Source organism: Hymenobacter pini, from assembly GCF_020421205.1.
GTDB classification, from domain to species: Bacteria; Bacteroidota; Bacteroidia; order Cytophagales; family Hymenobacteraceae; genus Hymenobacter; species Hymenobacter pini.
This window is the reverse complement of the sequence record NZ_JAIZZH010000003.1, coordinates 230,005-285,442: the sequence shown is the minus strand read 5'-3', so window position 1 is coordinate 285,442 and position 55,438 is coordinate 230,005. Positions and strand designations below refer to the sequence as shown.

Here is a 55,438-nt window from a genome sequence, read left to right as displayed (position 1 = left end):
TAATTTTGTCGGCGTCGATGAACACCAAATCCCATGTTTCGGCCAGGGTGGGCACAATTTCCCGAGCATTGCCAATGTGCAGTTGAATGCGGCTTTCCTCGCCAGCCTCCCGCACGTAGCGCCGGATGCGGGCTTCCAGCTCGGGGTTCTGCTCCACGGCGTGCAACACGCCGTCCGCCACCATTCCCTCAGCCAGGCACAGCGCTGAGTACCCCGTAAACGTACCCAACTCCAGCACCCGGCGTGGCCGCACCATATGGCTCAACATACTCAGCAGCCGGCCTTGGGCATGTCCGCTCAGCATGCGGGCGTGTAGCAGCTGCACGTGCGTTTCCCGGTTCAGGCGGGCTAGCAGCGGGCTTTCGGGAGTGGTGTGGCGGTCGGCGTAGAGTTGAGCGTCGTCGGGGGAGTACATCGGGCAAAGGTAAAACAGTAGCTCCGAGCAACGCGAGGAATCTGGAATTGACGCTGTTCAGCAAGTTGTAAGAATAAACGGGCCGTCATGCTTCGCCTCCCACTCTACATGACGTGGTTTTACTTCGTAAACAGATTTAGGATAAGCCTAGTCTTTCAAGTAAAGGAAAGGAGGCTTTATAGTCGCCCAACCACACAAAACAACAATACCGTGAGGGCTATGTACGCTACGATATGCCAGCCTGAAAAGGAAGGGATATCAGTATTATACAGATAGTAAGACCGGGCCCCAGGGCAGTAGCGGAAGGCTAGAAAAAGAGCATCGGCAGGCGGCAGCAGCCAAAAAAAATACTGGAACAGCTCCTTTGGATACGGGTAGGCACGATGCACCAGAATTGCCAGCGTTAATTCATTCAGGAATAGAAATCCAGAAAGTATAAACACAATACTCAGCAGCCTGGGGCGGCGCTGGTATAGCGCCACAAACAGCGCATCCAAGTATTTCATATAGCAGTCTGAAACGGTACCAACCGAAACTTCCACACGAAGAAGCCCGATTTACCCGGCTCGTACGCTGCTCCTGTCACTTGATACAGGCCTTCATACCGATAGCCACTGCCGGTTTCGTCGTTGATTTTCCGAAATACCCGTACTGGCCGGCCGGTTTCCTGGCTGCGACGCAGCATCACGTTACGGCCGGTCATTTCCTGGTGGGTGGTCTGCCGACCAGTACGCGGGTTGCGGCCGCCGCTGCCGGAGTAGATAATGACGGCTTCCTGAAAATCGTCGTCCTCGTACTGGTCGGCCAAGATAATAGATTCGGCCCCATCGGCCTCCGAGCCACTCACGCCCGCCCGACTGGGTCGGTGCAGGCCCGCCCTGCTCAGCGCCAACCGGTTTTCCAGCACGTCGCCGGGCCGGTAGTAGCTGATGTGGCCGAAAACGGGCATACGCAGTAGTAATATGTCATTGCTTCGGCTCCGCCTCGCAATGACGGGCGCTATTTCACCTTTTTGACCTTCTCTTCTGGCAGGTACTGCAGCACGCTCAAATTATCCTCGCAGAGAATTTCATTCGCCAGTTCCAGCAGTTGCGGGGCCGTAATGCGGCGCACCTGGTCGAAGATTTCGTTGATGCTTTCCACCCGGCCAATATCGAGGGTGCTTTTGGCCAGCAGCTGCATGAGGCCACCGTTGCTTTCCTCGGCCATGGCCAGTTGGCCCATTAGCTGCTCCTTGGAGGTGTGCAGCTGGGAGGTGCCCAGGGCCTGCTCCCGCAGCCGCTTCAACTCCTTCTGTACCAGGAAAATGGTGCGGTTTACCTGCTTCTTCTCGGTGCCGAAGTAAATGCCAAACAGCCCCGTATCGGTGTAGGGTGAGTAGGTGGCGTCGATGGTGTACACGAGGCCGTACTTCTCGCGCACGGCCAGGTTGAGGCGGGAATTCATGCCGGGGCCGCCCAGCAGGTTGCTCAGCAGAAAGAACGGAATCCGCCGCTCGTCGTGCAAGGCGTAGGCCGGGCCACCGATGAGGCAGTGGGCCTGCGTGATGGGCTTACGCTCCACGCGCTCCAGCCGCTGGTAGCCACCAAACGGCACCCGGGGGCGGGCACCCAGCTTGGCCGGCAGCGGGGCCAGAAACTTATCGGCCAGCCGCTTCACCTCCTTAAACGGCAGGTTGCTCACCGAGCTGAACACCAGCCGGTCGGTGCGCACATTTTCGCGCAGGAAAGCGTAAAAATCAGCCTGCTGGAAGCCAGACACACTTTCGCGGGTGCCCAGAATGTTGTGGCCCAGGGTGTGGCGGGCAAATACCACGTCGTCGAAGTCGTCGATGATGGCGTCTTCGGGGGCGTCGTGGTACATGGCCATTTCTTCCAGAATCACCCCGCGCTCCTTCTCTATTTCCTTTTCCGGAAAAACGGAGTTGAACGTCAGGTCCGTCAGCAGCTCGAAGGCCCGCTCAAAGTGGGTGCTGAGCAAGGAGGCGTAGAAGCAGATTTTCTCCTTGGTAGTATAAGCATTCAGCTCCCCACCCACGGTTTCGAGGCGGTTGAGGATGTGGAAGCTCTTGCGCTTTTCGGTGCCTTTGAAGGCCATGTGCTCCCAGAAGTGCGCCAGCCCCAGCTGGTGGGGCTTTTCGTCGCGGGAGCCAATGTCCAGCAGGAAGCCGCAGTGCGCAATTTTGGTGTGCGGAACGTATTTATGCAGAACCCGGATGCCGTTGGGCAACTCGTACAGGTCGTAATCGGACATTTTATGGGGACTTAGGGACTTGGGGGCGTAGGGACTTGGTGGAGGTGCCAAGCACTGCCCCGGCCCTGTATAACCACGCCACCCGGCAGGTAGTTGCAAAGGTACGCACGGTAGACGGGTGAATAGCAGAATGAATGAACGTCATTGCGAGGCATGCACATGCCTCGCAATGACGGTTACCGGTGCTCCGCCTCGGCCAGCACGGCTAGCAGTTGCTGGGTGCGGATGCCGTGGGCGCAGCGGAAATGGCCCAGCGGACATTTGCGGTAGCCGTGCAGCCCGCAGGGGCGGCATTCCATGTCCTCCTCAATTTCCACGATGCGCGAAAAAGGACTTAGCGGCCCGAAGCCAAAAAACGGCACCGTGGAGCAGTACACCGCGCACACCGGCGCGCCCACCGCTGAGCACAGATGCATGGGGGCTGAGTCGTTCACGTAATTCAGCACCGCCCCGCGCATCAGCGCCGCCGAGGCCAGCAACGACAACTTGCCCGAGAGGTTGATAACGCCTGGCCGCTGGGTGCGCTCCAACAGCTGCTGGCAAGCGGCCGTATCGGGCGGGCCACCCAATAGAAATACGGTGTACTGGGGTGGCAGGGCCGCCAGTAGCTTCAACCATTCTTCCTCCGGAAACTGCTTGGTAAACCACACCGAAGTGGGCGCAATACAGATATAGGGCCGGCCATTGGCCAGGCGGCTGGCTTCGGCCGCGGCGGCTTCGTCCTGCGGAGTGGGGTAGAGGCGGGGCGGCACTACGGGCCCCTCGTAGGCGGGGTTGAGCAGGTGCAGGTTGCGGGATACCTCGTGCAGACCGGCTGCCACCATGTGCGGCACGGCCCGCGTAAACCGGAACGAAAACGGGTTTTTATCGAAGCCAATGCGCTCCGGCGCGCCCGAAAAGGCCGTCAGGAAACCCGTGCTGGCGAAGCGCTGCAGCGTAACCACGCGGCCGTATTTCGTCTGCCGGATACCCTGCAGCAACTGCCAAAGGCCGCCGTACTTATTGGTCTTCTTATCCCAGATAAGCACCCGTCGCACGTGCGGGTGGCCTTTAATCAGCCCTTCGTTGCCCTTGCGCACCAGAAAATCCACGGGCGTATCGGGCTCCGTGCGGTGCAGATACTCCAGCAGCGCCGTGGCCAGAATCACGTCGCCGATGAAGGCGGTCTGAATCAGCAGGATGGCGGATGGGGCGGTGGTTTCGGGCATAGTGCAATATCAGGCTACAAAGATACCGGTTCAGCGCAGGCTTGCCACCTTTTCGTCTAATTAGCGGTGTCAATTCGGCTGCGCGGGGTGGGAGGGGCGCTTCAGCCAAACCAGTTGCCGGAAGCCGCGCGCTTCTGCCTAACTTGCCCCGGCCGCTTCGGCGGCTCTCACTGGTTTCCGTTTGTGCCACCCATTTTGCTTTCCGCCCATGCGCTACGGCTCTATTTCGCCCGACTTGTTTATTGAAAACCGCCGCCGCTTCCGCGAGCAGCTGCCGGCCGCTTCGTTGGCCATCTTCCACTCCAACGACATCATGCCGACCAACGCCGACGGCACGATGGCCTTCCGCCAGAACAACGACCTGTTCTACCTCTCCGGCGTTGATCAGGAGGAGAGCATCCTGGTACTCTTCCCCGATGCCGTGCTGCCCCAGTACCGCGAAATCCTGTTCCTGAAAGAAACCAGTGAGCATATCCTAGTGTGGGAAGGCTACAAGCTCACCAAGGACGAAGCGCGCCAGCAGTCGGGCATTCCTACCATCATGTGGCTGGACTCCTTTAAGAGCGTGCTGCCAGCCCTCATGAACGAGGCCGAAAACGTGTACCTCAACTCCAATGAGCACATCAGGGCCGTGGTGGAGGTAGAAACCCGCGACGCCCGCTTTATTAAGTGGATGAAGGAGGCGTACCCCTTGCACCAGTACCGCCGCGTGGCCCGCATCATGCACCAGCTGCGCGCCATCAAGAGCCAAGAGGAAATCCGGCTGATGCAGCGCGCCGCCGACATCACCGAAAAGGCGTTCCGTCGCCTGCTGGGCTTCGTGAAGCCGGGCGTGATGGAATACGAAATCGAAGCCGAAATCTTCCACGAGTTCCTGCGCAACGCTTCGCGGGGCCCGGCCTACGGCAGCATCATTGCCAGCGGGGCCAACGCCTGCATCCTGCACTACGTGAGCAACGACCGTGAATGCAAGGACGGCGACGTGCTGCTGCTGGACTTCGGGGCCGAATACGCCAACTACGCCGCCGACCTCTCGCGCTCCATTCCGGTGAACGGCAAATTCACGCCCCGCCAGCGCGAGGTGTATGAGGCCGTGCTCAATGTAATGAAGTTTGCTACGGCCCGACTGGTGCCCGGCGGCAATATTGAGGAGTACCACGCCGCTGTGGGCCAGCACATGGAACAGCAACTCATCAAGCTGGGCTTGCTGAATGAGCAGGACGTGCGTAACCAGGACCCCACCGCTCCGCTCTACAAAAAGTACTTCATGCACGGCACCTCGCACTACCTGGGCCTCGATGTGCACGACGTGGGCTTCAAGTACCGCACCTTCGAGCCGGGCATGGTGTACACCGTGGAGCCAGGCATTTATATCCGCGAAGAAGGCCTGGGCATCCGCCTCGAAAACGATATTCTCATCACCAAAGCCGGCAACGAGGACCTGATGAAGAACATCCCCCTGGAAGCCGACGATATTGAGCGCCTGATGCAGCAGCGCTAAGCTGCACAATTGGCATTAAATCTTCCAAAAGCCCCGCTGTTTCACCGGAAGCAGTGAGGCTTTTGGATTTTTTTTTAGCCTCTCGCTCCAGTTTTTTGGCTGCCGCCGACGGCACCGTTATGTGCCGGAAATTATAGCGCTAAGCAAGTATATAACGTATTGAATATGTAATAATTGCACGTTGGAAGCCTGCGTGCAAAACGCGCCGTTGAGGAGCTTGGGACAACTTTATTTTGGCTGTGCGGGTATAGGCGGTTAGTTCGGAGCAAGGCTGGTAAATGGCCTTCAGCTTCCACCCAAGCCATTTCTTCCACCTAATTTCGCCCTCATGAGACACCTTTTAGCAACTTCAACGGCCCTGGGTCTGACGCTTCTGGCGGCGGCCCCGCGGGCGCAGGCCCAGACGGCCGACCGGAAGACGGCCATCGGCCTCAACGTAAGCGCCATGCAGTACAAGGGCAATTTTGGCTCTGACTTCTGGAAGTGGGGCGAAAACAAATACGCGCCGGGCATTACCTTCAGCCGCTACCTCTCGCAGGGCGTGGATCTGCAGCTGAGCGGTAACTACGTAGAGTTTAAGAAGACGGCTCCTAACACAGGGCCCTACTTCGGTAGCAACTTCGCCACCAATGTGGTGAACGTGAATCTGGGCCTGAAATTCAAGCTTTTCAAGGATGAGTCGCGGGTGCGGCCCTACCTGCTGGCTGCCCCGGGCTGGACCTACACCAGCCGTGAGGGCACCATCAACCGCAACGGCCAAGCCCTGCGCACCGACGAGGACAAGAGCTACTTCGACCTGTTCGGCGCCGCTGGTATTGATTTCCGCCTGGGCGATGCCGTGACCCTGTTCGTGCAGACCGGCCAGCACATTCCGCTGAACGCTAACATTGATGGTGACCCCAACCGGGACTCCAACAAGTTTGACGACCGGTTCCTGCAGCACACCGTGGGTCTGAACTTTGCCTTGGGCAAAGCCAAGGATACCGACGGTGACGGTGTGCCGGACCGCAAAGACAAATGCCCCGATACGCCCAGCGGCGTGGCCGTGGATGAAAACGGTTGCCCGCTCGACGGCGACAAAGACGGGGTGCCAGATTACCAGGATCAGTGCCCCACCGAGGCTGGTACCGCTGCTATGCAGGGCTGCCCCGACCGGGACAACGACGGTGTAGCTGACAAAGACGACCAGTGCCCTGACCAGGCTGGCCTGCCCGCTCTGCGTGGCTGCCCCGATGCCGACGGTGACGGCGTAGCTGATAAAGACGACAAGTGCCCCGACACCCCGCGCGGTACGCAAGTGGATGCCAACGGCTGCCCGCTGGTAACCGACGCTGACGGTGACGGTATTCCGGACTCGGCCGATAAGTGCCCTGATACCCCGAAAGGCGCGAAGGTAGATGCCAACGGCTGCCCCATGGAAATTGATCCGGGCGTGCGTAAACTGGAGCAACCCATCCGCTTCGAGACTAACAGCACCGTTATCAAGCGCACCTCGTACGGCACGCTCGACAAGATGGTAAAAGCGCTGCAGGAGCACCCCGAGTACAGCCTGCGCGTAATTGGCCACGCTGACTCCCGTGGTACCGACGAGTACAACCAGGGCCTCTCGGAGCGCCGCGCTGGTTCGGTGAAACGGTACTTCACTGGCAAGCAGGTTGACCCCGCCCGCATCGTAACCGAAGGCCGTGGCGAATCGGAGCCTGCTGCCCCGAACACGTCGGCGGCCGGTATGTCGCAGAACCGCCGCGTAGAATTCAAGTTCGAGTTCTTCATTCCCTCGGCACCCCAGCCCTAAGCGGCCGGAGTAACTCACCCCAAAAAGCGGCGTACCATGTGGTGCGCCGCTTTTTTTACTCACTCTCTACCCGTATTTTCTCATGAAACTCAAAACCTCCTCTTTTTTGCTGGCTGTGGTGTTGATGCTGCTGGCGGGCTGCCGGGCCAGCGGACCCGGTACGCCGGCCCGCACCGTAGCCGAGTTCTTTAATAAGTATGAAAACCGCCCCGGCTTTAAGGCCACCGACTGGAATGCCGGGCTGGCCACGCGGTTTGTGCTGGGTCGCATTGCCAAAATTGGGGGCGACAATGATATCAGCCAGGCGCTGACGTCTATTCGCACGGCCCGTATTATCACCTTCACGCCCACCAACAGCACCGCCCGCGACTTGGTAACAGAAGGCCTGCCCCGGGAGGTAGATGGTTTGCTAGCCAATGAGCGGTACACGCCCCTAGCCACCGTCAACTCCGATATGCCCAACCAGCTGCGCTACTCCGTGCGCGAGCAGGGCGGCAAAATCACCGAGCTGGTGGCCGTAGGTAAGCAGGAAACCACGGATTCCTTTGTGCTGATGGCCATTTCGGGCAGCTTTACCCGTGAGCAGGTTACGGCGCTGAGCAAGGTGCTGCCCAACGTAATCAGCGGGGTAAACTGATGCCTCAGAGCTGTATAAAAAGCAAAAGAGGCCGGTTGCGCATGTGCAGCCGGCCTCTTTTGCTTGCAGAGCAGGAGGCTAAAACTCCAGCACATTCAGAAAGAACACGTCCCGGCCGGGGCCTTTTTCGGGGCGTACGTGCTGGTAGCCCACGGCCAGAAACCGGCTGCCGTACCATTCCATCAGGTGTTCCTGGGTGGTATCACTGGTTTTGTCGGTGGGGTTGGCCGTAGTTAGTTTCACCTGCCAATCGTTAGGCATATCGGCGGCGCGGTCCACCACTTTGTAGTGAAACTCATCGTTTTTCAGATAGGCCATGGCCATCCGGCGCCCATCCGCCAGGGGCCGGACGCGCACAATTTCCTGGAGCTGCGAATACTCAATTTCCTTCATAATGAAGGAGTTGTCCCACAAAAGGTTGCCCTGGCGGTCGAAGCCGCAAATGAGGGCGTGCGTGGTACGGAAGCCTTCGTTGCTGCGCCGGGAATTGTAGAAGTTGTTGAAGCGCGACGGGTAGCCGAAGCCGTTGGTGTAACCGGGCAGTGTACCGTAGCTATAGGGCGAGTACCAGTTGTTGTAGCTGGAGTTGGCGTAGCGCGGATAATACACCTCCGACACCAGCACGAAGCCCTCCGGCGTGGGCAGCATATCGTGCATGAGTAGTTGGTAGCGGTGGCGGAACTGTCGGTCGGAGGCCTTCAGCCGCTCACTGCGGTGGCGCATGCGGGCCAGCTGGGCCGGTTTCATGAAGTCGAAAAAGTGCTTCAGGTTCAGAAAATCATAGAACCGAAGGGAGCGGCGCTGGCCGGTGGGCGTAACGCCAGCCGTGAGGTCGGAGGCGAACAGGCCCTGGGAGTAGCGGGAGTCGCGCAGGGTGTAGGTGCCGGCCAGCAGCCGGGCCGCGCTGTCGCCGGGGCTGAGCTGGGCATCCAGCAGGCCCCGCTCACTACCGGCCTGCACAAACTCCGAGTGCAGCAGCCGGCCATCCTCGCCCAACTGCTTCAGCTGCAGCCGCGACTTAAATCCGTTGGTTTCACTGAGGATTAGCTCGGCGCGCTTCGTCACGGAATCGGCCAGAAAGGTGAAGCGGGCCGGCAGGGGCTCAAACACCGAGGGCAGAAACTGGAACTGGGCCGTGTGCAGGTTCAGCAGCAGGATAGTAAGGTGCTGGTCCACTTCCACCGTCACAAACAGGTTGCCGTCCAGCGCCTTTAGCTCGTGAATGCCCCGGGCGCGCTTGGTCTTAAACTCGCCGGTGCCCAGCTCGCCGGTTCGGCTGTCGTAGGCCGCCACCCAGAGCGTAGCCGGATCGGTGCCGCTGAATACGGCGTACACATCCGTACCCTCGGCGCACAGGCGCTGGAAATCATAACCCCGGGGCACCGGAATGTCCACCTTGGCCTGGGGCTGCAGCGCGTGGTTGAACTTCTGAAAAAAGAACTCCGGCTTGCCCGCAATGCGTGGGTCCCGCTCCACCAGCAGCACCACGCTGCTGTCCTCCGCCAGCGGCTGCACCTGCACGTCGCTGTTGTAGGTTTCCAGTTCCAACTCGGCCCGGTATTGCTGGCGGGGCTCAATGGCAGGCTTAGTGGAGGTCGATTTTTGAGCATACCCCCCTATGCTACCGGCCAACAGGCAGAAGAATAGGTACACGTATTTCATACGACAGAACGGAAAAAGCCAGAACGATTCTGAGCACTAGGAAGATACTGCGAAAGTTGCGCATCACCTAACGCGGCACGCAGTAAATAGATGCCCCAATGGCCGGAAATGCACACGGCCCGCCCAATTTTTTTGGACGAGCCGTGCAGATGCGGAAGTGGCGCGGAAATTACTCGCTGCCCAGTTCCACTAGGGCGTCAAACTCCTCCGGCCGCAGCTCCATCACCGACAGCCGCGACTGGCGCAGCAGCCCAATCTGGCCGAGGCGGGCATCCTGTTTGATTTGGGCCAGCGAAACCGGGCGGGCCAGGGGCTGGCGGGGGCGCAGGTGCACAGCTACCCAGCCGCTGCCAGCCTCAGCCGTGGCATCGGGGGCGGCCGGGGCGGCTACTTCCGCAATGCCAACTACCTGCTTATCGGACACGCTGTGGTAGTACAACACTAGGTCGCCGGGCTGCATCTGCTGCAGAAAGTTGCGGGCCTGAAAATTACGTACGCCGGTCCAGTCGGTGCCGCCTTCGCGCACAAACGTGTCCCAGGAATACGCTGCCGGTTCAGATTTAACGAGCCAGTACTTCACTATGAGATTAAATGAATGGGAGAATAAGTGGGGTGAACTGAGAAACGGCTACTGCTTGCGGGCCAGTAGGGTGGTGTCGTTTTGTACTTGGATGGTGAAGCGGTAGGGCGGCTCCTCGTTTTGCAGCGTGATGCGGTACGTACCGCCTTCTTCGGCCTGCCAGGTGCCGGGCACGTCCAGCACTTCATCGGCGGGGCCCTGGGTGTGCAAAATAAAGCCACCGCTTGGGTTCAGCCGGAAACCATCAATGCCCATACCAGGCACAATTTCGGCCGTGCCCTTCAGCCGGTACGTGAGGAAGCCCTCCTTGGGCTCGGGTTGTTGGTGGGTGTAGTACCAGTCCTTACCAAAGATGACGGAAGGAGCGGACGTGTTTTTTTCGGCCTGGCAACCGCCGAGGACTGCGGCGGCCATTAAGGATGCAACCAGGAAGTAGCGCATAGTGGGGGAGTAGAGTGGGAAGGGGAACAACCAAAAAAGGTGGCAATTTATGGCCGGGGCTACTTTTCAATGCGCCGCACTTTCAGCACGTCGTTATCCAGCGACACAATTTCGAGGGTGTAGTCGGGCTCTTTCTTGTCGTCGAGAGAAATGCGCAGGGTGTGGTCGTTTTCGGCGGTCCAGCGGCCTTTGCGGCCCTCTATGCCATCGGTGGGCGCAATATCGTACTGCGTAAACAGGCCGTTGTGGTCGAAGGCAAATCCCGTGCGGCCCCGCGACGGGGGAAACGCGTAGGTGTTGGGGCGGTACACGCGCACGTCGCCCTGGTCTTCTTCGTGGGCGTGCAGCCAGGTACGCTCCAGCTTTTTGATTTGCGCGGCGGAGTTGGCGTCGGGGTTACAGGTGGCGGCCAGCAGCAAAATGCTCAGGGAGGCCAGCAAGGTGAAAAGGCGCATGGTTGTGCAGGAGGTAGATGAGGAACATGAAACGTGCAGTAGCGCAAGGTAGTTTATTACAGATTGGTGGTTGCGGATTGCGGGTCGTTCGTATAGCAAGAGCATCACTCCGGTTTTTACTCAGGATACCCGGTGCATAACAACCTCCAATCCGCAACCACCTACCCGTTACCTTTGCCGCTCTATGGATAACCGCGCCCTCATCCGAGCCTTCCGCCTCGCCGCCCAGCTAATGGAGCTGCACGAGGAAAATCCCTTCAAAATCCGGGCCTACGAGGGCACGGCCAATGCTCTGGAGCAGCTTACGGTGCCCGTGGCCGATATTGAGCGGCACGGCCTGCCCGACCGTACCGGCCTGAGCAAAACTGCCGCCGCCAAGGTGGCCGAAATGCTGGATACCGGCTCGTTTGAGGAACTAACCAAACTGCTGGCGGCCACCCCGCCCGGCGTGGTGGAGCTGCTAAGCGTAAAAGGCATCGGCCCCAAAAAAATCCGGGCGTTGTGGAAGGAGCTGGGCATCGAGAGCCCCGACCAGCTGCGCGAAGCCGCCCAGCGCGACGAGGTTAGCAAGCTCAAAGGCTTCGGCCAGAAAACCCAGCAGGCCATTCTGGATGCGCTGGAATTTACCAGCCAAAGCCAAGGCAAGCTACTGTATCCGCAGGCCGAAGAGTTGGCCAACGACTTGCAGGAGCGGCTGGCAGCTGCGCCCGGCGTGGAGCAGGTGGCCGTGGCCGGGGAGGTGCGCCGTCGGCTCGAAACCATTGAAACTATTACGCTGGTAGTGGCCACTGCGGCACCTGCCGCCGCGCAACAGCTGCTCAACTCGCTGGATGGCCTCACGCCCGATCCGCGCCGCAGTGGGCCGTTTGCCTGGCGCGGCACCGCTACGGCCTCGGGCGTGAAGGTGGAAATGCTGCTGGCTTCCCCCGCCGAGTTTACCAACCAGCTGCTGCTCAACTCCGCCGCCGAAGCCCACCTGACCGGGGCCCTGAGCGAGGAGGCCCGGCCCGGCCAGCCCGCTACGCTGCGCCACTGGCTGCGGCGGGAGCAGTTTGCCTCCGAGCCAGCCCTGTACGAGCGCGCCGGCCTGCAGTACGTGGAGCCCGAGCTGCGCGAAGGCCTCGGCGAGCTGGCGCTGGCCCGGGCAAACAAGCTGCCGAAGCTACTCGCGGACGCCGACCTACGCGGCTCCCTGCACAACCACAGCACCTACTCCGATGGCAGCCACTCCCTGCGCGAAATGGCCACCTACCTGCGCGACCAGGGCTACGAGTATCTCGGCATCTGCGACCATTCGCAGGCGGCGCATTACGCCAACGGCCTCTCGCCGGAACGGGTACGGCAGCAGCAGCGCGAAATTGACGAGCTAAACCAGGAGCTGGCTCCGTTTCGCATTTTCAAGGGCATTGAGTCGGATATCCTTTCGGATGGCTCGCTCGACTACCCACCGGCCGTGCTGGAAACCTTCGATTTCATTGTGGCCTCGGTGCACAGCAACCTCAAAATGGATGAGCGCAAAGCCACCACGCGGGTATTGCGGGCCATCGAAAACCCCTACACCACCATGCTGGGGCACCCCACCGGCCGCCTGCTGCTGCGCCGCGAAGGATATCCGCTCAACCACAAAGCCGTCATCGACGCCTGTGCCCAGCACAACGTTATCATCGAAATCAACGCCAACCCCTGGCGCCTCGACCTGGACTGGCGCTGGGTGCATTATGCCCTCGACAAGGGCGTGCAGCTCAGCATCAACCCCGATGCTCACCACACCAACGGCTACGCCGATATGCGCTACGGTGTGCTGATGGGCCGCAAAGGTGGTCTCACCCGCGAAATGACGTTCAACGCCAAACCGGTAGGGGAGGTAGCCGAATACTTTGCCCGGCGCAAAGCCGCCATTAAGCCACCGCTGGAGTTTAAGGATTCGTTGTTTGGATAGGTAAGTGATGAGGCAATCAAGTGATAAAGCGCGTATTAGCGTCAGCTTCATCACTTGGTTGCCTGATCACTCGTCACGTTGCTATGAAAATACTCGTTCTGCGCTTTTCATCCATCGGAGATATTGTGCTGACTACGCCCGTGGTGCGGGGGCTGAAGCTGCAGGTACCGGGGGCAGAGGTTCATTTTGCTACGAAGCCCGCGTTTCGGGGCATGCTGGAGGCCAACCCCTACGTGGATAAGGTGCACGGCCTCACGGGCTCTTTGCAGGAGCTGGTGGCGGCGCTACGGGCCGAGCAATTTGATTTCGTAGTAGACCTGCACCACAACCTGCGCTCCTCGCTCATCAAAGCGCAATTGGGGGCAAAGTCGCGCAGCTTCGACAAGCTGAACTGGCGCAAGTGGCTGCTGGTAAACCTCAAGATTGATACGCTGCCCCGCGTGCACATTGTGGAGCGGTACCTGGCCGCTGCCGCGCCGCTGGGCGTGCGCAATGATGGGCAGGGGCTCGACTATTTCATCCCTGATGCTGACGAAGTAGACATCCGCTCGGCGCTACCCCCGGCGTTCCAGCAGGGCTACGTGGCCTTTGCCATTGGGGCGCAGCATGCCACCAAACGCCTGCCCGTGGAGCGCATTATTGAGCTGTGCGGGCAATTGCGGCGGCCCGTGGTGCTGCTGGGCGGCCCCACCGATGAAACCACCGGCCACGTAGTAGAGCTGGCTTTTGACCAGGGGGCCGCCACCTCGCCGCCCGCGCCCGGCCGCATCCCCGACAGCCCCTATTACTTTCCTGAGCAATCAGTTGTCAGCAGTGCGCCGGCAACTATCATTCATAACGCCTGCGGTAAGTTCAACCTCAATCAATCGGCTTCCCTGGTGCGGCAGGCTAGCCTGGTAGTCAGCCACGACACCGGCCTGATGCACATTGCCGCCGCCTTCCGCAAGGAAATCATCAGCGTGTGGGGCAACACGGTGCCGGAGTTTGGCATGTATCCCTACCGCACCGAATTCCGGGTGCTGGAAGTGAAGGGGCTGGATTGCCGGCCGTGCTCAAAAATCGGCTACGAGAAGTGCCCCAAAGGTCACTTCCGCTGCATGCGCGACATTCGCTTTGATATAGAAAATCTCGCGTAAACGAAAAGAGATGAAAAAAGTTTCGGCTCGATAGTAAATACCGGTAATTATGCAATTTATGTTGTAATATTACGGCAATGCGGTCAGGCAGAATCCTATTTCAATAATTCACTTTTTGCGTTTTATTATGCGAGTTTCTACTCTGCGCTTTTTACTTTTTGCAGTAACAGCTTTGTGGCTCACCGCCTGCGGCCCCAGCATCTATCTGGCCCAGGACTTTCGCACGTATGCTCCTAAGCACAAAACGGTAGCCATTCTGCCGGCCGATGTTACCATGCAGCTGCGCCCTAACCAGACGCGCAATACCTCGGCCCAGCAGCTGCAGGATATGCAGCAGCGCAGCAGCTTCGACTTCCAGGACCGAATTTACGCGTGGCTGCTCCGCCGGAACCAGCAGCAGCCGTACTCCGTGCAATTTCAGGATGTGCGCCAGACCAACGCCAAGCTGCGGGAAAGCGGAATTCCCTTTGCGGAGCTGCGCACCCACTCGCCCCAGGAGCTGGCCCGGTTGCTCGGCGTTGATGCGGTGCTGACTACCAACGTACGCACCAGCAAACCCATGAGCGACGGTGCTGCCGTGGCCGTAGGGCTGTTAGTAGGCGCGTGGGGTGCCACCAACCAGGCCAACATCACCGTGAATATTCACGAGGCCAATGACGGCAAGCTGCTGTGGAAGTACGATTACGTAGCCAGCGGCTCGGTTGGCAGCTCCACCGAGGGCATGGTAAACGTGCTGATGCGCAACGCCTCCAAGAAATTCCCTTACATCACCAAATCGTAGCCGATTTTAGCCTGACTGGCACCGGTGGGTACTGCCACCTCTCTAATAAAAAAGCCATGTGTATGCAGCCGCTACACATGGCTTTTTTTATTATCAGGCTCAGCAACGCCCGCCACCCCCCTGCGTATGTAGCCCACGGCGGAGCAATACTGTTCTGTTGGCTGAATATTTCTGGTTGAGTTATGTCGTCGAATCCCTCTCTTAGTCAGGTGCGGGTGAAAGTAGGCCCCACTGCCTTAACTGCCGATATTCAGTCGGGTAAACATACGTGGGTGGCCGATGAGCCGCTGGCCGTTGGTGGCCAGGAACAAGGTCCCACGCCCTATGAATTGCTACTTTCGGCGCTGGGAGCGTGCACGGCCATTACCCTGCGCCTGTATGCCTCCCAGAAGCAATGGCCGCTGGAGGGAATTGAAATCAGCCTGAGCCACCAGCGCGTGCACCGCCAGGATTGTGAGCAGTGCGAGCAGCCCGGGGCCACGCTGGAGGAAATCCGGAAGGAACTGCGGCTGTTGGGTCCGCTCTCGGCGGAGCAGCGGCAGCGCCTGCACGCTATTTCCGAGAAGTGCCCCGTGCAAAAGGCCCTGACCGGCGGAGCGCTACATATTGTGACCGTTGAGGCTGAGTAGCCCATTTTACGCCTGTGAGTTATGGCACTTTGCAACCACCTGAAAGCTATTGACACCTTGCTGCCGGCTCCCGCTGAGCGAGTGTGCCCGGAGTGCGTAGCTCAGGGAGATACGTGGGTGCATCTGCGGGTGTGCCAAACCTGCGGCCACGTGGGCTGCTGCGACTCCTCCAAAAACCGCCACGCTACCCGCCATTTTCAAGCCACCGAGCACCCAGTAGTAACATCGGCGGAGCCCGGCGAGCAGTGGGCGTGGTGTTACGTGCACGAGCAAATTGCCGAATACTAACCAGGCCTGCCCCGCCCGCTTTTGAGCCGAAACTAAAAGCCGCCCGTTTCTGCTTTACCTTTGCTGTTTACACACGTACGTTCGTGTCAGGCCTTTACCACATGGCCCGGCGCTTTTTTGAATGACCGAGTCCCCAAATTCCCCCGACATTCTCACCCGTCTCCGGCAGGAAACCCGGCCTTACCACGACACCCTCGAAGCCAACGACTTCAACCAGGCCCTGAGTGCTGGTACCATCACGGCACCGCTCACCACCCGGTTTCTGGAAAAGCTCTACGGATTTGTAGTGCCGGTAGAAGAGCAGTTGCGGGCCCACCAAAGCTGGTTCGGGCCGGAGTGGGAGTTGGAGCGCCGCTTCCGCAGCTCACTGCTCCGGCAGGATTTGCCCCACGCGGCCTCGCTGCCGCTGGCCCCAAATTTGCCGCCGCTGCATACGCGTGCCCAGCTGTTGGGCGTTCTGTACGTGCTGGAGGGCTCCACGCTGGGCGGGCAGGTAATTGCCCGGCAGTTGGCCAAAGCCGGTATTCCGGCTCCGGCGTATTTTAGCGGCCATGCCGAGCTCACGGGTCCCCTGTGGAAGTCGTTTGTGCGGTTGCTGCAGGAAGCCGCAACTCCTGCAACTGCCGATGAAATCGTGCATTCGGCTTCTCTCACCTTCCAACAATTGCATCAGTGGATAGAACAGGCGTAGCGCTTACCGATGAAAGTCTGGTAGGGAAGGAAATCAACCTGACCAACTGTGACCGGGAGCCAATTCATATTCCGGGCCTGATTCAGCCGTATGGCTTTCTGCTGTGCCTGGACGAGCACACCCGCCGCATTGTGCAGGTAAGTGCCAATACCCAGGAATTGCTGGGCTTATCGGCCAATGAGCTGATTGGGCAGGAGCTGAGCTGCTTGTTTGATGACAACCGGTTGCCTGCCATCAGCGCCCAACTGGATACGCTGCGCGAGGGCCACCGCCTGCTGGGCGTGCGCCTGGACCGGCACGCTGAGCAGCCCTTCTATAAGCTCATCATGCACCGCTTCGATGGCCTGCTGTGGCTGGAGTTCGAGCCGGTGCAGTCGGCGTCCGACGGGCCGCTGGATATGCCTTCCCTCAATGATGCGCTGGGCCAGATGCTGTCGGCCTCCTCGGTGGTGGAGTTCTGCGAGTACGCTGTGCAGCAGGTACGCCAGATTACCGGCTTCGACCGGGTAATGGCCTACCGCTTTGCCGAGGATGAAAGCGGCGAGGTGGTAGCCGAGGCCTGCCGCGCCGACCTGGAGCCATTCCTGGGTCTGCACTATCCCGCCACCGATATTCCGCAGCAGGCCCGGGCCATGTACTTGCGTAACTGGCTGCGCTTTATTCCGGACGTGGACTACACCCCGGTGCCGCTGGTGCCTACCAATCACCCCGGTACCTCCCGCCCGCCCGATATGACCTACGCGGTGCTGCGCAGCGTATCGCCCATCCACGTGGAGTATCTGAAAAACATGGGCGTGGGGGCCACCATGACCATTTCCCTGATTCGGGACGGGAAATTGTGGGGGCTTCTGGTGTGCCATCATTACTCGCCCCGGCTGGTCAGCTACGAGCTGCGCGACCTGTGCCAGTTTATCGGCAAAACCTTCTCGGCCCTGCTCAAAAGCAAGGAGCAGGCCGATGACTTCACTTACCAGGTACGTTTGCGCGAGCAGCAAGCCCGTTTGTTTGGGCTGCTGGCCGAATACCCGGATTTCCGCAAAACCCTCTACGACCACCTACCTGTGGTGAAAGAGGTGTTTGATTGTGGTGGTATTGTGGTAAGCTTCGACGGAGAGGTAGCCGCTTACGGTGCTACCCCCCCGGAAGGGCAGGTACAAGAGCTGATTGCGTGGCTGAATGAGCACATGCGCGGCGAGCTGTTTCACACCAACTCCTACGCCCGTCACAACTCCGCCGGGGCTGCCATTCGGGCTACGGCCAGCGGTATTCTGGCCATCCGGCTGGGGCATTCTACCGGCGAATACGTGCTATGGCTCCGGCCGGAGGTGCTGCAAACCGTAACGTGGGCGGGCCAGCAGCAGAAAGCCGAAGTAATGAAGGATGGGGTGCTATACCTTTCGCCCCGCAACTCCTTCGCCGCCTGGAGCGAGTCGGTGGAAAGTACGGCCGAGGCTTGGAAGCCCGTGGAAATTGAAGCCGCCCAGGAAATCCGCCTGCGCATTGCCGATATCCGCCTGCGCCTGTTCAACCAGATTCAGGAGCGCGCCCAGGTACTCTCCCAGCTCAACGCCGAGCTGGAACGCAGCAACGACGAGTTGGATTCCTTCGCCTACGTGGCCTCCCACGACCTGAAAGAGCCGCTGCGGGGTATCCATAACTACTCCATCTTCCTGCTGGAAGACTACGCCGATAAGCTAGACGCCGACGGGGTGCACAAGCTGGAAACCTTGGTGCGGCTTAGCCAGCGCATGGAGTCCCTCATTGAGTCGTTGCTGCAGCTCTCACGGGTAGGCCGCCTGGAGCCCGAGATACGGGAGATAAATCTGAATGAGATACTAGCCGAGGTAGCGGACGTGCTGCAGCCCCGGTTCCAGCAAACGGGCACGCAGCTCCGCATAGCTGGACCGTTGCCCACCGTATACACTGACCCCATACGGGTGCAGGAGGTGTTCAACAACCTGCTCACGAATGCCATGCGCTACAACGATAACCCCGAAAAAATCGTAGAAGTAGGCGTGGCTCCGGCCGGTATTACAAGTCCGCGCGGCGCAATACAAGATGCTGACTATCATGTGCTGTACGTGCGTGACAACGGTATCGGAATTGCCCCCCGGCACCACGAAAGCATTTTTAAAATTTTCAAACGCCTGCACAGCCAGGACAAGTACGGGGGGGGTACCGGTGCTGGCCTGGCCATTGCCAAAAAAATGATTGAACGGAGCGGTGGCCAGCTTTGGGTTGAATCTGAACTAGGCCAGGGCGCTACTTTTTACTTCACTGTTCCGAAACAACGACCATGAGTTCTGCTTCACTAAAGCCCGTATTGGTAGTTGAGGATAGCGCGGAAGACTTCACGGCGCTGGGCCGGGCGTTCCGCAAGCATGCCCTGCAGAATCCTGTGTTGCGCTGCGCCGACGGCGACCAGGCCTTGGATTACTTGCAGGGATATGGCCAGAACACGGCGTGGCCTTCCGTGTTGCCCGCCATTGTGCTGCTAGATTTGAACATGCCCGGCACCGATGGCCGTCAGGTACTGGAAGTTATCAAGGCTGACCCCCGGCTGAGCAGCATTCCGGTTATCATCTTCAGCACCTCGGCCAACGTTAAGGATATTGAGGCTTGCTACCAGCTAGGTGCCAACAGCTACCTCACCAAACCGATAGAGTACACGGCACTTGAACAAAAAATTCAGCTAATTGTGCGCTATTGGCTGGAAACCGTGGAACTACCGGTTTCCTAAGTTCCCTATTTTTCTCCTGCGCTTGTGAAAAAGATTCTGCTGGCTGATGACAACGTGACGGATCGGGTGCTATATCGGCGCTTCCTGGGCCGGCAACTGGGCTACGAGAGTCTGGAGTTTTACGAAGCTGTGTCGGGGGAAATAGCCATTGAAATGTACAAGCAGCTGCGGCCCGACTGCATGCTGCTGGATTACAACCTGCAGGATATTGACGGCTTGCAGGTGCTGGAGGAGTGTCGGAAAGTAGCCCCCGCCGACGCTATGTGCGTGGTGATGATAACCGGTAGCGGTAACGAAACCTTAGCCGTACAGGCGCTGAACGGCGGTGCCACCGACTACCTGGTAAAAGGCCAGTTCGACCGGGAGCTGTTGGCTAAAACCATCCGGCATGCTATTGAAAAAACGGAATGGCAGCAGTACCAAGCCCGCTACCATTCGGAGCTACAGCTGATAAACCAGCAACTGCGGGACTCGTTGGCCGAGCTTACCGAAACCCGCCAGCAGTTGCAGGTGCGCAACCAAGAACTGGCCTCCATCAACCAAGCTCTGGCCCGCACCAACGCCGACCTCGACAACTTTGTGTACGCCGCTTCCCACGACCTGCGCCAGCCCGTGCACAACTTGCAGGGGCTGTTTGCCGAGCTGCGACGGGTAATTACCTTTCCCGACCCCACCGATGAAGAGGTGCTGCGCCTAGCTGATGTATCGTTGCAGGCGCTATCCACCACCATTTCGGATTTGGCCATGGTAGTGCAGGAGCAGCGCCGCACCGATGCGCAGACCGTGGAGCTGGTTGATGTGCGGGAAGTGGTGCAGGATGTGTGTAGCTCGCTGCGGGCGCAGGTCCGAGACACTAAAGCGTACCTGCACGTGGAAGTAGGCGAATTGCCAGAGGTGCTCTACGAGCGGGCCAACCTACGCACCATTGTGCTGAATCTGGTTTCCAACGCGCTGAAATATCGGCATCCATCGCGCCGCCCCGAAGTTACCATCCGGGCACACTACTATCATGGACTGCCAGTGCTGGAGGTGCAGGATAACGGGTTGGGCCTAGACCTCACCCGCCACGCCACGGAGCTGTTTCAGCTATTCCGGCGCTTCCACCCAGGGGTGGAAGGTACTGGCGTAGGCTTGTTCCTAGTAAATCGCCTAGCCCAAACCGCTGGCGGCCGCATTGAGGTCGAAAGCCAAGAAGGGGAAGGCGCATTGTTCCGGGTATATCTTGGCGCCACCGAGCAAGCTATGAGCACTGAAAAAGCAACTGCCCCACTCGGTTAAGTGGGGCAGTGCTTTTTGGAGTAGTTAACATGCTTAGCCAATCTGGCGGAAGCCGCAGTAGGAGTGCAGCACCTCAGGCAGTTGAATACCCGTCGGCGTCTGGTTATTTTCCAACAGAGCGGCCACTATACGGGGCAGGGCCAGGGCCGAACCGTTGAGCGTGTGCAGCAGCTGCGTTTTGCCGTTTTCGGCGCGGTAGCGCAGTTTCAGGCGGTTGGCTTGGTAGGTTTCAAAGTTCGAGGCCGAGCTTACTTCCAGCCAGCGCTGCTGGGCGGCGCTCCACACTTCCAAGTCATACGTGAGGGCCGAGGTGAAGCCCATGTCGCCGCCGCACAGGCGTAGTACGCGGTAGGGTAGGCCCAGCTTCTGCAGTAACCCTTCAATGTGCGCTACCATGCCATCCAGGGCCGCGTAGCTGTTTTCCGGCCGCGTAATTTGCACTATTTCAACTTTATCGAACTGGTGCAGACGGTTAAGGCCGCGTACGTGGGCACCCCAGCTGCCCGCTTCTCGGCGGAAGCAGGGCGTATAGCCAGTATTCAGAATGGGCAGCTGAGCGGGGCTGATGATTTCGTCGCGATACAGGTTGGTGATGGGCACCTCCGCCGTCGGAATCAGGTACAGGTCGTCGGCGGTAGCGTGGTACATCTGGCCCTCTTTGTCGGGCAACTGGCCGGTGCCGTAGCCGGAGGCCTCGTTCACCAGAATAGGGGGCTGTATTTCCGTGTAACCGGCATTGCGGGCCTCATCCAGAAAAAAGTTGATCAGTGCGCGTTGCAGGCGGGCTCCCTGGCCTTTGTACACCGGAAAACCGGCTCCGGTTATCTTATTGCCCAGGGCAAAATCAATGATGTCGTACTGCTCAATCAACTCCCAGTGAGGCTTGGCGCCATCGGCCAGGGTAGGCTTCTCGCCCACTTCACGCACCACTTCATTGTCGTCGGCCGAGCGGCCAGCCGGCACGCTTGTGTGCGGCACGTTCGGGAGCTTGTAGAGTAGCTGTTGCAGTTGTTTCTCTACTTCCTGCAGCTCTTCGGCGTGGGCTCTGGTGTGCTGCTTGAGTTCAGCGGTGCGAGCCTTCAGTGTTTCGGCTTCGGCCTTGTTGCCGGCTTTCATCAGGGTGCCAATCTGCCGGGCCAGCTCATTGGCCTCCGCCTGTGCTTGGTCGTGCGAGGTTTGCAGCTCCCGGCGCTGCTGATCCAGCTGCAATACCGCCTGCACGTCGGCCTCGGCGGTGGGGTAGTTGCGTTTAGCCAAGCCGGCCAGCACGGCGGCGGTATGTTCTTTCAGAAAGGAAACTTGCAGCATAACAACAAAAAACGCGAAACGAAGAAGCAAAAGTAGAAGTTTACCGGTGCAGATGCAGCAACCTGCCGCGCCTGATCCGAATTTTGCCCCGAAAGCACGTCCGGTATCTATTCGGAACATAGTTGCCAGCGTGCAGTGTTATCCCCAATAATATGCCGCTAAGTAGTTGGGATGCTGCATCCTTTGCGCCAGAAGCTGCGTATGGACTGCAAGCTGCAAATTCTGCACTAGGATTTGGCAGTTCACCGGTATTCCGCTAACATTGCACATACAAGCCGGCAATGGTTGGCGGACCCCGGGGCATCCTCTTTTTTGAGCCCGGTCCGCAGTTCAATTCTGCACCAGCCGGCTCCACCCACGATTTTACTTCTCGCTTTTTTCTGCGTCGGGCGCCGCGTTGCGGCTACCTTCTGTGCCCGGAATGGCCTGTGCTGCCCTGTTGTAGGCGTTTAGCCGCCCCCCTTTTCGCTCAGCTTTCTATATGTACACTATTGACGAGTTAAAGGACCGTTTACTGTCCGAATTGAAAGAAATTGCTGAAAATCTGAAAGTTGGCAATTTCAAAAAACTCAGCAAACAGGATCTGATTTACAAGATTCTGGATCAGCAGGCCATCACGCCGGCTGACAAACTTCCCCAAAAAATCAAACCCGCGGCAACCGTTGACGCCTCATCCGGAGCCGCGCCTGTGGTGTCGGCTCCCAAGGCAGCCACTACCCGCGCTCCGCGGGCTGCAGCGGCTCGCCCGACTCGCAGCAAGGCCGCGGCTACGGTATCGGCGGCGGCTAAGCAGCTGGATGCCGCCCCGGCCGCTGCGAGCGAAGACACTGCCCCTGTAGCTGCTGATGCTTCGGCAGCCCCAGCTACTGTTGCCAGCCCTGAGCCTGCGCCCACTCCGGCCGCAGAGGTTTCCCAGGTTGAGACGTCGGCTCCTGCCACCGAAACGGCTTCTGCTATGGAGGAAGTCACAGGTGTTGACCGGCCGGTGAAGCTGTATCAGCGCCCGGAGCGCCGTACCCGTACCGACCGGGCTGGCCGGCCTATTGCTATTGCCGCCCCGGCCGTAGCTGCCGAAACGGCTGTGGCTACCGAAACGGAAGCTGCCCCAGTAACTTCCGAAGCGGTTGCCGCTCCTGCCCCGGAGGAACAAGTGGTTGAGGCAGGTGCGCCAACGCCGGTGCGGGAAGCCCGCACCGAACAGCAACCCCAACCCCGCATTTTCCGGGATGGGCGCGAGTACCGCAACGGCCGCGAAGTACCGCAGGAAACCCGTAGTGAGGTGCGCACCGAAAGCAACGGCCGCGCCGACCAGCCCCGCGAGTACCGCAACGACCAACCCCGCGCCGACTTCCGGCAGGATGGCTCTGGGCGTGACCTGCGCAATGACCAGCCGCGGAACCTGCGGGAAGGGGGGCGCACTGATTCTCGTGAGCAGCGGGAGCAGCGCCGCGAAGAGCGGTACGCCGCTCGCGAACTGCAGCGCCAGCAGCGGCAGGAGCAACGCCAATCCGACCGCCAAGGTGCCCCCGACCAGCCTCGGACCGACCGCCAGGAGCAGCGCCCCGCGCGTCAGGAGTTCGACATCACCATTCCCGGAGAAGGTACTCTGGAGATGATGCCAGACGGAGGCTACGGCTTCCTGCGCAGCCCGTTCTACAATTATCTGGCTTCGCCTGATGACATTTACGTGGCTCCGCAACAGGTAAAGCAATTCGGTCTGAAGGCCGGCGACACGGTAAAATGCACCATCCGGCCCCCGCGCGAGGGCGAGAAGTACTTTGCCTTGGTAAGTGTAGAAGGCATCAATGGCCGCTCGGTAGAAGAAGCTCGTGACCGGATACCCTTCAATAACCTTACGCCGCTGTTTGCTGAGGAGCGTTTGAAGCTGGCAAATAAGCCCAGTCAGTATAGCACCCGTATTCTGGACCTGTTTTCGCCCATCGGTAAGGGACAGCGGGGCCTGATTGTGGCCCAGCCCAAAACCGGTAAAACGGTGCTGCTCCAGGAAATTGCCAACGCTATTTCCGAAAATCACCCCGAGGTGTACCTGATGATCCTGCTCATTGATGAGCGCCCGGAGGAGGTAACGGATATGGCCCGCTCGGTGAAAGCAGAAGTGCTCAGTTCCACCTTTGATGAAACGGCCGACCGCCACGTGAAAATTGCCACCATTGCCATGGAAAAGGCTAAGCGCCTCGTGGAGTGCGGCCACGACGTGGTAATTCTGCTCGACTCCATTACCCGCCTGGCCCGCGCCTACAACACGGTGCAGCCCGCTTCGGGTAAAATTCTGTCGGGTGGGGTGGATGCCAACGCGCTGCACAAGCCCAAGCGTTTCTTCGGGGCAGCCCGCAACGTGGAGGATGGTGGCTCTCTCACCATCATTGCTACTGCCCTCATCGAAACCGGCTCCAAAATGGACGAGGTTATCTTCGAAGAATTCAAAGGCACGGGCAACATGGAGCTGCAGCTGGACCGCAAGCTGGCCAACAAGCGCATTTTCCCCGCCATCGACGTGCCCGCTTCCGGTACCCGCCGCGAAGACCTGCTCATGAGCAAGGATGAGCTGAACCGCATCTGGGTACTGCGCAAATTCATGTCGGACATGACGGCTTCCGAAGCCATGGAGTTTCTGAAGGACCGCATGAAAGGCACCCGTGACAACGAGGAATTCCTGATGGCCATGAACGGCTAGAGCCGCTTTAACCAGGGCATAAAAGAGCCCCCGTTGCACAGTTGCAGCGGGGGCTCTTTTATGCCCTACTCGGGGGCTTATTGCCGCACAAAGCGCTGAACAGTACGTTTGCCAGCCGAGGTGAGCTCCAGGATGTATACACCGGCCGGAATACTCTGCACGTCAACAGTGGCATTACCAGCGCTTTTACCGGATGCTACCGCTTTGCCGGTAACCGAATAAATCTGGTACTCCACCCCGCCGTCAATAGCGGGCAGCGTGATGCTGGTATTGCTAGGGTTAGGATAGAAGGTTGCCTGCAATTCAGCTGCTACCACTACCACCGATGATAAAGTAGCCGTTCCATCCAAATCTACTTGCCGCAGCTGGTAGTAGGTGAGGCCATTCAGCGCAGCGTTATCGATGAAAGTGTACGTAGAGCTGCTGTTAGTGGTGCCCTGGCCTTTAACGCGGCTGATTACCTGGAATGATTTACCGTCATTGCTGCGGAGCACCTCAAAGGAGGCGTTATTTTTCTCAATAGCTGTGGCCCAGTTCACGAGAACAGCTTGTCCACGGCGTTCAGCCGAGAAACTAATAAGAGTCACGGGGAGTGGATTGTTGCCAGCAGCCTGGCTGAGCTGGGTGCTAGCCAACACAAAATCCCCACCCGTACTGAACGGTTGGCTCGACTGGATAGAGCCTGAAAAATAAGGAGGCGTAGTAGAGGTAAAGCTCGTGTTACCAGACAAGTTTACCCACGAGGTTCCCACTCCCTGAGCTATCCGCAAAAAGTTGCCGTTGTCTACTTGGTCATCAGGGCCAAAGGTGAGGGTAATGGTTGCATTGTTAAAGGTAGCCCCACTGCCCGTTGTCAGAGTGTAATACCGAATACGGGATACGCGTCTGATGCTATTGTCTGCGGGGAACGTCCGATTGGTCGGAGCACCTTCTATCTGCTGAATGGTGTAGGTGTTGGCCGAAGGCTGGTTAGGCGAAAATGTTACCGGTCGATATACCAGGGCACCGGCCCGAATCGAGCCTACCGGATACACGATATTGGGGCGGCCAGTGGCAGCGGCGCTGGTGGAGCGCGTGAGCGGGCCACTCACAAAGCTTGAGCTGCTACCGCCCGTAACAAGGGCATCGGTGCTGCTGGCTACGTTGTAGGGTACTGAGAGGGCATTGCTCACGCCGCCCACGGGCAGGGTAGTAAGTACCCCGTTAGTCAGCGTCAGGCCGGCCGCCACCGTTAGGGGCTTAAGCAGTGTTACGCCCGTGGTAGTGCCAGACGTGTTGTTGATTACCAGTCGGGCATTGCCCCCAAACGTTAGCGTGCCGGAGCCACTGCCGGTACCAATGCCGCCAACCGATTGGGCCGCAGTGCCATTGAAAATAACATTGCTGGCGCTGGCCGGCGCGAAGTTCAGCGTGCCGGCTGTGGGAGTTGCATTGCTGTTGATAAACACATTGCCCCCAATGCTGGTGCCAGCCATGGTGCCAGTCCCAACCACGTTCAGGTTAACGGTTGCGCCAGTAACGGTCAGGTCATTGAGTATGGTTAAGTTAGCCGTGCCCGCTACCGTGGCAGTTGCCAGCAGTTGCAGGTTGCCGTACTGCTGCCCCACCGAAGAAAACGTGCCTCCTGAGTAGATATAGGTGCTTCCGCTGTTAAAAACGGCTATGCCTGTTGAGCCGTTTCCGAAGGGCTCACCGCCGGTTACTTGCCGGAACGTGGCTCCGGAGTTGAATACAACCGACCCGGCTGTAGATGCTACGTCGGAATTTGTATTGTTATTACCTGTCGGGATGGTGCCGGTAGTGCCGAAAGGGTAGCCGATAATATTACTGGCCACGATGGAGCCGCCATTTTGTACTTGAATAGCACTGGAGCTAGCGGCAATCAAACGCTGGGGTAAGGGGCTCCCGTTACCGTTGCCGGTTAGGGTAACAGTACCCGCTATTGCTGCCGTGGCACCAGTATTTAGTTTTAAGGTAGTGTAGCGGTTTGTGGTGGAAGCAGTGGAGCTCAGCGTCAAGCTAGAACCTGCGCTTACTATCAAATCGTCGCCGGAGATATTGTTGGTGAGAATGATGGTGCCATCACCATTGCCATTAGAAGGAGCAATGAAGGAGGCGCTTACATTATTAATCAGGAACAATTGGCTGATGTTGAAATCAGCTGCGGTAGTCTGGACACTAACCGTTGGGGTTTGCGCACCATCAAATACCAGCGCATCAGCCGCAGTGGGGGCCTGATTACCAGCGCCCGTTGGTTGGTACGAGACTGGGTCGACTACTACCCAGCTGGTGCTGGCCGTGATGAGAGCACCGGCCGTCCCCACCCATTTCAGGGTCGCGCCAGTTGAGGAAAGAGGGGCAATGAAGGCCAAAAACATACCCGCTCTTGGCAAAAACCTCAAACTGGTTTCCATAGGCGTAATTTTTCTGGTCATTCGCGAAGGTACAAGGTGATAGATAGCCGAATATAGGACCTATTTGTGAATAAGCGTTTGTTTGTCCTATCTGTAAGTCCAGAATCTGGATGTTTGATTAGGAAAATAAGTTTTTTACTGATTAATAGAATGATATAAGATAATTTTATGAATTATAGTGTATTAAAACATGGAAGCTTTTGGAGTATGCACTAGCCAATGATGAGCTATATTGTTAAAATGCCTATAAAAGTGGTAATAATTATGTGTTAATGTTGAGCTAAGCTTTCCGTTTCTATAAAATGGAATGATAGTAGATGTTGATGAAATTGTACTTAATCAATGAAAAGCACTTTGTAAGCAAAAAAATAAAATCCTTGCGGCAGCCATTCATGCTATCCTCTCTTGCAGTAAGCCTTTAGCAGTAGTCGGTAGGTCAACATGCAGTATGAAGAAGTAGAAGTTCTGAAAAACAGTGTTTTGAAGCGAGGAGAAAAGGGCATGGACTCAGCAAGGCATATCGAAGCTAGTAGGAATACCGTAAGGAGAACAAGTTACAGCCTCATAGAAGGCGCCCACATTTCTTCTTTAGTTTATGTCCTTCACCAACGAACTACTCAACACCGTTCTGCGCCACGCGGGCCAGGAAGTATCCCGTAAAGAGTTTCTGAGCCTAGCGGGCCGCGGCTTGGCAGTAAGTGTGGCGGCAGGTACGCTGGCCAGCTGTAATACCGGCCCCGATGATGCGGCAAGCTCCAAAGCGGCCGTGCCAACTACCGGCACTCCCGCCAGCGAGGTAGACGCCGCTACCACCTACACCTCACCCGAGGGCGCAAAAGTCGCTTCCTCGGAAGCCGTATCACCGCCGGCGAAGGTGCCCACTGCTGCCGACCAGCCGATTGTGCTGGAAGAGTGGAAGTCGAAAGTAGATCCGCAGTCGGGACCCACGCCCACGCCGATGCCGCCCGATGAACGGGTAGGGTACGCGTTGGTTGGTTTGGGGCACCTGACGCTGGAGGAATTGCTACCAGCGTTTGGGGAATGCAAAAAATCAAAACCAGTAGCGCTAGTGAGTGGCTCGCCTGAGAAGCTGAAGAAGGTGGCCGCGCAGTACGGAATTAAACCAGATAGTTGCTATAGCTACGAGAACTACGAAAAGCTGAAGGATAACCCGGAGGTGAAGGCCATTTACATTGTGCTGCCCAACTCCATGCACGCCGAATACGTGATTCGGGGGGCCAAAACAGGTAAGCACATTCTCTGCGAGAAGCCCATGGCCAACTCCGTAAAAGAGTGTGAGCTGATGATTGAAGCCTGCAAGAAGGCGCAGGTGAAACTCATGATTGCCTACCGGATTCAATATGAGCCCAACAACCGCATGGTGCGTGATATGGTACGGAGCAACAAATTCGGCAAGCCTAAATACATTCAGGCCCAAAATAGCCAGAGTTCGGCCAACCCCGACCACTGGCGGCACAAGAAGGCCCTGGCCGGCGGCGGCGCGCTGCCCGACATTGGCCTGTACTGCCTCAACACGGCCCGCTTTGTTCTGGGTACCGAGCCCACGGAGGTGTTCGGCTATATGCAAAGCACGCCCGGCAACCCGCTGTTCAAGGAAGTGGAGGAGGTGATGTCGTGGCAGATGCGGTTTCCCGATGGCGTCATCGTCGACAGCATTACGCACTACAATACTTTCGATTCGCGCTTTTACCGGTTGAATGCTGAGCGGGGCTGGGTGCACCTGGAAAATGCCTACGCCTACAATGGGCAGCAGCTGCGTACCGGCTACGCCGAAGGACCCGCCAAGATTAACCACCAGATCAGCATTCCGGCCAAAAACCAGTTTGCGGCCGAAATGGACCATTTTTCGGAATGCATTCTGGAAAACAAACAGCCCCACACCCCTGGCGAGGAAGGCCTGCAGGATCAGCGCATCATGGAAGCCATCTATCAGTCGGCGCGGGAAGGACGCCCGGTGAAGCTGCCCGCAGTGAAAGGTACCGACGTGTTTCGGGGCCCGGAGCCTAAACAGGCCTAGCGGACCCGCGGCCTGCCAACTCAGTAGCGGTTACCTTTGCGGGTATGGAACAACAAACTGACCTACCCGAACTACTGTTCATCTCGGACCCACTGTGCGTATGGTGCTACGGCATGAGTGCCGTAGTGGAGCGCGTGCAGCGGGAGTTTGCCGGGCGGCTGGTGGTGTCGGTGCTGTGCGGTGGCATGATTACCGGCGAGCAGGTAGAGCCCATTCGGGAACAGTGGCCGCGGCTGTCGGGGGCGCTGGCGCAGGTACAGCAGGTAACGGGCGTGGAGTTCGGGGCTGGTTTTCGGGCGCTGGGCCAGGAAGGCAGCTACGAGTTGAACTCGGAGATGCCGAGCCGAGCTATTCACGCCTTCCGGCAACTGCGGCAGGACGACGCGGCGCAGTTTGCGCACGAGGTGCAGCAAGCGTATTTCCGGAACGGCGCCAACCTGAACGACCCCGCTACTTACGATGCCCTGGTAACTCCTTACGGGCTTGACGCCGCTGATTTCCGGGCCAGGCTGGAAAGCCGCGAAATTATCCGAGGCACCATCTTGGAATTTGCAGCTGTGGGCAAGATTGGTATCCACGGGTTTCCTACGGTTATTTTGCGCGTAGGCGCGCAAGGCTACGTGCTGGCCCGCGGCTATCAACCCTTCGATACGTTTGCAGCTAACCTGGAAGAAGCACTGCGACAGGCCGACTAATCAGCCTGCCGCAGGCGCAGCATGAATACTTAAGGCAGGTGTATCACCTGCTTGCGCAACGGGGCCCAAACCACCGTGCGCCGGTCTTCTTTGCCAACCAAGTAGCGGAAGGCAACGGCTTCGGGGCGGCTCTGCAGATCGTCCCAGGCGGCGCGGTCTAGGCCGGTCGGGGTGGCACCAGCCGGAAACGTGGCTGTTTTGGCTACGGCCGGGCGCTGAAAATTCTTCTCCGCGAAAAATTCCTTTACCCGCTTGCGCACGTAGGCTTCCCGCTCGGCCTGGGTGGCAGTCGGGCCTTTCATCTCATACACCAAGGCGGCTTCCAGGTCCGGCGACGACAATACCTCCCGGAAAATGACCTCCCCGCTGGCCGTGGTGATGGTGAAAGTAGCCTCGCCGCTTAGCACCGAAGCCCCCCGCAAGACCAACGAAAACGCATCGGGCGCGCCCGGGGCCGAAAAAATGTGGCGGGTGCGGCTGGTCAGTAAGGTATCGGCCTGGGCATCAACCGGCGCGGGGCGGGCCGTATCCATCGGCTCTACCTGAGCAGCGGACGAATCGGGCACCTGGGAGCTGGTAGAAGCGGAGTTGTTTTGTTCGGGCGAGGAGCAGGCCACCAAAAACAGAGGAAGCAATGCGTAGTAGGAGCGCATAACCGGGGATAGGAAAGGGTGAGTGTGCCTCCTACGCAAGCTGCGGGGTGCTTGTTGAGCTGCTTACCACAGTAGCATGAGAGCAAAGGCCGCGCTCATGCACACGGAGGATACTTGGTTCATGCGCATGGTATGGTCAAAATCGGCGGCGGCGGGATTGTGCCACACCTGCCGCGCCCACCGCATAAACAAGCCAACCACCGGACCGGTAGCCACCAGAAACAGCAGCAAATGTCGCAGCTCCTGTCGCTGCACGTACACCACCGTCAGCAGCGCTGCCCCGGCTGCCAGCGCCAGACCCGCCCACACAAACGTGCCCCGGATACCCAGGCGTAGGCTCAGGGTCCGGTCGCCGCGGCGGGCATCCTCTTGGTGCTGGTACACTTGGGTAAGCGGGTAAGAGCCGCACAGAAACAAGCTGCTCACCAAAGCCAGCAGCAGGTTGGTTGGTTCCAGCAGCTGGTCAGGGCGGGCCCCCACGCCTACCTGCGTCATCAGGAACGTGTAGGCGCCCTGGAATACCACCACCACGGCCGTGCTGATGAGCGGATACTTCTTCAACCGGATGCCCTCGAAGCTATACGCCTTCGACACCAGCAGATAACCGGCTACCAGCACCGCAAACGGCCAGCTGAGCAGCGCCGCGCCCGCCACCGCCAGCACATCAAACAGCCATACCAACTGCAGCAGCTCGGGCGAAACCTTGGGCGGGTGCCGTAGCCCGCCAATGCTGTCTTCGTCCCGGTCGTAGTAGCTGTTGTAGCCATTGGAGGCCGGGTAGGCCAGCAGATGCAGCACCACGAACACGCCCACGGCCCGACCCAGGCCGAACGGTTCCCGCAGGGCGCTTAGCCCAAACCAGAATACCGGCATCAGGTAAACCGAAAAAGGAATGCGCAGCAGCGGCAGCGCGCGACGGTAGGCAGCAAAGGCAGGCATGAGGAGAGCAGGACAGGAGCAAGAGGCCGGATGGCTGCAAGCTACGGTTTATGCAGCTGTGGCCGCCGGAACCCCGATCAGATACGTAACCTGCGGGCCCCACCAGTGCCGCACCCGCCCTGCCTGCCACGTGAAAGCGCCGGCGGGGTCGGCTTGGCGGGCCAGCTGCAGCAGCAGCTCCGGCGGATACATCCGCAGCACGCTCACGCACCCGTCCCAGATGGTGAACAGCGGAATCAGGGGCACGAGGTAGGTAAAAACAAGCCTGCTGAGGCTGAAGGGGCGAATCAGGGGCGTTATCAGCAGTTGAACCACTGGCAGCACGGTAACAGCCAGCAGCAGCTCACCCCAATGTTTGCCAGCTCCCTCAAACACCCCAATGCCGGTACGTTGCCGCACAGCATCGGCCAACAGCGCCTCAGCAGCCGGGGGCGAAAAATGGTGGAAAGCCGAAAACACCACCCGGAAGCCCGGCAGGTTGGGCGGAACTGCCGCGGCATCTACGGGCTGCGGCTCTGCCTCCAGGCCGGGCGTAGTGCGCTGAAGCTCCTGCCAGGCGGCTGGCTGCGGGTAGAGGTCAGTGAGCCGTACGCGGGTTTCTGGTAAGCCGCTGGCGCGCAGCCGTTGCAAAATGCCGGCCGTGCCACCCCCGGCCCCGGCGCACAGCTCCAGCAACTGGTGCTGGCCCGTTTGCTGCAATGCGGTTTGCAGGAGTGGTACAATGGGCTGGTAGGTGCGCAGCGCCGATATCATGAACCGCAGGTAGTCCATCATGCCCGCCCGGATAACCCCCGGAAACCACGGCAAGTCTTCGAACTCAAACAGCTGGAGGCGTAGCTTCATACTGGCAGCTTACGCAAAAGAAGCCGATAAAAACAGATAAGAAATCAGGCCCGGGCAAACCAGCCAGCTACGGCCGCCGCAATTACCCAGGCCAGAAGCAATAGAGCATCATCGGTAGAGTATGCCGCCGAGCCAGTTACCACCATCAACAGCAAGCCAATGCCCGCAGCCAGTGAGCCTGCAATGCCACTAAGAACGCCCTGCCTGGCTCGGTAAGACAGGTGCGCGGTGCCCGTTAGTACGAAGCGAAGTACCAGCATATTTGGAACGACCAGAAAAAAGCCGAGAATAAGGGCCAAAATGCTGGCTATTGCCCAGAATCCTAGAATTGTACCCGCATCCGGGGATGCAGTAGACACATGCAGCAGTGCGGTGAATAAACAGCCCAGTACCACGGTGCCAGCCCACTGTTTGATGGCTAGGTAGAATGCCTGCGTTGTCAGCGTATCGGAGTGCATAAACGAAATATTGCCGGACGAAGCTAGCCCAAATAGCAGCAGCCTGAACATTCCGGGTAAGAAACGGAGTGTTCAGGCTGAAATATACCCTCGGCGAAAGTAGCTCGGTTGATGGGCCACTGAGGGGTAGCTGTGCGTTAAGCAAGGCAACGAAGTGGCTGCCAGCGCTAACGTAAGTCTTTAGAAAGCCACTGCTACCCGTTTGGCCGGCCCATACAGCCAGAGCACAGTAAGTATAGCAGCCACCCCGTACGGCAATGAAAGCGGCAACACCGATACCAGCGAATCGACCGGGGAGAAGAGCACCAGCAGTTGGTTGGCCAGCAGGAAAAACAGCAGTACCCCGCCCAGCGCCATGCTCCGCCGCGACCAACCCGGCTTCAGGTAGCTCATCACGGTGAAAAAGGGAATCACCAGCGGCACAATAGCCAAGGATACCACGGCTGCTACCACACCCGCCAGCAGAGCAATTGAATAGTCGGAGAGGCGTTCCGTAGTGAAATCCAGCAATAGCCACAGGGTGCCGCCCAGGTTGCTGAGGAGCCACAGAATAAGCGTGCGGACGGTGGTAGAGTGGCTGGTAGTAGCGTAGTGATAAAGCATGGCCGGGTAAATCAAGCGTAACATCAAAAAGGCCGCCGGGCTGGCAGCCTGCTCAGATTTACGGACTGCTTAAAATGCATGGTTTGCATTAAACCATTTTTTTGTTGGGAATAGCTGTGTCAGATTGGGATTGGTAAAGACGCCATGCTGTTAATATTGAAGACAGCAGCCACGGCAGGCTTAAACCGAAAAATAATTGAAATAAGAGACCAGCAGGCCGGTATTCCCGGTTTTCATTGCCGGAAGCAAATACGGGCAGGAAGTAGGCAAGCAACAGCAGAGCCACCGACGCCTCGAATACAAGAGCAGTGCGCCAGATCAACTGCAAGTCCGATTTGCTGGTGCGGAAAACCCATTCCATCATGCGGCGGCGAAGCCAGGCTCCCAGCAAGGCCGGAAGACCTAGAGTAACACTGGTATATAAGAGGTAAGGAGGAATGAAATGAAAAGAGTTGAGGTCGGACGTATTACTGACTAAGTAGATCCATACTGTTGGTAGCGAAATGACCAGCCCCCAAAGCCAGGACTTCCATAAATGCTTTTGTGCTAAGGTCCGGCTATTTGCGGTCATGGAAAAAAATACAAGGAAAGTGTTTGATAGTAGGTTAAAATACACTTGCTTTGTAACGCAAAGTTCTTTAGATAATATGGCCAAGCCCGCTCTTGATCCGTTAGCCCAACTTACCGAAATCCGCTCCATTATGGAACGGTCGTCGCGTTTTATTTCGCTCAGCGGCCTGTCGGGGGTAGGAGCGGGGGTAGTGGCGCTGGCAGGAGCGGGCGTGGGGCACTGGTACCTGCAGCAGCGTTACGCCGCCGAGGGCTACACCTACGGTGGCTTCATGCGCCTGCTGCAAAGTACTCCGGAGGAACGCGCCCAGGTGCTGCCGTTTCTGCTGTTACTGGCCGTGGGCATTGTGGGGGCGGCGCTGGCGGTGGCCACGTTCTTCACAGTGCGGCGGGCCCGCCGGGCCGGGCAGCCCGTGTGGAGTGCGCTGGGGCGGCGGCTGGCCCTGAGCCTAGCAATTCCACTGGTAGCTGGTGGCCTGTTCTGCATTGCCCTGTTTCTGCAGGGCGCGGTGGGGTTGGTGGTGCCGGGTATGCTGCTCTTCTACGGCCTAGCACTGCTCAACGGTAGCAAGTATACCCTTGATGAAATTCGCTGGCTGGGCCTCACCGAAATTCTGCTGGGTTTGGTGGCAGTGTTGTTCCCTGGCTTTGGGCTGGCGTCCTTTGCGCTCGGTTTCGGGCTGGGCCACATCGGCTACGGCCTGCTCATGTACAACCGCTATGAGCGGAATGAGGTAGGAGCTAGAAGTTAGGAGAGAGAAGGAATTGCCTATAACTTTTCCCTGAATCCCTAACTATTAGCTCCTAACTCCCGGCTCTCAACTTCTAACTCCTCCTCTTGAAGCACCTCATTCACACCCTCAATAAAGCCTTCGACAACCGGGTACGGTTGGGCGTAATGGCCGTGTTGATGGCCAACGAATCAGTGAGCTTTAATGAGTTGAAGGAAGCCCTGGACCTAACCGACGGCAACCTGGCCAGTCACGTAGCCGCCCTCGAAAAAGCCGGCTACGTAACCGTGAGCAAGCAATTCATCGGTAAGAAGCCCAATACCACGTACGCCGCATCCGGTGAAGGAAAAAGTGCCTTTCAGGAGCATTTGGCGGCTTTGGAAAAGCTTCTGCGAGGGTAACGGCTTATTTTTTTGTTTGTAAACTTTGAAATACAAAGTTCTTTTAAGCAATCAAACATATGAATTCACTATCAGCTGCTGTGCCCGCTCCGGGGCCGAGTGCCACTGTTCGTCGGGTGCCGCTGCCCCTTACCGCCCTGCAAAAGCTCCTGCTACCGCTTGGGGCAGTGTTGTTTGATGTGCTGTTCTGGAACCAGGGTACCGGCCTTAACCTAGCCCTGTACACGGGGTTTGTGCTGGTGGCCACGCTGCTGAGCCAGCCCCGGCACGCGGCAGTGTGGCGCTCGGGCTACTTCTGGCTGATGGCGGCTGGCACGGGAATTAGCGCGGGGTGCGTGGTGTGGTACGGCTCGGGGGCGGCGCAGCTGGCGTGCGTGGCCTCCTTGCTGATGCTGCTGGGCTACGCAAACCAGCCGCACCTAAAGCTGGTGGTGTACGCCATGCTGACGGCGGTGGGCAACGTGGCCCGGGTAGTGCCGGGGTTGTTGCCCTACCTACGGCTGCAGCCGGGGAGTAGCGGGCGGTGGGCCCGGACGCGGTTTTACGGGCGGCTGCTGGTAGTGCCGGTTGGGATACTGCTGGTGTTTCACGTGCTGTTTGTGCTGGCCAACCCCCGCTACGAAGCCCTTACCGATGCGGCCCTCAACCAGATAGGCCAGTGGCTACTGGCGCTGTGGCCCAACTTTTCGGTGGCGCACTTGCTGTTTTTTCTGTTGGGGCTGCTGCTCACGGCCGGGGCGCTGGTACTGGTACCGTTTCATTTTTTCCAGGACCATGAGTCCCGGTTCGGGGAGTTTGTGCGGCGGCAGCGCAACCGGGTTGCCTCGTTTGGGGTGCGCCAACCCGATTTCCGGCTGCGTTCCACCGGTCTGCTGGATTTGCGCAAGGAGTATTTAGCGGCTCTGGCGGTATTTGGGCTGGTGAATGCGCTGCTGCTGGTGGTGAATAGTATTGATGTGCGCTGGATTTGGCTGGGCTTCCAGCCCGAGCCGGGCTTCGACCTTACTCAATTTGTGCACGAGGGCACCTACGTACTTATCCTGAGCATTCTGGTGGCTATGGGTATTGTGCTGTGGTTTTTCCGGCGCAACCTCAACTTCTACCAACCTGGGCTGCCCGCGTTGCGCTGGGGGGCTACGGTGTGGGTATTGCAAAACGTGGTGTTGACTATATCCGTGGGCCTGCGCAATTACTACTATATCCTGTACACGGGGCTGGCCTACAAGCGCATTGGGGTGTACGGGTTTCTGCTGCTTACCCTGTTCGGGCTGCTCACGGTGCTGCTCAAAATATGGCAACGACGCTCGGCGTACTCGTTAGTGCGGCTAAACGGGCTAGCAGCTTATGGGCTGCTGCTACTGCTGGCCCTGGGCAACTGGGAAATCTGGATTGCCCGCTACAACCTCAGCCCCCGCTTCCGCACTGTGGATTTAGGGTTTCTGTTGGAAATGCCCGAGCGGGTACTGCCTGAGCTGGCAGCCCGCCAAAGCATGCTCGACGGGGCCACTCGCATCATTATTAGCCCGCCCGGCTCCTACACCGAAACCACGGCCACGCCCGCCGAGGCCAAAGCCGCCATCCAGGCCCGCGTGACGGCCTGGCAGCGGGCCTACCCGCAGTATCACTCCTGGCAAAGCTGGACGCACGCCAAATCCGCGGCTTACGAGGCCCTGCAAAACCACTAGTTTTCACCTAAGTCCCTAACCCGATGAATCTGTTACAACTCGGTTTTTCGCTGCTGGGCCTGCTCTGGTGCGCCGGTAGTATTGCCCTGCTGGCCGCCCTGCTCACGTGGCGGGAGCGGGCTGCCACCTTCGCCGCCCGCACCCAGCGCCTGTTGGTAGTCGTGCTGCCCTGCGCCGCCGTGCTGCTCAGTTCTGTGCTCTGGACGCTGCTGCACGTGATGCTGCTCTGGGGACAAGGTACCCCGCAGCCAGTTGCTATTCGATAAGCTTTTGACCCATGGCAACAACTCCCGCACTCTTCCGCACTCACTCCGCCGGCCGTAGCCTAGCGGTGCTGCTGGCAGCTTGCGCCCTGCTCTGGACGTGGTGGCAAATCCCGAACTGGTACCGCTTGGGCGCAGCCGACGAAGCCGCCATAACTCAGCTTGTGCACCTGTGGCAGCAAGGGTGGCTGCTGGGCTTACTAGTAACGGTGGCTAACGCTGTGGTACTGCATCGGGCCACGTTGCCGCTGGCCTTGCCCTCGTCGCCGGGCAGCCTGCTCGACACCCGGCCTTCCCTGACGGGGGCGGTATTTTGGCTGTGTACCGGCTTTCACCTGGCTAGCTTGCTCCTGTTGCTGTTGGTGGGCGCTGGCCGGCTGCCGCTGAACCCGCTATGGCCCTCGTGAGCTGGCCGGAGGCCTTGCCTGGGCGGCTGCGGCAATTTGGGTTGAACACGATGCTACCCGCCGTGCCCCGGGCAGCGTGGTGGATTGCCGGTGGAGTGGTTTTCTGCACTCTGAATCTGGTGTTCGAGAGGGAGCTATGGCCGCATCACAAGCAAATTGGCAATGCGTTTTGCGTGGGCATTCTGATCGGTGTATTCAGTTTGCCATGGCTGGCGGGCCGCACAGCCGCCCGCGTGTCATGGGATCTTACGGGTGCACGGAAACTGCTGTGGCAGTTCGCAACCTGGGGGCTTTATTTTATGGCCGTACTCTCCGCAGTGTTATTTATCATTCTTGGATGTATTGCTATAAGTATAAAAATATGACAGTTAACATTTTATTTCTATTTATTCCCGCCAGAGGCTTGCCGGAGATTAGCCTTTGGCGGGAAGTATCTTTTGAGTAGATAACTATTCTGGTATCAGTACAGTCTGCTCAAAGGATGAATTGCGCAGCCAGTCACGGTTTACATACCACGCTGAGGCCAGGGCAGCTAGCAGCCAGGGCAAAGCAAAAGCCAATGAAATCAGAGAAACCGCCTTTGCTCCCTTAAGCTCGTTTGCAGTTGATGAGTGATGCGCCGTTGTAAGCAACGCCCAACCCAGAAACAAGACCAGTACCAGCGCCACCACACCCACAAAAACGGCGGTGGTGCCTAGCAGAATCCCTGTGGTTCGCGCTGTAGTGGTAGGCTGGCTGGCAGCCCATTGAAATAATCTGCGCATCAGCGGCTGCCGCAGACAGGCAATTAGGGCCGCTGGGCTAATACCGATGCCTACTCCCACAGCGGCCATTCTCAGCGGCTCAGTGCTTAAAATGCTGCTTGGAGGGGGCGCATCCCGCACATAAAAAGTTACAAGTATCAGTACCGCTGCTAACACGGCACCACCGCCTATAGTCAGCCAGGTATGCCGCCAGGCCCGGCGGTTGGCATCTGCTCGGGATAAAGTAGTAGTCATAAGGTAGAACACTTGAAGAATAGGCTGGAAGATACCTAACTCCGAAGTTACCCGAAGCAGAACCCTTGTGCCCAAATGTCCGCCAGCCCGGCCGCAACTGGTATATTTGTAGCTCCTGAGCCGGCTCTCCCGGTCTGGTTTGCCTCACTGCGCCCTGCATGTCCGCTCCGAAATCGTCGAAACCCGCTGCTGCTGCTCCTGTCCGTCATTGGCCCAACCGCCTTTCCCGGGCGCTGTGGGGCTTTTTTGTGATAGGGGCGGGGGTGTTTCTGCTGTACCCCATCTTGGTAAGCATGAACTTTCTGTTCCTATTCGGCAAGTCGCCGAGCCTGGAGGAACTGGAAAACCCGCGGGTAGAGCAACCCTCGCAGGTGTTCACTGCCGATGGCGTGCTTATCGGGCGCTACTTCCGCGAAAACCGCTCCCCGGTGCCCCTCAGCAAAATGTCGCCCTGGCTGATTAAGGCCTTGGTATCGACGGAGGATGTGCGCTACCAGAAACACTCCGGCATCGACCCCGTGGCCATTGCCCGGGCCGTGGCGGGGCTGGCTACCGGCGGCAGCGGGGGCGGGGGCTCTACCATCACGCAGCAGCTGGCCAAAAACCTCTACAAAACCCGCCGCCAGGAAAATACCGGCCTGCTGGGCCACGTGCCGCTGGTGGGTACGCTCATCAGCAAAACCAAGGAGTGGCTTACGGCCGTGGAGCTGGAGCGCCGCTATACCAAGGACGAAATTCTGGCCCTGTACTTCAACACCGTGGAGTACGGCTCGCAGGCTTACGGCGTGAAGGTAGCCGCCAAGACCTTCTACAGCACCTCGCCCGATAGCCTCAGCATCGAGCAGGCGGCCATGCTGGTGGGTATGCTCAACAACCCTACGGCCTTCAATCCCCAGTTTCACCCCCAGGCCGCCAAGCGCCGCCGCGACTTAGTGCTCACGCGTATGGGCCAGGCGGGTGTGCTCACGGCAGCTCAGGTGCAGCAGGAGAAGGCCACGCCCATCGCCCTGAAATATCAGGTAGAAAAGCACGTGGATGGGCCCGAAACCTATTTCCGTGGGGCCGTAAGCCAAGCGGTGAACGAGTGGTGCAAGAAAAACGGCTACGATATGTACCGGGACGGCCTGCGCATTTACACCACTATCGACTCGCGGATGCAGGGGTACGCGGAGGAGGCCATGGAGAAGAAGATGAAGACGCTGCAGCGCTCCTTCGACAACTTCTGGCGCAACCGGGACTCCAACCCCTGGGTGGATGAAGATGGCCACGAAATCCCCGACTTCATCGAAACCCAGATGAAGCGCACCGAGCAGTACAAGGAGTTGGCCGCCCGCTACAAAGGTCAGCCGGCTCTGCTCGACTCGGCCCTGCACCGCAAGCACCCCACCAAGGTATTTACCTGGAAGGGCGACGGTGATACTACGCTCATGCTGTCCCCGCTCGACTCGCTGGCCTACTACAAGCACTTCCTGCACGCGGGCATGATGACGATGGACCCCTTCACGGGCCAGATTAAGGCCTGGGTGGGGGGCCTCAACTACCGCTTCTTCCAGTACGACCACGTGAAGCAGGGCCGGCGTCAGGCCGGCTCCACCTTCAAACCCTTCGTGTACCTCACCGCCCTCGACAACGGCTACGCTCCCTGCGACCGAATCCGGGACGAGCGGGTGACAATTAAATACGTGGAGAACGGCAAGCCAATGGAGTGGCAGCCCGACAACGTAACCCGCGAGTACACTGGCATGAACATGACGTTGCGCTACGCCATGGCCCGCTCGGTAAACTCCGTAACGGCCCAGCTCACCGAGAAAGTAGGCTGGGACAACGTGGCCAAGTACGCGCACAAAGTGGGTATCCGCAGCCCGCTGCTGGCCGTGCCCAGCATCGGCCTAGGGTCGGGGGGGGACGTGAGCGTGTACGAGATGGTGAATGCCTATAGCACCTTCGTCAACCAGGGCTTCCGTACCGAACCCATGCTGGTCACGCGCATTGAGGACGTGAACGGCAACGTGCTAGCCCAGTTCGACCCGCAGCAGAAACGCGCAATTCCGGCCGAAACGGCCTGGTTGATGACCTACATGCTACGCGGTGGTATGGAAGAGCCCGGCGGCACCTCGCAGGCCCTATGGGACTTTGAGCTCTGGAAGAAAAACAACCAGATTGGCGGCAAAACCGGCACCACCAGCAACTACTCCGACGGCTGGTACATGGGCATTACCAAAGACCTGGTAACCGGCGTGTGGGTAGGCGGCGAAGACCGGAGCATTCACTTCCTGAACTCCCAGCAGGGGGAAGGCGGTCGTATGGCCCTGCCCATTTTTGGGGCGTACATGGAGAAGCTCTACCAGGACCCCGACCTTGACATTCGGATGGGGCCCTTCCCCAAACCCACCGTCAACATCACCAAAAAATACGTGTGCACCACCGAGGAGCCGCGCCGCCGCCGCCGCGAGGAAGCCGTGGACACCATTGTGGTAGACAACCTGCTTGAAAACCTCAACAACGGCTCGGTACCCCTGCCCGACAGTTTGGGCGGACAATAAACAGAATGAGTTTTCAACTAAAAAGCGTCTGGGCTCAGTGCTCAGCCGCTTTTTTGTTTTTCGGTCGGGTGAGCCAGAGCAACCACACCGTCCCAGCTACCACGGCCGCAGATACCAGCTGAAAAATGGTACGCCAGCCTGCCACTGCGCCAATAGGTCGGGTAGCTTCTAAGGAGTTACTCCAAGCAATAAACGCATCGGCAATGGGCAACTGCCCGAACAGGTAGCGCTTCTCACCGCAAGATTGCCAGGGTGCCCCAAATGCCTCAATACTGTTGCGCAGCCCCACGGCCGTGGTAGTATCATGGTAGCGCTGCATCGTGCGCCTGCCCACAATGGAGGCGGCCCCACCCACACCCCATATAACCGGCCCGGAATCAATATCCTCGGCATCTGGCTCACCCTCAGTTGCTTCCCGAATGCCCGGCAGGCCCAGCCGGCTGGTCAGGAACCGGGCACGGTACCGCAGGAAATGCTGCCGGGCATAGGCAGAGTCAATTTCTACCAAAAAGTTGAGCAGCTGACTTTGCGACGAGCCCCGGGCCGGCGTGAGTACCCGGCCGGAACCCGCGTGTACGGCGTGCGGAATCAGCCTGTGCCCATCCAAATGGGTATCCACGGCGCGCACCCACCGTTGGATGAGGGCTTGGTAGCGCGGCGCATACAGCCGGTCGTGCCAGGCTAGCGCGGCTACGCACATTACCCCATCGGCGGGCCAGGCCGCGCCGCTGTATGACTCCAGATAAGGGGAAGAACTTGTGGCCAGCGCCTGCGCAATAGTACTGCATTGCCGCTGGAAGTGCTCCGCCTGCGCCGAGTCGCGCTGCTGGGGAGGCAGGGCCGCCAGGTAACGCCCGAGTGCGTACGCCGACCAGCCTTGGTAAAATGCGCCTCGGGGTAGAGACAACTCTTCCTCAAAGATGGATGTGGCGGCCGGGCTCTGAATTTCTTGGATGGCCCACTGAGTTTCTGCGGCGGCTTCCTGGCGCAATGCCGAGGTGGTAGGTAGATGGGCTAACAGCTCCGTCCAGGTTAGCGCGTACAGCGCGTTCAGGTACACAAACCCCTCGGGATAGAGCTCCTGCATCTGCGCCCCGGCTCCCTGGTGCATGCGCCCCCGTAAGAAATGCAGGTGCGCTACTACGTCTTGGTTGATTAGCTGTCCCGCAATGGGCACTACAGTCGGCTGGTAGAACAACTGGCAATTCAGGTACACTACCAGCAATAGTGGCCCGGCCAGCAGCACCCGAAGTCAAGTGCGCATCGAGGCTGGTTATTCGTCGCCGTAGAACGATTCCAAAGCGCCGCGCAACTGCGGATACTCGAAGCGGAAACCTTGTTGCAAAGTTTTTTCGGCGCTAACGCGCTGCGAGGCCAGCACAATCTCGCTCATTTCGCCCATCACGAGCTTTAGGCCGAATTCAGGCACTTTTGGCAATACCAGCGGGCGGTGCAGCACCTCGGCCAGGGTTTTGGTAAACTCTTGGTTGGTCACGGGGTTCGGGGATACCGCGTTGTAGATGCCCGCCCACTGCGGCTGCTCCAGCGCCTGGATGAACAACCGGCACAAATCGTCGAGGTGAATCCAGGACATGTACTGCTTACCCGAGCCCAATGGTGCCCCGGCCATCAGCTTCACCGTACGGGCTAACGGCACCAGCGCCCCGCCCTCGGGGCTGAGCACAATGCCAATGCGGAAAATAGCCGTGCGAATGCCGTATTCGGTCACGCCTTGGGCAGCCGCCTCCCAGCGCTGGCATACTTCAGCCAAGAAGTCGCCGGGGGCAGGGGCGGTTTCTTCGGTTACAATCTGGTCGTCCCGGTCGCCGTAAATTCCAATGGCCGAAGCCGAAATAAATGCCTGTACGTGGTGATTCTGCTTGGCCAGCTCCCGGGCCATGAGCTGCGTACCCGCCAGCCGGCTCGACAGGATTTCGCGCTTGCGCTCCTGCGTCCATTTACCATCCGATACGCTGCTGCCGGCCAAGTTGATGATGTAGTCGGCGTATGGCACGGCGGCCTCGTCTATGGTACCGGCGGTGGGGTCCCAGCGGAAGCTGCGGAATCGGCCGCTACCGGGCGTACGGCTGAGCAGCGCTACTTCATAGCCGCCGTCAATCAGCATTTCTGCCAGGCGGGTGCCAATCATGCCGGTACCCCCGGTAATCAATACTTTACGGGCCATCTGAAGCAGTTTCTAGTTGCTGGTTTCTCGGTTGAGCGTTTACGCCAATAAGCTAATTTGCGTGGTTGACACGGGGACTTGCCACTACATTGGTATCAAAACTAGAAACAAGCAACTAGAAACCAGAAACTCATTTACCAATCAGTCGCAGAAACTCCCGGCGCAAGGCTTCATCCTGCCCGAAAGCGCCGCCATACTCGGCCGTAATGGTGCTGCTATTGGTGTCGTTCACGCCGCGGCTCATTACGCACAGGTGGTCGGCTTCAATCAGCACGGCCACATCCTCGGTGCCCAAGGTTGTTTTGAGCTCTTCGGCAATCTGACGGGTGAGGCGTTCCTGTACTTGCGGGCGGCGGGCAAAGTATTGCACCACTCGGTTCAGCTTGCTAAGGCCTACCACGTGTGTGCCTGGCAGATATGCTACGTGCGCTTTCCCGATAATGGGCACAAAATGGTGCTCACAGCACGAAAACACCGTAATGTCGCGCTCTACCAGCATATTCTGGTAGTGGTAGCGGTTCTCAAACAGTCGCACCTCCGGACGGTGCCTGGGGTCGAGGCCCTTGAACCACTCCTGCACGTACATTTTGGCCACGCGCCGGGGCGTACCACTCAGGCTGTCGTCGGTCAGGTCTAGGCCCAGCAGGTGCATAATTTCCTGGAAGTGCCCGGCAATGGCCGTTATTTTTTCGTCGTCGCTAAGCGCAAAGGCATCGTCGCGTAAAGGCGTGCGCAAATCGGCGGGCAGCTGCACGTCGGCAGCAGTAGGGCGGTGAGCGGCACCGTCCGCGGCAGGGGCCGCAGGCACGGAATTATCCATGGTATTCTACAAAATTACGTTCGGTCTCATACAGCGTGACCGACAGGGCCAGGCGGTCCTCCAGATGGGGGCGCAGGCGGTTCCAGATAACTACGGCAATATTTTCGGCCGTGGGGTTAAGCTGCCGAAACTCCTCCGTGTCCAGATTTAGGTTTCGGTGATCAAAGGTATCCAGAATCTCGCGTTTGATCAGGTCACTCAGCCGTTTCATGTCGTACACGTAGCCGGTGGCCGGGTCAATCTCTCCCGTCAATCGGACAATCAATTCGTAGTTATGTCCGTGATAATGAGGATTGTTGCACTTGCCAAAGGCCTGTTGGTTGGCCTCGTCGCTCCAGGCCGGGTTGTGCAGGCGGTGGGCGGCGTTGAAGTGCTCTTTGCGGCAGATGGTAACTGTCATGGTCGGGTAACAACGCGTAAAGGTTGCTTTTGTTTGCGGTAAAAGGGCCGTGTGTCCGCCGCCCCCGAAGGATACATAGATATATGGCTATGTTTTTGTGGTACCTAAGCAATGATAGATGTTATTATTCCGACAAAAGTTAATTTTCCTCAAAAAAAACAATCCGGGGCCTAGTAAGATGCTGGGAGTCTGGTTAAATTTGGTCAGTCGGATACAGTTAGCCGGCCACATTCACCTGCACATCATTTCTTCATCACTCTATTTCATTCGCTTATGAAACGAGGCTTACTTTTCTCCCTGCTGCTGACGGTAGCAACAACGGTGACGAGCTTCGCGCAAAAGTCGCCCGTTGACGAAACGGAAATGGCCGTTAAAGGTATTCCGCGCAAAGGTCAGCGGGTTGCGCTGCAGCTGGATAGCAAGCGCGTGGAAGACTCCTGGAAAAAGCAGCTGGACGAGCAGTTCGGCAGCAAAGTGAAATCCGACAAAGGCGTGTACACCATGGATGGTGTGGTTATCGAGTCGATTTCAAAAACGCCCATCCGCGTAATCAGCAAAGTGGATGCCGTACCAACGGGCACCACGGTATGGTGGTCGATTGACTTGGGCAACGCCTACCTGAGCAAGGATGCTACGCCCGTGCAGTGGAAATCGGCGGAAGGCTATCTGAAAGATTTCGCCCGCAAGCTGTACCGTGAAGACTTGGCCATTCAGGTTGCAACTGCCGAGAAGGCGCTGCAACAGTCGCAGGACAACCACTCGGCCGTAATTTCGAAGGCTGACGCCATCAAAAAGGACATCGAGAAGAACAAGCAGCGCAAAATTGAAATTCAGCAGCAGCTGGCTCAGAACGCTGCTGAACTGCAACAGTACAACAACCTGGTGGACCTGAACCTGAAAGAGCAGGAAGCCGCCCGCGCCGACATTGTGAACATGCGCATCGCCCTGGAGGCCGTGAAAGAGCGCATGAACAAAATCGAATAGGTAGCCCTTTGGACTTATTCAGCCGCTTACAAAAGCCCCACCAGCCTGCTGGTGGGGCTTTTGCGTTGTTATTGCCTGTGGTTGCGCACGTACTGTTCGGCCTCTTTCTCGTCTTTCCAGCCCACAATGCGGGTTTCGGCTGGGCGGGTACGGTGCTGGAACCACAGGCTCAGCGAGCTGCGTACACCGGGATATTGCCGGTTTAGCGTGGCCCAGTCCGTAGCATCGGGCAAAATGCGCTGGGCGGGCCGGGCCGGTACTGCCACCAGCACCGATTGCATGGCCCCATTGACATCCAGCGAGAGTAGCGCCACAGGGGTAACTTCCAGCACCGAGCCTGCGGGCTGGGTTTCGGACAACACAAGGGCCGGTAAAGGCTGTTGCGTTCCAGGAGCCAGAGCGGCCACCCACGTGCCCGGCACGAAGCCCATATTGCCCGGCAGCGGCAAGAACTCCACCAACTCATTGGTACCCGCCTGTTGCTGGGGCTCAAACTTGTGGGTGGCAAAATTATAGTGCTGCACTTGGTTAGTACCCGCCGGCATCTCCACCACCACCTGCAGCAGCTTCCGCTCGGCCGAATACGTGGGCAAATCAGCGTAATCGGTGCGGCAGCCGAGTAAAGTTGTTAAGAATATACCGGGCAGGATGACTTGGGGAATGCGCATAGGGGCTGGAAGGTAAAGAGCAGGTGGGCAAAAGATACTACGCCCGGCCAGTACATAAAATACCAACCGGGCGCAGCAAAAGGAATCAGGCTATCGGGCAAACTGCTCGTCCAGCAGCCGGAAGGGGCTCAGCCGCTCCAGGTGCAGCACAAAGCGAATGTTGCTGGTGAAGTCTTTCCGGCTTTCGGGCAGCCCATTATCGAACTGGGAGCCGGCCACTGGGATATAAATGCGCAGGAAATTCTTGGCCGTGGGCAGGATAAGCTGCGAAACGGGCAGAATGAGGCCTGCTCCATAGTAACCACGGGTAGAGCTGGACAAAGAGCCAATGTTCCGCACCTTACCCAAGCCTAGGTCGCCGTACACGGCCAGCGGAGTTACAGGCAGGTCAGCTTCCAGATTCAGCGTGGTCAGCCAGTCACGGCTCACCACGGGCACATAGGCCTTGAAGGCGCCGTCCCGGTCGTCCGTCTGGTGAATTTGAGCGGCGAAGGTGGGCGAAATCTGCTGACGGTCGAGGTACGTATTCTGACGACGGTAGTCGAAGCTACCGCTCAGCCCCATCATGAACTCCTCGCTGGATTTCAGGAAAGCTCCCCCGAACAAGCGGGCGCGCACCTGCTTGTTCTTATTGTAATACCGGCCGTACGTGGCCGTCACGCGTAGCAGAGAAGCCCGCTGGTCCTTGATGTCCTTCGAGGCATCAGCCGCCAGGAAGTTCAGCTCCGCATGGGCCGACCAGTTCTGCAAAGCATTGCCGTGCTGGGCCTGGTATTCCAGCGTCTGGATGCTGCTGGTGCGGTTCAGGTCCTCATTCTGCACCGAGGTAGTAGCCAGCCGGGCCCACTGCTGCACCCGGTTGAAAGCGGAGTGCGGCATCTGGAGCGTGATGCTGGGCTCCAGCTTCACAAACCGCTCAAAGCGCGTTACCTGCACCTGCGTAAGCAGCTGGCGCACGTTGTTACGCGGCAGCACGTGCAGCGCCACCCGGCCAATTCCGTTCAGCTCCTTCTGGTTGAAGCTGTACATGGGCATGGCCAGAAAGTTCAGGCGTTTGGGCGTAATCAGGTTGGTGTAGAAGGCAGCCCCCAGCATAAACTTGTCGGAGGTGTTAGCCCCCAGCGCCGGTGCCCAGTTGATAAAGTGCCGGTCCCACCGCTCGGGGCTGGCCAGCGGCTTCACCTGCAGCGGGTCCCAGGTCGGGAAGGAGCCTTCCAGCTGGCGCATATCGTCGCGGCGGTTCAGCTGGGGCGTCAGGTAGCCGGGGTCAATAACTACTGCCGCTACACCCTCGCGGCGGAAGTTGAGCTGGGTTTCGTCTTTCTCATCGTCATCAGTACCACCAAATACGGGCGTCCATTGGGTTTCCAGCACCTTGCCCTGGGCGTCGAGGCTGGCTACGGGCACGGCCAGCGGGGCCGGAGAATCGTTGCGCACCAGCACCTTTACGGTGCCTTTCTGCACTAACATATCCGACAGGGCCACCTCGTAGTGGTTCTGCGTGCCGAGCATATCCTTGAAAAACCAATCCAGCTTCTGACCGGTAGTCTCCTCAAATACGGCTTGCATATCGGCCGGGTAGGGGTGGCGGAACTGCCAGCGTTGGAAGTAGGTGCGCATGGCCTCGTCAAACTTCTCCTGACCCAGGTAGCCGGCCAGATAATTCAGCAAAACCGGCGTTTTGCCGTACACCATCAAGCCGTAATTCAAGCTGCCAAACTCAGCCGCTGGCAGCGCCACGGGCTGGTCCAGCCCGCGGGAGGCAGTAAGCTGATAAGGCAGTAGATCAAAAGCTGCCGCCGGCAAATTCTCCCACCCAACTTTGGCGGCCAGTTCAGAGCGTTTGTAGAAAAAGCTGAACGTACCGTCTGAATTTTTATCCAGCGCGGATACCCGTTTTTCGGTGTAGGTGTTCACGCCCTCGTCCATCCACGGGTAGTCCCGCTCGTTGGATGCCAGTACGCCGTAGAACCAGTTGTGGCCTACTTCGTGCACAATGGCCATGGGCATCGTTACCGTCACCATGGGGTACTCCATCCCCGAGCCGGCTTTCAAGGAGCCGCTGACAGCCGTAGCCGAAGCATACGGATACTCGCCCACCCACTGCGAGTAGTAGGTAAGCGCTTTGTTGATGTTTTGAAGGCCATTTACCCATTCCAGGGCCTCTTTGTTGGTGAACATCACCCAGGAGGTCACCTGCCGGCCAGAGGGTAGCGTAACGCCGCTTTTCAGCACATTGTAGCGCTTATCGGCAAACCAGGCAAAATCGTGCACTCGGTCCTGCACGTAGCGCAGGGTTTTCGTTTCAGCCGCCGAAGCCGGAAACTTCATGTCGGTACCAAAGTCTTCCTGGGTTTTCTTGGCGGCAGTGGCGGCGGCTAGCTGGTCGAGGCGCTGCTGCTCATCGGGGTTCTGCAGCACGCCGGTGGCACCCACGGTGTAGTTGGCCGGCAGCGTGATGCGCACATCAAAAGAACCAAACTCCGAATAGAACTCGCCTTGGTCGAGGTAGGGCATCGGGTGCCAGCCTTTCTGGTCGTACACGGCTGGCTTGGGGTACCACTGGGTTACCTGGTAGCTCTGCCCGGCGTGGCCAAAACGCGAAAACGAGCCCGGGATTTTCACCCGAAACGGGGTGCTAATGGTAGCTGTGGCCCCGGCAGCCAGCGGCTGCGGCAGCACCAGCTTGGCCATATCAGGGTTGTTAGCGTCATACTCCAGGCGAGCTGACTGGCCGTTTACCTGAAATTCGAGCCCATCAATAAAGCCCCGTTCACTGGCCGGCGCAAACTGAAACTCCCGGTTGCCGTTACGGAGCTGCTGGCGGGCAAAGGCTGTGTTGTTGTCCCGGTAAGCGTTAGGCCAGAGGTGAAACCAGATAAAAGACAGGGCCTGGGGCGAGTTGTTGGTGTACACCATTTCCTCGCGGCCCGTGAGCTGGTGCTGGCGGTCATCCAGCGTTACGTCAATAGAATAATCAACTTTTTGCTGCCAGGTAGCCGGTGCCTGCGCCCAGGCAATGGTAGTAGGGGCCACGAGAAGCAGACTTGTGCGTAGTAGTTGTGGGATGCGCAACATGAATGGGGGAGAGGTAAAACGAACGGCAACGAAAGTAGCCGTTCGGCCCCAAACGCCCATGCATAACCTTTCCAGAAAAGCGCACGTTTGCCTTTTACCTCAACCATTGTGCTACCCACTGGCACCTAACACCTTCTTATATGTCCTTCCACAAGCAACCGAAAGACGACACCCAGCACCAGAACCATCTTGATGGCACCACCAAACTACTAGGCAACGACCTGCAAGAGGAGGCAGACCGCTCCGGCCTGGATAACCATTTTCAGCGCTGGATTGAAGACCTGAAAGATGTAAACAACCCCGAGTTGTACCAACTGGTAACCGACCTGCAGGAGTTGAAAGCCCACTTTAATGGTGGTAGCATCGATAAAGACAAAGTAGCGCAGTTACTGAGCCGTCTGGGAACCAACACCACCAAAGCGGCCGTATTTGCTGAAAACCCCAACACAGCCGAGCGGGTAGAGAAACTAGGTGAAGCCCTGAGTGCCGCCGCTGCGCAGCTGAAATAGGTTTTCCATACCAGGCTATAGCCAACGAAAAAGCCCAGTTCCTGCAATAGGAACTGGGCTTTTCTATAAGCAAGCTGATGTAGCTTAGGCGGCGGTAGTAGCTACCACGCGACGCTTCTCCTTGATGCGAGCAGCTTTGCCCGACAGGCCACGCAGGTAGAACAGACGAGCACGACGAACTTTACCACGACGGATAACTTCAATCTTGTCGATGTTGGGCGACAGCAGCGGGAAAATACGCTCGGTGCCGATTTGGTTCGAAATCTTACGAACCGTGAAGGTTTCGCCGTTCGAGTTGGTGTTCTTACGCTGAATCACCACGCCCTGGAACTGCTGAATGCGCTCCTTGTTACCCTCGCGGATTTTTACGTGGACGTTAACGGTGTCACCGGCTGCAAACTGGGGGAAGCTGGCGCGGCGCTCCTGGGATTCCTGCTGGATAAAATCGAGTAGTACGCTCATGGCTGGAAAAACTGTGAAGGACGGCCGCGCCGCCCTGAAGGGTTTCGGGTAAAGAGGCGCAAATATAGCCCTCTATTTTTATTAAAACAATGAGTGGATGAGTGATTTAGTAAGCAACCCCACTGGCAGCACGGAAGAGCTGGGTGGATTTGCTTGGGGCCTCATTCACTGTAACAAGTCGGGGCGGCGTTGCTCGGTGCGGGCCAGGGCCTGCTCGTGCCGCCACACGTCAATTTTGGGGGTATTGCCCGAAAGCAATATCTCCGGTACTGTAAGGCCTCGCCATTCGGCCGGGCGGGTGTACACGGGTGGGGCCAGCAGGTTGTCCTGAAACGAGTCGCTCAGGGCTGATTCCTCGTTGCCTAGCACGCCGGGCAACAGCCGCACCACCGCATCCACCAGTATGGCTGCGCCCAACTCACCCCCGCTCAGCACATAGTCGCCTACGCTGATTTCGTGGGTGATGTAGGCTTGACGGATACGCTCATCCACGCCTTTGTAGTGCCCGCACAGAATGAGCAGGTTGCCCGCCAACGATAGTCGGTTGACCAGGGGCTGGCGCAACGTTTCACCGTCGGGCGTCATGTAAATGACGGCCTCGTAGCTCCGCTGGGCCAGCAATTCGTCAAAGCAGGCCGCAATAGGCTCCACGCGCAGCACCATGCCGGCCCCGCCCCCAAACACGTAGTCATCAATCTGACCGTGCTTGTTAATAGCGTAGCGGCGAAGGTCGTGCAGGTGAATTTCGGCCAAGCCTTTGTCCTGAGCCCGCTTCACAATGGAATGGGCAAAGGGGCTCACCAGCAAATCCGGCTGACACGTGACAATGTCGATGCGCATAACCGGGCCTAGGGCTCTACAACTTCGTCGGGCTCATCCCGCTCCCGCGAGGCCGGCGTGAGGTACACGTCCAGAAGGCCTTCGGGGAGGTTCACGTGCAGTTTCCGCGCTTCTTCATCGGCGTGCAAAATGAGCTCATCAGCCACCGGAATTAATACTTCCTGGCCTTTGTAGCGCATCGACAGCACATCCTGCTGGGGCAACTCGTAGAAGGTTTCCACGGTGCCCAACTCGCCGAGTTGCGCATCCACCACCGTAAAGCCAATCACATCGTGGAAGTAGAACTGGTCTGCTTCCAGTGCGGGTAGCTCCGAAAGGGGGCGCCAGAGCTTGGCGTTACGCAGCGGCTCAGCTTCCTCTACCCGCTCAATACCTTTCAGCTTGAGCAATGCCCGGCCGGTGCCCTGGGGCTGCAGCTTCTCAACGGCGTATTCCGTGAGCTTTTCCGGAGCCGTGGGCAAAGCCAGCAGCACCTTTTTCAGCTTACGGTACGCCTCCAGGTCGTCTACATCCAGGGCGGCCACCACGAAGCCTTTCAGGCCGTGGGGCTTCACAATGGAACCCAGTTCGTAGCAGTCGTCGAGCGTCATGGCAGAAGAAATGAAGAGGGGAAACATAGAGAAGGTGATGAGGTGAAACCAGCATGCCCGAGGGCACTCAGTTACCTCATCACCTTCTCACGTGAGCCGGAAATTAAGCGCCGGCTTCCTCAGTCGTTTCAGCCGGGGCTTCAGCTTCGGTAGCTTCGCCTTCAGCGGCCGGAGCGGCAGCAGCCAGAGCAGCAGCCTGCTTGGCGCGCTGTGCTTCAGCACGAGCTTCGTTTACTTTGGTTTCGGCGGCCAGACGCTGCTTGCGAGCATCCTCCTTGGCGTTGCCGAGGTTGGTGCGCTTGCCTTCAATTTTGGCGTCTTTCTGCTCTTTCCAGTCGGTGAAGCGCTGGTCAGCAGTTTCCTGCGAAATAGCACCTTTGATAACACCCAGTTGCAGGTGTTTGCGGTACAGTACACCGCGGTAAGAGAGCATGGCGCGCACGGTATCCGTGGGCTGGGCACCTTTCATGATCCAGTCGAACGCCTTGTCACCGTCGAAGTTGATGGTGGCGGGGTTGGTCTGGGGGTTGTAGGTACCGATTTTTTCGATGAAGCGGCCGTCGCGGGGCGAGCGGGAGTCAGCAACAACGATGTCGAACATTGCGGCCTTCTTGCGGCCACGACGGGCGAGGCGGATTTTAACTGCCATAAACCGGTTTGGTTAAGCGACGCATCCCGTGCGTCTGGTTGAAAATGAGGTGCAAAGGTACACACAGTTTTTGCGGATAAAAAGCGTTGCCGGTATTCTGTGTAATGGTACAGGTAAGCGCGGCGCATTTAAGTGGCTGCGTAAAGGCTAGAAAACCGTAAAAAAGCTGAAATTACTGCTCCACTATTCGTCGTAATTTTCTCGGTTCTCTACTATCAGTTAGGTATGCAAGTACGTTTCCGCCACCGCTATTGGCTATTGGGTATAATTTTAATAGTAAGTCATTGGGCGGCTGGTGAAGTACCCGATTCGGTGCTGGTATTGCGGGGGCGACTGTGGGACGGTACTGGCCGTCCTGCCCTGGAGCGAGGAGTTGTGGTAATAAAGTCTGGTAGCATCCTAGCTGTCGGCCCCGAAAACCGGGTGCGCATTCCGGCTAAAGCGAGAGTAGTGAATGTAGCGCCAGAGGAAACTATTCTGCCAGGTCTGATTGATTTGCATGAGCATTTGCGTCCCCAGTACACTGCTTGGTTGTTACCCGCTGGCGTTACTACCGTCCGCGACGCGAACAACCAGCTAACCATGCTTGCGCAAGTCCGACGCATTCGGCCGTATGCGCCCCGCGTGCTTTACAGTGGGCCCTTGCTCGATGGGCCTACCACGTTTTTTCGAGAGTTGCTGACAGCCTCTGGCTTTCCCGATTCAGACCTGCAGGTAGCTATTCGGCCGGCTACGGCGGGGCCTATTACGGACAATTTGGTGCTGGAAGTGAGCACACCAGCCCAAGCCCAAGCGGCTGTGGATAGCCTAGCCGCTCATGGGGCTTCTGTGGTGAAACTATACGAGCAACTGTCCTGGCCGGCGTACCAAGCTGCAGTGGCCCGCGCCCGCCAAAAGAACTTGCCCGTAATGACGGACTTAGGTATGCAGATAACGAGGGGGCTTACAGGGGCGCAAGTGGACGCTCTGCAAGCTATTCAGGCAGGCGTGAGTAGTATTGAGCACACAAGCGGATATGCGTTGGCCTACAAGCGCCTCGGCGGCGACCCCGCTAAAGAACCCTTCGATGAACAACTACTCGACCAGTTGGCCCAAGCAACTGTGCGGGCCAAAGTAGCCTTGGTGCCTACCTTCTCGGTATTCTATGCAGCCGCCGCTCCTGACTCGGCCCGGCAGTTACAGGGGTTGCCGGGAGCTGCTTATGTACCGTCAGCCATGCAACAATGGTTTGAAATGCAGGCAAAGGCCTATGATGCGGAAGCGCACCAAGTTTCTTTAGCAGATCTGCACTTAGCGCAGGCCGTGGTACGCCGAGTGCACAAGTTGGGCGGCTTGATTGGGGCAGGCACCGATGCCCCAGCAGGCGCCTATAACCTCGCCGGGGGCGGACTACATCGGGAACTAGCCTTACTGGTAGAGGCAGGACTTACCCCAAGCCAAGCTTTATACGCTGCTACCGGCGGGGCCGCCCGCATTTTACGGCAGCCGCAGTTGGGCACCCTGCAACGCGGCCATGTAGCCGACATAGTAGTTGTCACCGGTAAGCCTGATCAAAACATCCGGGCTACTCGGGCTATCCGGTACGTGATACAAGCGGGCAAGCTCTTACCACTGACAGAACTGAAGCAGCAGGCAAAGGCTGAAGGTGGATCTATTCCTTAACCGAACAGGGTTTACACGAACAGCCCCGTACCTGCATGTCAGGTACGGGGCTGTTCGTGTAAACCCTGTTCGGTTAGAGCAAAAGCTAAGCCGCCATCTGGACGGGCTGCTGCCACTTACGCTTCACCTTTACCACGCCTACTTTATCCAGTACCCAGATAACGGCGTAGGTGGGGTCCAGCTCCCATTTCTTCACGCCGAAGTTCACGCGCATGGGTAGCTTGTGGTGATTGTTCTGAAACAGCTCGCCAAACGCCAAGAAGTCGAAAGGCAGCGTGTTCATGGATTTATCGTGGTTATCGAAGTTTTGGTAGCCGTATTTGTGGCCGCCCCAGTTCACAATAGCACCGTGGATGGGGCCCATCAGGAAGTGGATGGGCAGCAGCAGGAACTGCCACCACGCCGTGGCAAACTGTACGTAGAACAATACGTACAGCGCGCCCCAGCCAATGCGGGAAACAGCCGTGCCACCAAAGGCCTCCAGGGCTTTCCACTCGGGGGTGTCGCCCTCAAAACGCTTGGCTTCCTCATAGCGGTTTTCCACTACCTCCCCATAAATCACCTTAGTCTTCCACATCATGCTGAAGGCATTAGAGGAAAAGTGGGGAGAGTGGGGGTCCAGCTCGGTGTCGGAGTAGGCGTGGTGCATGCGGTGCAGCAGCGCATACGCCCGCGGCGACAGGAACGAGGAACCCTGGCAGATGTACGTGAACAGGAAAAAGAATTTCTCCCAAAACTTGTTCATGGTGAACATCTTGTGGGCAGCGTACCGGTGCAGATAGAACGTCTGCGTAAAGAGCGACAGGTAGTAGTGCGCTACGAAGAAAAAGAGTATTGCCATAGGGGCAGAAAAATTAGAGGTCGGAACCGGGAGCGGCGGGCACGTTTGAGGCCAAAAGCTCAAATTCCCTGCTAAAGTTCAAGTGCCGCACCACAAAACTACGGCCCTGCCTGCCCCTAGTGCAATTAGCCTTCTGAAAAGGACAAAATATTATTCACAAGTGCAGGCTAGAAAATAAAGCGTCATCCTGAGCACTACTTAGGATGACGCTTTATTTTCCGGTTCAGAGTGGCAGTAATTAATAGTATGCCTGAGCTGCTTCCCAGTGCGCTACATCGGGCACGGGGGCCCGAAAGCACATTTCTTCTTTCGTAACGGGATGCTGAAACTCTAGCTGCCGGGCGTGCAGGGCAATGCTGACGTCGGGCAGGGGAGCCAGGAAACCGTACTTCACGTCGCCGACGATGGGCGTGCCGAGGCCGGAGCTGAGCTGCACCCGGATCTGGTGAGGGCGGCCCGTAATGGGGTTCACCTGTATCAGCCAGCGGCTACCTGCCTGGCCCAGCACCTGATAATCCAGGTCCGATTTCAGGCCTTGGCCGTGCCGCTCGGTGTAGGCTTTGGTAGTGTTGCGGATAGGGTCTTTCACCAACCAGTGCGTGAGGTGGCCCTGGGTGGGGGTGGGGCATTTGCCGGTAAGGGCCCAATAGGTTTTGTGCACCTTATTGTCCCGGAACATCTCGTTGAGGCGGCTCAGGGCTTTGCTGGTTTTGGCCAAGGCTACCACGCCGCTCACGGGCCGGTCGAGGCGGTGGGCTACGCCCACGAAGGCCGCGCCCGGCTTCTTATACTTGAAGCGCAGGTATTCCTCCGCCTTGGCCGAAAGCGGCTCGTCGCCGGTGGCGTCGCCCTGAACCAGTAGGCCGGCGGGTTTATTGATGATGAGCAGGTGGTTGTCCTCAAATAGGATTTCCCGGCCTTCCGCCCACAGGTTTGGTCGATTCACTTCGAGTTAATTATGAATTACGAATGCTGAATTAGTGCTGCACACTGCAACTTCTTCGCAGCAGCCCACTTGGTTAATTCAACATGCATAACTCAGCATGCATCCTTCAACTTAATACGCTTCTTCCGCCG

Annotated in this window: 56 protein-coding genes (2 of these 56 running past the window's edge); 25 read left to right on the top strand and 31 right to left on the bottom strand. The window is 58.3% G+C overall.

Going from position 1 to position 55,438, the window contains the following annotated elements; genetic code table 11:
* The 5 genes from LF252_RS12540 to LF252_RS12520 form a co-directional block, all read right to left on the bottom strand.
* Positions 1–415: the 5' portion of an O-methyltransferase gene (locus tag LF252_RS12540; protein ID WP_226269939.1), read on the bottom strand. Its footprint begins 230 nt before the window's first position; only the first 415 of its 645 coding nucleotides appear in the window; the start codon lies at positions 413–415; its stop codon lies beyond the left edge, outside the window.
* Positions 416–591: 176 nt separating this feature from the next.
* A complete protein-coding gene (locus LF252_RS12535; protein ID WP_226269938.1) occupies positions 592–921 on the bottom strand; it encodes a hypothetical protein in 330 nt (109 codons plus the stop codon).
* Positions 918–1,364 carry a YDG/SRA domain-containing protein gene (locus tag LF252_RS12530; RefSeq protein WP_226269937.1) on the bottom strand — a complete coding sequence of 149 codons (447 nt, stop codon included), beginning with the start codon at positions 1,362–1,364 and terminating at the stop codon, positions 918–920. Before LF252_RS12530 ends, LF252_RS12535 begins: the two co-directional genes overlap by 4 nt.
* Positions 1,365–1,414: 50 nt before the next feature.
* Positions 1,415–2,668 carry a M16 family metallopeptidase gene (locus tag LF252_RS12525; RefSeq protein WP_226269936.1) on the bottom strand — a complete coding sequence of 418 codons (1,254 nt, stop codon included), beginning with the start codon at positions 2,666–2,668 and terminating at the stop codon, positions 1,415–1,417.
* Positions 2,669–2,844: 176 nt separating this feature from the next.
* Positions 2,845–3,876 carry a glycosyltransferase family 9 protein gene (locus LF252_RS12520; RefSeq protein WP_226269935.1) on the bottom strand — a complete coding sequence of 344 codons (1,032 nt, stop codon included), beginning with the start codon at positions 3,874–3,876 and terminating at the stop codon, positions 2,845–2,847.
* Between the two features lie 208 nt (positions 3,877–4,084).
* Here LF252_RS12520 and LF252_RS12515 point away from each other — a divergent pair, with 208 nt between their 5' ends.
* The 3 genes from LF252_RS12515 (at position 4,085) to LF252_RS12495 (ending at position 7,809) form a co-directional block, all read left to right on the top strand.
* On the top strand, positions 4,085–5,377 hold the full coding sequence (locus LF252_RS12515) for an aminopeptidase P N-terminal domain-containing protein (protein ID WP_226269934.1): 1,293 nt from the start codon (positions 4,085–4,087) through the stop codon (positions 5,375–5,377).
* Positions 5,378–5,705: 328 nt separating this feature from the next.
* Positions 5,706–7,172, top strand: a complete 1,467-nt coding sequence (locus LF252_RS23040; protein ID WP_317197851.1) for an OmpA family protein — start codon at positions 5,706–5,708, stop codon at positions 7,170–7,172.
* A gap of 82 nt (positions 7,173–7,254) precedes the next feature.
* Positions 7,255–7,809, top strand: a complete 555-nt coding sequence (locus LF252_RS12495; protein ID WP_226269933.1) for a DUF4252 domain-containing protein — start codon at positions 7,255–7,257, stop codon at positions 7,807–7,809.
* Positions 7,810–7,887: 78 nt separating this feature from the next.
* Here the strand turns inward: LF252_RS12495 and LF252_RS12490 are convergent, their stop codons facing one another.
* The 4 genes from LF252_RS12490 to LF252_RS12475 form a co-directional block, all read right to left on the bottom strand.
* Entirely contained in the window at positions 7,888–9,471 is a 1,584-nt protein-coding gene (locus LF252_RS12490; protein ID WP_226269932.1) for a hypothetical protein, read from the bottom strand.
* Positions 9,472–9,640: 169 nt separating this feature from the next.
* Positions 9,641–10,051 carry an EVE domain-containing protein gene (locus LF252_RS12485; RefSeq protein WP_226269931.1) on the bottom strand — a complete coding sequence of 137 codons (411 nt, stop codon included), beginning with the start codon at positions 10,049–10,051 and terminating at the stop codon, positions 9,641–9,643.
* Positions 10,052–10,099: 48 nt separating this feature from the next.
* Positions 10,100–10,492, bottom strand: a complete 393-nt coding sequence (locus LF252_RS12480; RefSeq protein WP_226269930.1) for a hypothetical protein — start codon at positions 10,490–10,492, stop codon at positions 10,100–10,102.
* A 59-nt stretch (positions 10,493–10,551) separates the two neighbouring features.
* Positions 10,552–10,947: a hypothetical protein gene (locus LF252_RS12475; protein ID WP_226269929.1), complete on the bottom strand. Its 396-nt coding sequence runs from the start codon at positions 10,945–10,947 to the stop codon at positions 10,552–10,554.
* A gap of 184 nt (positions 10,948–11,131) precedes the next feature.
* Here LF252_RS12475 and LF252_RS12470 point away from each other — a divergent pair, with 184 nt between their 5' ends.
* From LF252_RS12470 to LF252_RS12430, 9 genes are all read left to right on the top strand, one after another.
* The gene (locus LF252_RS12470) at positions 11,132–12,886 is read left to right on the top strand and encodes a DNA polymerase/3'-5' exonuclease PolX (protein WP_226269928.1); all 1,755 of its coding nucleotides are present in this window, start codon (positions 11,132–11,134) and stop codon (positions 12,884–12,886) included.
* 83 nt (positions 12,887–12,969) lie between these two features.
* The gene (locus LF252_RS12465; protein WP_226269927.1) at positions 12,970–14,022 is read left to right on the top strand and encodes a glycosyltransferase family 9 protein; all 1,053 of its coding nucleotides are present in this window, start codon (positions 12,970–12,972) and stop codon (positions 14,020–14,022) included.
* Positions 14,023–14,149: 127 nt separating this feature from the next.
* Positions 14,150–14,803, top strand: coding sequence for a hypothetical protein (locus LF252_RS12460; RefSeq protein WP_226269926.1), 654 nt, complete (start codon positions 14,150–14,152; stop codon positions 14,801–14,803).
* A 182-nt stretch (positions 14,804–14,985) separates the two neighbouring features.
* Complete coding sequence (locus tag LF252_RS12455) at positions 14,986–15,432, top strand: OsmC family protein (protein WP_226269925.1); 447 nt, start codon at positions 14,986–14,988, stop codon at positions 15,430–15,432.
* Between the two features lie 21 nt (positions 15,433–15,453).
* A complete protein-coding gene (locus tag LF252_RS12450; RefSeq protein ID WP_226269924.1) occupies positions 15,454–15,720 on the top strand; it encodes a UBP-type zinc finger domain-containing protein in 267 nt (88 codons plus the stop codon).
* A 121-nt stretch (positions 15,721–15,841) separates the two neighbouring features.
* Positions 15,842–16,411, top strand: coding sequence for a biliverdin-producing heme oxygenase (locus LF252_RS12445; RefSeq protein WP_226269923.1), 570 nt, complete (start codon positions 15,842–15,844; stop codon positions 16,409–16,411).
* Positions 16,393–18,711 (top strand): ATP-binding protein, encoded by a 2,319-nt coding sequence (locus LF252_RS12440; RefSeq protein ID WP_226269922.1) that lies wholly within the window; start codon positions 16,393–16,395, stop codon positions 18,709–18,711. The genes LF252_RS12445 and LF252_RS12440 overlap by 19 nt, the downstream gene beginning before the upstream one ends.
* Positions 18,708–19,151 (top strand): response regulator, encoded by a 444-nt coding sequence (locus LF252_RS12435; RefSeq protein WP_226269921.1) that lies wholly within the window; start codon positions 18,708–18,710, stop codon positions 19,149–19,151. Before LF252_RS12440 ends, LF252_RS12435 begins: the two co-directional genes overlap by 4 nt.
* Positions 19,152–19,175: 24 nt before the next feature.
* Positions 19,176–20,429, top strand: a complete 1,254-nt coding sequence (locus LF252_RS12430) for an ATP-binding protein (RefSeq protein ID WP_226269920.1) — start codon at positions 19,176–19,178, stop codon at positions 20,427–20,429.
* 33 nt (positions 20,430–20,462) lie between these two features.
* Here the strand turns inward: LF252_RS12430 and serS are convergent, their stop codons facing one another.
* Entirely contained in the window at positions 20,463–21,737 is a 1,275-nt protein-coding gene (gene serS / locus LF252_RS12425) for a serine--tRNA ligase (protein WP_226269919.1), read from the bottom strand.
* Positions 21,738–22,218: 481 nt separating this feature from the next.
* Between serS and rho the strand changes: the two genes are divergently transcribed.
* Positions 22,219–24,432, top strand: a complete 2,214-nt coding sequence (gene rho, locus LF252_RS12420; RefSeq protein ID WP_226269918.1) for a transcription termination factor Rho — start codon at positions 22,219–22,221, stop codon at positions 24,430–24,432.
* Positions 24,433–24,509: 77 nt separating this feature from the next.
* On the opposite strand, the gene LF252_RS12415 is transcribed toward rho, so the two are convergent.
* On the bottom strand, positions 24,510–26,810 hold the full coding sequence (locus tag LF252_RS12415; RefSeq protein WP_226269917.1) for a beta strand repeat-containing protein: 2,301 nt from the start codon (positions 26,808–26,810) through the stop codon (positions 24,510–24,512).
* A gap of 631 nt (positions 26,811–27,441) precedes the next feature.
* Here LF252_RS12415 and LF252_RS12410 point away from each other — a divergent pair.
* Together LF252_RS12410 and LF252_RS12405 are read left to right on the top strand one after the other, a co-directional pair.
* Positions 27,442–28,884 (top strand): Gfo/Idh/MocA family protein, encoded by a 1,443-nt coding sequence (locus LF252_RS12410; RefSeq protein ID WP_226269916.1) that lies wholly within the window; start codon positions 27,442–27,444, stop codon positions 28,882–28,884.
* 44 nt (positions 28,885–28,928) lie between these two features.
* Positions 28,929–29,579: a DsbA family protein gene (locus tag LF252_RS12405; RefSeq protein ID WP_226269915.1), complete on the top strand. Its 651-nt coding sequence runs from the start codon at positions 28,929–28,931 to the stop codon at positions 29,577–29,579.
* 29 nt (positions 29,580–29,608) lie between these two features.
* Here LF252_RS12405 and LF252_RS12400 read toward each other — a convergent pair whose 3' ends face one another.
* The 6 genes from LF252_RS12400 to LF252_RS12375 all read right to left on the bottom strand — a co-directional run bounded on the left by LF252_RS12400 (position 29,609) and on the right by LF252_RS12375 (position 33,646).
* The gene (locus LF252_RS12400; protein ID WP_226269914.1) at positions 29,609–30,232 is read right to left on the bottom strand and encodes a hypothetical protein; all 624 of its coding nucleotides are present in this window, start codon (positions 30,230–30,232) and stop codon (positions 29,609–29,611) included.
* A gap of 63 nt (positions 30,233–30,295) precedes the next feature.
* Entirely contained in the window at positions 30,296–31,171 is an 876-nt protein-coding gene (locus tag LF252_RS12395) for a UbiA family prenyltransferase (protein WP_226269913.1), read from the bottom strand.
* Positions 31,172–31,219: 48 nt separating this feature from the next.
* Positions 31,220–32,014: a class I SAM-dependent methyltransferase gene (locus tag LF252_RS12390; protein ID WP_226269912.1), complete on the bottom strand. Its 795-nt coding sequence runs from the start codon at positions 32,012–32,014 to the stop codon at positions 31,220–31,222.
* Between the two features lie 44 nt (positions 32,015–32,058).
* On the bottom strand, positions 32,059–32,274 hold the full coding sequence (locus tag LF252_RS12385) for a hypothetical protein (protein WP_226269911.1): 216 nt from the start codon (positions 32,272–32,274) through the stop codon (positions 32,059–32,061).
* A gap of 378 nt (positions 32,275–32,652) precedes the next feature.
* Positions 32,653–33,099 carry a hypothetical protein gene (locus tag LF252_RS12380; RefSeq protein WP_226269910.1) on the bottom strand — a complete coding sequence of 149 codons (447 nt, stop codon included), beginning with the start codon at positions 33,097–33,099 and terminating at the stop codon, positions 32,653–32,655.
* A 64-nt stretch (positions 33,100–33,163) separates the two neighbouring features.
* On the bottom strand, positions 33,164–33,646 hold the full coding sequence (locus LF252_RS12375; protein ID WP_226269909.1) for a hypothetical protein: 483 nt from the start codon (positions 33,644–33,646) through the stop codon (positions 33,164–33,166).
* Between the two features lie 76 nt (positions 33,647–33,722).
* Between LF252_RS12375 and LF252_RS12370 the strand changes: the two genes are divergently transcribed.
* From LF252_RS12370 to LF252_RS12345, 6 genes are all read left to right on the top strand, one after another.
* Positions 33,723–34,397, top strand: coding sequence for a hypothetical protein (locus LF252_RS12370; RefSeq protein ID WP_226269908.1), 675 nt, complete (start codon positions 33,723–33,725; stop codon positions 34,395–34,397).
* 86 nt (positions 34,398–34,483) lie between these two features.
* Entirely contained in the window at positions 34,484–34,777 is a 294-nt protein-coding gene (locus tag LF252_RS12365) for a winged helix-turn-helix domain-containing protein (RefSeq protein WP_226269907.1), read from the top strand.
* Positions 34,778–34,836: 59 nt separating this feature from the next.
* The gene (locus tag LF252_RS12360; protein WP_226269906.1) at positions 34,837–36,462 is read left to right on the top strand and encodes a DUF4153 domain-containing protein; all 1,626 of its coding nucleotides are present in this window, start codon (positions 34,837–34,839) and stop codon (positions 36,460–36,462) included.
* Between the two features lie 23 nt (positions 36,463–36,485).
* Positions 36,486–36,728: a hypothetical protein gene (locus LF252_RS12355; protein ID WP_226269905.1), complete on the top strand. Its 243-nt coding sequence runs from the start codon at positions 36,486–36,488 to the stop codon at positions 36,726–36,728.
* A gap of 11 nt (positions 36,729–36,739) precedes the next feature.
* Positions 36,740–37,132, top strand: coding sequence for a hypothetical protein (locus tag LF252_RS12350; RefSeq protein ID WP_226269904.1), 393 nt, complete (start codon positions 36,740–36,742; stop codon positions 37,130–37,132).
* Positions 37,120–37,497: a hypothetical protein gene (locus LF252_RS12345; RefSeq protein ID WP_226269903.1), complete on the top strand. Its 378-nt coding sequence runs from the start codon at positions 37,120–37,122 to the stop codon at positions 37,495–37,497. Before LF252_RS12350 ends, LF252_RS12345 begins: the two co-directional genes overlap by 13 nt.
* A gap of 84 nt (positions 37,498–37,581) precedes the next feature.
* Here the strand turns inward: LF252_RS12345 and LF252_RS12340 are convergent, their stop codons facing one another.
* Positions 37,582–38,130, bottom strand: coding sequence for a hypothetical protein (locus LF252_RS12340; protein ID WP_226269902.1), 549 nt, complete (start codon positions 38,128–38,130; stop codon positions 37,582–37,584).
* Positions 38,131–38,288: 158 nt separating this feature from the next.
* On the opposite strand from LF252_RS12340, the gene LF252_RS12335 reads away from it, so the two are divergent.
* Positions 38,289–40,673, top strand: a complete 2,385-nt coding sequence (locus tag LF252_RS12335; protein WP_226269901.1) for a transglycosylase domain-containing protein — start codon at positions 38,289–38,291, stop codon at positions 40,671–40,673.
* 34 nt (positions 40,674–40,707) lie between these two features.
* Here the strand turns inward: LF252_RS12335 and LF252_RS12330 are convergent, their stop codons facing one another.
* From LF252_RS12330 to LF252_RS12315, 4 genes are all read right to left on the bottom strand, one after another.
* Positions 40,708–41,919, bottom strand: coding sequence for a hypothetical protein (locus LF252_RS12330; protein WP_226269900.1), 1,212 nt, complete (start codon positions 41,917–41,919; stop codon positions 40,708–40,710).
* A gap of 27 nt (positions 41,920–41,946) precedes the next feature.
* Positions 41,947–42,858, bottom strand: a complete 912-nt coding sequence (locus LF252_RS12325; protein ID WP_226269899.1) for a TIGR01777 family oxidoreductase — start codon at positions 42,856–42,858, stop codon at positions 41,947–41,949.
* A gap of 130 nt (positions 42,859–42,988) precedes the next feature.
* A complete protein-coding gene (gene folE, locus LF252_RS12320; RefSeq protein ID WP_226269898.1) occupies positions 42,989–43,678 on the bottom strand; it encodes a GTP cyclohydrolase I FolE in 690 nt (229 codons plus the stop codon).
* Positions 43,671–44,078: a 6-pyruvoyl trahydropterin synthase family protein gene (locus LF252_RS12315; protein ID WP_226269897.1), complete on the bottom strand. Its 408-nt coding sequence runs from the start codon at positions 44,076–44,078 to the stop codon at positions 43,671–43,673. Before LF252_RS12315 ends, folE begins: the two co-directional genes overlap by 8 nt.
* 273 nt (positions 44,079–44,351) lie before the next feature.
* Here LF252_RS12315 and LF252_RS12310 point away from each other — a divergent pair, with 273 nt between their 5' ends.
* Positions 44,352–45,062, top strand: a complete 711-nt coding sequence (locus tag LF252_RS12310; RefSeq protein WP_226269896.1) for a DNA repair ATPase — start codon at positions 44,352–44,354, stop codon at positions 45,060–45,062.
* 68 nt (positions 45,063–45,130) lie between these two features.
* On the opposite strand, the gene LF252_RS12305 is transcribed toward LF252_RS12310, so the two are convergent.
* A complete protein-coding gene (locus tag LF252_RS12305; RefSeq protein WP_226269895.1) occupies positions 45,131–45,730 on the bottom strand; it encodes an inorganic diphosphatase in 600 nt (199 codons plus the stop codon).
* Between the two features lie 90 nt (positions 45,731–45,820).
* Positions 45,821–48,808, bottom strand: coding sequence for a M1 family metallopeptidase (locus LF252_RS12300; protein ID WP_226269894.1), 2,988 nt, complete (start codon positions 48,806–48,808; stop codon positions 45,821–45,823).
* A gap of 140 nt (positions 48,809–48,948) precedes the next feature.
* Here LF252_RS12300 and LF252_RS12295 point away from each other — a divergent pair, with 140 nt between their 5' ends.
* Complete coding sequence (locus LF252_RS12295) at positions 48,949–49,317, top strand: hypothetical protein (RefSeq protein WP_226269893.1); 369 nt, start codon at positions 48,949–48,951, stop codon at positions 49,315–49,317.
* A gap of 84 nt (positions 49,318–49,401) precedes the next feature.
* Here LF252_RS12295 and rplS read toward each other — a convergent pair whose 3' ends face one another.
* From rplS to LF252_RS12275, 4 genes are all read right to left on the bottom strand, one after another.
* The gene (gene rplS / locus LF252_RS12290) at positions 49,402–49,779 is read right to left on the bottom strand and encodes a 50S ribosomal protein L19 (protein WP_226269892.1); all 378 of its coding nucleotides are present in this window, start codon (positions 49,777–49,779) and stop codon (positions 49,402–49,404) included.
* A gap of 165 nt (positions 49,780–49,944) precedes the next feature.
* Positions 49,945–50,619 carry a tRNA (guanosine(37)-N1)-methyltransferase TrmD gene (trmD, locus tag LF252_RS12285; protein ID WP_226269891.1) on the bottom strand — a complete coding sequence of 225 codons (675 nt, stop codon included), beginning with the start codon at positions 50,617–50,619 and terminating at the stop codon, positions 49,945–49,947.
* A gap of 8 nt (positions 50,620–50,627) precedes the next feature.
* Positions 50,628–51,236 carry a ribosome maturation factor RimM gene (gene rimM / locus LF252_RS12280; RefSeq protein ID WP_226269890.1) on the bottom strand — a complete coding sequence of 203 codons (609 nt, stop codon included), beginning with the start codon at positions 51,234–51,236 and terminating at the stop codon, positions 50,628–50,630.
* A 76-nt stretch (positions 51,237–51,312) separates the two neighbouring features.
* On the bottom strand, positions 51,313–51,858 hold the full coding sequence (locus LF252_RS12275) for a 30S ribosomal protein S16 (protein ID WP_226269889.1): 546 nt from the start codon (positions 51,856–51,858) through the stop codon (positions 51,313–51,315).
* A 225-nt stretch (positions 51,859–52,083) separates the two neighbouring features.
* Here LF252_RS12275 and LF252_RS12270 point away from each other — a divergent pair, with 225 nt between their 5' ends.
* Positions 52,084–53,520 carry an amidohydrolase family protein gene (locus LF252_RS12270; protein WP_226269888.1) on the top strand — a complete coding sequence of 479 codons (1,437 nt, stop codon included), beginning with the start codon at positions 52,084–52,086 and terminating at the stop codon, positions 53,518–53,520.
* Positions 53,521–53,605: 85 nt separating this feature from the next.
* On the opposite strand, the gene LF252_RS12265 is transcribed toward LF252_RS12270, so the two are convergent.
* The 3 genes from LF252_RS12265 to panB form a co-directional block, all read right to left on the bottom strand.
* A complete protein-coding gene (locus tag LF252_RS12265) occupies positions 53,606–54,361 on the bottom strand; it encodes an acyl-CoA desaturase (RefSeq protein ID WP_226269887.1) in 756 nt (251 codons plus the stop codon).
* Positions 54,362–54,599: 238 nt separating this feature from the next.
* Positions 54,600–55,307: an RluA family pseudouridine synthase gene (locus LF252_RS12260; protein WP_226269886.1), complete on the bottom strand. Its 708-nt coding sequence runs from the start codon at positions 55,305–55,307 to the stop codon at positions 54,600–54,602.
* Between the two features lie 111 nt (positions 55,308–55,418).
* A protein-coding gene (gene panB / locus LF252_RS12255) for a 3-methyl-2-oxobutanoate hydroxymethyltransferase (RefSeq protein WP_226269885.1) crosses the window boundary here: on the bottom strand, positions 55,419–55,438 show its final stretch. The gene runs 796 nt beyond the window's last position; only the last 20 of its 816 coding nucleotides appear in the window; its start codon lies beyond the right edge, outside the window; it ends in the stop codon at positions 55,419–55,421.

What these genes read in the sequence shown, in the direction of transcription:
- LF252_RS12535 (WP_226269938.1), bottom strand. Translation starts at nt 921, where the DNA reads ATGAAATACTTGGATGCGCTGTTTGTGGCGCTATACCAGCGCCGCCCC.
- LF252_RS12530 (WP_226269937.1), bottom strand. Translation starts at nt 1,364, where the DNA reads ATGCCCGTTTTCGGCCACATCAGCTACTACCGGCCCGGCGACGTGCTG.
- LF252_RS12525 (WP_226269936.1), bottom strand. Translation starts at nt 2,668, where the DNA reads ATGTCCGATTACGACCTGTACGAGTTGCCCAACGGCATCCGGGTTCTG.
- LF252_RS12520 (WP_226269935.1), bottom strand. Translation starts at nt 3,876, where the DNA reads ATGCCCGAAACCACCGCCCCATCCGCCATCCTGCTGATTCAGACCGCC.
- LF252_RS12515 (WP_226269934.1), top strand. Translation starts at nt 4,085, where the DNA reads ATGCGCTACGGCTCTATTTCGCCCGACTTGTTTATTGAAAACCGCCGC.
- LF252_RS23040 (WP_317197851.1), top strand. Translation starts at nt 5,706, where the DNA reads ATGAGACACCTTTTAGCAACTTCAACGGCCCTGGGTCTGACGCTTCTG.
- LF252_RS12495 (WP_226269933.1), top strand. Translation starts at nt 7,255, where the DNA reads ATGAAACTCAAAACCTCCTCTTTTTTGCTGGCTGTGGTGTTGATGCTG.
- LF252_RS12490 (WP_226269932.1), bottom strand. Translation starts at nt 9,471, where the DNA reads ATGAAATACGTGTACCTATTCTTCTGCCTGTTGGCCGGTAGCATAGGG.
- LF252_RS12480 (WP_226269930.1), bottom strand. Translation starts at nt 10,492, where the DNA reads ATGCGCTACTTCCTGGTTGCATCCTTAATGGCCGCCGCAGTCCTCGGC.
- LF252_RS12475 (WP_226269929.1), bottom strand. Translation starts at nt 10,947, where the DNA reads ATGCGCCTTTTCACCTTGCTGGCCTCCCTGAGCATTTTGCTGCTGGCC.
- LF252_RS12470 (WP_226269928.1), top strand. Translation starts at nt 11,132, where the DNA reads ATGGATAACCGCGCCCTCATCCGAGCCTTCCGCCTCGCCGCCCAGCTA.
- LF252_RS12465 (WP_226269927.1), top strand. Translation starts at nt 12,970, where the DNA reads ATGAAAATACTCGTTCTGCGCTTTTCATCCATCGGAGATATTGTGCTG.
- LF252_RS12460 (WP_226269926.1), top strand. Translation starts at nt 14,150, where the DNA reads ATGCGAGTTTCTACTCTGCGCTTTTTACTTTTTGCAGTAACAGCTTTG.
- LF252_RS12455 (WP_226269925.1), top strand. Translation starts at nt 14,986, where the DNA reads ATGTCGTCGAATCCCTCTCTTAGTCAGGTGCGGGTGAAAGTAGGCCCC.
- LF252_RS12450 (WP_226269924.1), top strand. Translation starts at nt 15,454, where the DNA reads ATGGCACTTTGCAACCACCTGAAAGCTATTGACACCTTGCTGCCGGCT.
- LF252_RS12445 (WP_226269923.1), top strand. Translation starts at nt 15,842, where the DNA reads ATGACCGAGTCCCCAAATTCCCCCGACATTCTCACCCGTCTCCGGCAG.
- LF252_RS12435 (WP_226269921.1), top strand. Translation starts at nt 18,708, where the DNA reads ATGAGTTCTGCTTCACTAAAGCCCGTATTGGTAGTTGAGGATAGCGCG.
- serS (WP_226269919.1), bottom strand. Translation starts at nt 21,737, where the DNA reads ATGCTGCAAGTTTCCTTTCTGAAAGAACATACCGCCGCCGTGCTGGCC.
- rho (WP_226269918.1), top strand. Translation starts at nt 22,219, where the DNA reads ATGTACACTATTGACGAGTTAAAGGACCGTTTACTGTCCGAATTGAAA.
- LF252_RS12415 (WP_226269917.1), bottom strand. Translation starts at nt 26,810, where the DNA reads ATGTTTTTGGCCTTCATTGCCCCTCTTTCCTCAACTGGCGCGACCCTG.
- LF252_RS12410 (WP_226269916.1), top strand. Translation starts at nt 27,442, where the DNA reads ATGTCCTTCACCAACGAACTACTCAACACCGTTCTGCGCCACGCGGGC.
- LF252_RS12405 (WP_226269915.1), top strand. Translation starts at nt 28,929, where the DNA reads ATGGAACAACAAACTGACCTACCCGAACTACTGTTCATCTCGGACCCA.
- LF252_RS12400 (WP_226269914.1), bottom strand. Translation starts at nt 30,232, where the DNA reads ATGCGCTCCTACTACGCATTGCTTCCTCTGTTTTTGGTGGCCTGCTCC.
- LF252_RS12395 (WP_226269913.1), bottom strand. Translation starts at nt 31,171, where the DNA reads ATGCCTGCCTTTGCTGCCTACCGTCGCGCGCTGCCGCTGCTGCGCATT.
- LF252_RS12390 (WP_226269912.1), bottom strand. Translation starts at nt 32,014, where the DNA reads ATGAAGCTACGCCTCCAGCTGTTTGAGTTCGAAGACTTGCCGTGGTTT.
- LF252_RS12385 (WP_226269911.1), bottom strand. Translation starts at nt 32,274, where the DNA reads ATGCTGGTACTTCGCTTCGTACTAACGGGCACCGCGCACCTGTCTTAC.
- LF252_RS12380 (WP_226269910.1), bottom strand. Translation starts at nt 33,099, where the DNA reads ATGTTACGCTTGATTTACCCGGCCATGCTTTATCACTACGCTACTACC.
- LF252_RS12375 (WP_226269909.1), bottom strand. Translation starts at nt 33,646, where the DNA reads ATGACCGCAAATAGCCGGACCTTAGCACAAAAGCATTTATGGAAGTCC.
- LF252_RS12370 (WP_226269908.1), top strand. Translation starts at nt 33,723, where the DNA reads ATGGCCAAGCCCGCTCTTGATCCGTTAGCCCAACTTACCGAAATCCGC.
- LF252_RS12360 (WP_226269906.1), top strand. Translation starts at nt 34,837, where the DNA reads ATGAATTCACTATCAGCTGCTGTGCCCGCTCCGGGGCCGAGTGCCACT.
- LF252_RS12355 (WP_226269905.1), top strand. Translation starts at nt 36,486, where the DNA reads ATGAATCTGTTACAACTCGGTTTTTCGCTGCTGGGCCTGCTCTGGTGC.
- LF252_RS12350 (WP_226269904.1), top strand. Translation starts at nt 36,740, where the DNA reads ATGGCAACAACTCCCGCACTCTTCCGCACTCACTCCGCCGGCCGTAGC.
- LF252_RS12345 (WP_226269903.1), top strand. Translation starts at nt 37,120, where the DNA reads ATGGCCCTCGTGAGCTGGCCGGAGGCCTTGCCTGGGCGGCTGCGGCAA.
- LF252_RS12340 (WP_226269902.1), bottom strand. Translation starts at nt 38,130, where the DNA reads ATGACTACTACTTTATCCCGAGCAGATGCCAACCGCCGGGCCTGGCGG.
- LF252_RS12335 (WP_226269901.1), top strand. Translation starts at nt 38,289, where the DNA reads ATGTCCGCTCCGAAATCGTCGAAACCCGCTGCTGCTGCTCCTGTCCGT.
- LF252_RS12325 (WP_226269899.1), bottom strand. Translation starts at nt 42,858, where the DNA reads ATGGCCCGTAAAGTATTGATTACCGGGGGTACCGGCATGATTGGCACC.
- folE (WP_226269898.1), bottom strand. Translation starts at nt 43,678, where the DNA reads ATGGATAATTCCGTGCCTGCGGCCCCTGCCGCGGACGGTGCCGCTCAC.
- LF252_RS12315 (WP_226269897.1), bottom strand. Translation starts at nt 44,078, where the DNA reads ATGACAGTTACCATCTGCCGCAAAGAGCACTTCAACGCCGCCCACCGC.
- LF252_RS12310 (WP_226269896.1), top strand. Translation starts at nt 44,352, where the DNA reads ATGAAACGAGGCTTACTTTTCTCCCTGCTGCTGACGGTAGCAACAACG.
- LF252_RS12305 (WP_226269895.1), bottom strand. Translation starts at nt 45,730, where the DNA reads ATGCGCATTCCCCAAGTCATCCTGCCCGGTATATTCTTAACAACTTTA.
- LF252_RS12300 (WP_226269894.1), bottom strand. Translation starts at nt 48,808, where the DNA reads ATGTTGCGCATCCCACAACTACTACGCACAAGTCTGCTTCTCGTGGCC.
- LF252_RS12295 (WP_226269893.1), top strand. Translation starts at nt 48,949, where the DNA reads ATGTCCTTCCACAAGCAACCGAAAGACGACACCCAGCACCAGAACCAT.
- rplS (WP_226269892.1), bottom strand. Translation starts at nt 49,779, where the DNA reads ATGAGCGTACTACTCGATTTTATCCAGCAGGAATCCCAGGAGCGCCGC.
- trmD (WP_226269891.1), bottom strand. Translation starts at nt 50,619, where the DNA reads ATGCGCATCGACATTGTCACGTGTCAGCCGGATTTGCTGGTGAGCCCC.
- rimM (WP_226269890.1), bottom strand. Translation starts at nt 51,236, where the DNA reads ATGTTTCCCCTCTTCATTTCTTCTGCCATGACGCTCGACGACTGCTAC.
- LF252_RS12275 (WP_226269889.1), bottom strand. Translation starts at nt 51,858, where the DNA reads ATGGCAGTTAAAATCCGCCTCGCCCGTCGTGGCCGCAAGAAGGCCGCA.
- LF252_RS12270 (WP_226269888.1), top strand. Translation starts at nt 52,084, where the DNA reads ATGCAAGTACGTTTCCGCCACCGCTATTGGCTATTGGGTATAATTTTA.
- LF252_RS12265 (WP_226269887.1), bottom strand. Translation starts at nt 54,361, where the DNA reads ATGGCAATACTCTTTTTCTTCGTAGCGCACTACTACCTGTCGCTCTTT.